Origin of the sequence: Halomonas caseinilytica, assembly GCF_001662285.1 — a bacterium.
Lineage (GTDB): Bacteria > Pseudomonadota > Gammaproteobacteria > Pseudomonadales > Halomonadaceae > Halomonas > Halomonas caseinilytica.
Genome location: NZ_BDEO01000001.1, coordinates 398274 through 453564 on the forward strand (window position 1 = coordinate 398274; position 55291 = coordinate 453564).

Consider the following 55291-nt stretch of genomic DNA (forward strand, 5'->3'; position numbering starts at 1 on the left):
GGGTGGGGCCGCGTCGGTGCCGCGTCAGGCGCGGTTGAACGTCGAAGCCGTTCTGCCACAGGATCAGCGGAGTGTCGTTCGGTAGATGCGGGGCGAGCGTTGCCAGGGCGGCTTCGGCAGCGTAGGCCTTGGTGACCAGGTGCACGGCGGTCAGGTCGGCGGTGTCGAGTTCCTCCAGTGAGGCCGGCGTCAGGCACTCGAGACAGCGACGTCGGCGTTCGCCTTCGGGGGTCGTCAGTATCTGATATCGGGGCAGGCAACGGCGGCCGAGCAAGACCACCCGGTGCCGTTCGGCCAGATGCAGCGCCAGGAGGCGACCCATGGCGCCCGGCCCTACGATCAGGTGGCTCATGGGCGCTTGCCTCCTGCGGCACGTCCCTTGCCCGTGCCTTGTCGGCGCTGGCCACCGCGTTTCGTGCCTCGTCCTCGAGCGGGTTTTCGCGCCTTGGCATCCGGCCCTCTGGCCTCGCCCAGGGCGCGTCGTATCCGCTCGGCATCGGCATGGTCCAGCAGGCCGCGCAAGTCGTCGATCAGGCCGTCGAGAAAAGGCGCCGGCGCATCGTCTCGTTCAGCGATGTTCGCCAGACGTTGCTCCCATTGAGCGGTACGTTCCGGGCGCCCCGCGGCCTCCGGCAGGGAGGCGATCAGGGCGCTGCCGAGCCGAGTGGCCTTGAGGCTTTTGCTCTCGCGCACCAGATAACCGCGTTCCAGCAGCATCTCGATGATGCCGGCGCGGGTCGCCTCGGTGCCGAGGCCATCGGAGTCGCGCAATGTGCGGCGGATCGCCGGGTCATCCACGTAGCGGGCGATGTTCATCATCGCCTTGATCAGGCTGGCGTCGGTGAAGTGCTCGGGCGGCCGGGTCTCGCGGTCCTCCACGCCGGCCTGTTCGACGTGGCAGGCTTCGCCCTCGCTGAGTGGCGGCAAGGGCGGCGCCTCGTCGCGCGTTGTGAACAAGGGCTTCCAGCCGGGCTCGAGGATCTCCTGGCCGCGGGCGCGGAAGCGTTCCCCGGCGATCAGGAACTCGGCCTTGACCTCCCGGGTCTGCAGAGCAGGATAGAATTGAGCCAGCACGTTGCGCGCGATCAGTCGGAAGACGTCGGCTTCCTGGCGTGACAGCCGGTCGAGATCGGCAGGCTTGCCGGTGGGAGCCAGGGCGTGGTGGGCGCCGACCTTCTTGTCGTCCCAGGCCTTGGAGCGCCGGGAAAAGTCGGCGCCGGCCAGCCAGCGGCTCAGGGTCTCGTCGTGGCGGCAGGCGCCGTTCAGGGTGCGCTGCGCATTGGCGAAGTGTTCCTCGGGCAGGTAGCGGCAATCCGAGCGCGGATAAGTGATCAACTGGTGGCGCTCGTAGAGGCGCTGGCAGACATCCAGCACCGTCTTGGCCGAGAGGCCGTGGCGGCGCGCGGCGTCTACCTGCAGGGCCGACAAGGAGTAGGGCAGCGGGGCCGCCTGGCGCTTGTCGCGACTGGCCAGGCTGTCCAGGCGGCCTTCGGCGCCGGGCAGGCGGTCGGCCAGGGCGGCGGCCGGGGCGCGGTCGAGCAGGCGCCCCTGGTCATCCAGCCGGTGGGTGTCGCCTGGCATCCACCAGGCGCGTAACTGGCCTCGGGAGACCGCCAGATCGACCCAGAGCACGAAGAAAGGGCGTGGCTCGAAGTCACGGATCTCGGCATCGCGCCGGACCACCAGGCCGAGCACCGGCGTCTGCACACGACCCACCGAGAGCACGCCGTCGTGCCCGGCCTGGCGCCCGACCAGCGTCCAGGCCCGGGTCAGGTTGATGCCGTACAGCCAATCCGCTCTGGCGCGGGCCTGGGCGGCGCGGTAGAGCGGCTCATAGCGTCGATTGTCCTCGAGACGCTCGAGAGCGCGCTTGACCGCCGGCGGATTGAGGTCACTGACCAGCAGGCGCGCCACGTCGCGCTTCCAGCCCAGGTGCTCGATCACTTCCTGGACCAGCAACTGGCCTTCGCGGTCAGGGTCGCCGGCGTGGACGACCTGATCGGCACGCTTCAGCAGTCGACGGATCACCGCGAGCTGACTGCGCGCCTTGGGGCGAGGCATGAGCTTCCAGCGCTCCGGGAGGATTGGCAGGCTGTCGAGCCGCCAGGTCTTGAGGGCCGGGTCGTAGGCATCCGGCGGTGCCTGCTCCAGCAGGTGGCCGAGGCACCAGGTGACGACGGTATCCCCGGCCACCAATGCGCCTTCCTCCTGACGCGGCGAGGCGGGCAGGGCGTTGGCGATGGCGCGGGCCAGACTGGGCTTCTCGGCGATGATCAGGCGCATGGCATCTCGTGGGGCAATGAGAGAACATGGGAATTCTTACAGTATTTCACGATAACCGCCAGGGGCGGGCTGGCAGGTTGAACGCCAGGTATCGGGGTGAAGTCAGCATTGAAGGGGTAGACGATGCGAGAACGAGGTCGCCGTCGGCGTCTGCTGGGGCTGGGGTCGCGTACCGGCGGTGCGGTGCTCAAGCATCGTCTTGGTGGGCAGGCCGACTGGCGAGCGCTCGGCGAGGCACTATTCGACGGGCTGTCGGAGCTCAAGGGGCCGGCCATGAAACTGGCCCAGATCATGGCCCAGTGGGACGACCTGCTGCCCGCGGATCTGGCCGATGAGCTGGCGCGCCTGCAGCGCCAGGCTGAGCCCATGCCCTGGGAGGACATCCGACGCACCCTGGAGGCCTGCTATGGCGACACGGCGACGCATTTTACCACTATCGAGCCCCGGCCCTTCGCCAGTGCCTCCATGGGGCAGGTGCATCGGGCCAGGACGCATACGGGCGAGACGGTGGTCCTCAAGGTACAGTACCCGGGACTTGCCGAGGTGCTCGAGGACGATCTGCGTCAGGTACGGCGCCTGATGCGCCTGGGCCGTTGGCTGCGCATGCCGCAGGCGCGCCTGGACGCGCTGTTCGAGGAACTGGCGGCCAGCCTGCGGGGAGAGCTGGACTACCGTGCCGAAGCTGAGGCGCTGGCCCGCTACCGGGCCCGTTATGCCCATCGCGACGACCTGGTGATTCCCGAACCCTTGCCGTCACTGTGCGGGCCGGGCGTGCTGGCCATGCGCCATGTGGCCGGTACGCCACTGCGCGAGCTGGAAGGCGCCGATGACGCCACGCGACAGCGTCTCGGCACGACGCTGGCCGATTGGCTCACCGAGGAGTTGTTCACCCACGGGGAGCTGCATGCCGACCCCCATGCCGGCAATTTCGCCGCCGATGCCGAGGGGCGGCTGGTGATCTACGACCTGGGTGCGGTGATCGAGGTGCCGGCGTCGCGCCTGAAGGGCATGATGCGTCTGCTGGACGCGACGCTCGCCGGTGATCCCATGGCCATGGACGAGGCCCTGATGGCACTGGGTGGCCGGCAGGGCCAAGGGGCGCCCCTGGCGCTCTATCGCGAATCCGCCGAGGCGGTGGCGCCACTGTTCCAACCCGGCCCGCAGGATTTCGGCGATGTCCGGGTGCACCGACGGCTGCGGGATCTGAGTCCCCGGGTGTGGGCGGCCATGGATCGCCTGCAGCCGCCGGCGGATACCCTGCTGTTGTCGCGCACCCTCAATGGGCATTACTGGAACCTGGTGCGTCTCGGTGCCCGCCTCGACATGGCGAGGCGGGTACGACCCTTGCTGGCATGGGCGTCTTCCTGAACGGCTGCCAGTCCGGCACTCGACTGATAGACTATGCGGTTTTCCGAGAGCGGTGGAGACGTCGATGCTGGCGGTATGGGTTGAGCAATTGCTGGGGTTCGCGTCCGGAGCGCTTTCGGCGATTCGCGAGGACGAGCGCTACCCGACACTGATGGCCTGGGCGCGTCGTGAGGGGCCCGAGCTGGTCGATGGTGACCTGGCACTGGCTCAGGCACTGGCGCCTGAGCTGTGGTCGCAAACACCCCTGGAGCGGCTGGACTTCGCCTGCGAACCCCTGGCCCGCCCTGGACGCAACGAACCCTGCTGGTGCGATTCGGGTCGCAAGACCAAGCAGTGCTGCGGTGCCGTCTCCCTGCCTGGCCACGTGCCCACCCACCTGATGTGGATGCTCTCCCTGCGTGAATGGAAGGGCGAGACTCTCAAGGCCGCCCTGGCCAGTGGTCGTGCGCCGGCCCAGGCATTGCTCGAGGCCGGGCTGATCGCCGCCGAATCCGGGCAGCGTGGCCGCGCCCAGCAGATCCTCGAGTCGCTGTTCGAGAATGCCGACTGGTCGCGGCTGCCCGAGCAGGCCGAGCCGGCCTTCGAGATCCTTGTCGACCTCTACCAGGAGCGCGGCTTCCACCGCAAGCGCGAAGCCTTGCTCGACGCAGTGCTCGATTGCGGCCCCTTGTTCCTGCGCGGCGTGGCCCTGGAGCGACTGTGCCTGCTGCATCTCGACAACGACGATCTGGACAGCGCCCGGTCAGCCTTCGTGCGTGCCCAGCAGACCTTGCCCGATTCGCCGACCCTGGCCTATATCGAGGCCATGCTGCTATTGCACGAGGGTCATGAGGAGGAAGCCGCCGAGCGTTCCCGCTTCTGGTATCGCCGCCTGGCCCGCCAGGGAGATCTCGAACCCGAGCAACTGCAGTTTCTCGCCGACCTGGCCGACAACCCCGGCGCCACCCTGGCCGAGCAACTGCTCAATGCCGAGGCGGACCTGGCCGAACCGCTGGTGTCGCTGCAGGCCCTGTTCGAAGCGCTGCCGGAGGCGCCGCGCCTGGATGTCCGCTACGAGGACGGCGTCCTGGCCTATCACAGCAGTGCTCGTGAGGACACGCTGTTCGCCGCGTTTCAGGCCGTCTTCCCGTCGCAGGTCGAAGGCGAGACGCTGATGGGCTTCGACACGGATCCCTGGCCTCAGGCAGGCGACTGGCTGCCGGCCCTGTGCGCGCATCCCGAATGGCTCGATTCGCCGGCCGTGGTGCAGTCTCTGGCGCTGGCGTTGACCAGCCGCTTCGGGAGCCTGCCGTGGATGGCACCGAGCCTGTTCGAGCCCCTGGCGCGTCGGCTGGAACGCTGGCTGGCGCAGGTCGCCGAAGCGGGCAAGGCGCCGTTGATCTGGGAAGCCGCCGACAATGCCGCGCTGCTGCGCGCCGGCCTGGCGCTGGTGGTGGGCATGGAGCGCGGCGCCCGCCAGCATTCGAGAGAACTCGCCGAGACACTGCTCACGCTGGACGATCAGGACAGCCTTGGCCTGCGCGAGCTGGTGCTCGATCAGTTGCTGAGGGAAGGGCGCGACGACGAGGCCCTGGCGTTGAGCGAACGAGCGGTAGCAGACGAGCGGGCCGATCCTAGCTCGCTGCTGGGCATGCTGATGGGCCGGGTCCTGGCGCTCTATCGGCTCGACCGTGCCGACGAGGCAGGCCATGCGCTGGCGCAGGCGCACCGCCACAACCCCTATGCGTTAAGCCTGTTGTGCACCGAATCGCCACGCCCGGCCCCGACCGCCGGTGGCGGCGTGGCGGCTCCCGGCTCGCGTGCCGAGGCTTGGCAATATCGCACCCTGATGCGCGACCAGTGGCGAGTCACGCCGGGCGCGCTGGAGTGGCTGTGCGCACAGGCGCCCGACCGGAAAACCTCGCCCGGGACGTGAGGTCAGGCCTCGTTGGCGGCCGGGCGCAGCAGTGTGCCGCGGCTGACCCATAGCGCCAGAAGGATTGCCGGGATGCCCAGGAGCGAGGCCAGCAGGAAGAAACCGGCATAGCCCTGGGCATCCACTACCAGTCCGCCAAAGCCGCTGAGGAACTTGCCCGGCAGGGTCATCAGCGACGAGAAGAGCGCGTACTGGGTCGCCGTGTAGGCCCGCGACGTCAGACTCGACAGAAAGGCAATGAAGACCGCACTGGCCAGTCCGTTGGACAGGTTGTCGCCGATGATGGTGGTGACCAGCATCGCCAGGTTGTCGCCGGTCGAGGCCAGCACCACGAACAGCAGGTTGGTCAGTGCCGTGGCCGTTGCCCCGAACACCAGCAATGGTCCGATGCCGTAGCGGGCTACCAGCAGGCCGCCGAGAATGCCGCCGAGGATACTCATGGCGATGCCGAAGACATTGGTCACGTTGGCGATGGTGGCCAGCGAGAAGCCCAGGTCGATGTAGAGCGGGTGGGCCATGGACGCCATGGCCAGATCGCTGATGCGAAAGACCGCCACGAACACCAGCAGCCAGAGCGCCTGACGTCGATATCGAGTGAAGAAGTCGGTGAACGGGCAGACGATGGCGCCGATGATCCAGGCGCCCAGGCGCCGTAGCCAGTCGGGGCGCCCGCGGCTGGCGCGCAGGAAGGCGCGCACCCGGGGCTCGTGGATCAGTTGCGTGGAGAGCGACAAGCGCTCCGGCTCCGGGCGCAGCAGGACCGTCACGACACCGACCAGCACCAGCGCCGCCATGCACAGGTAGGCGGCCTTCCAGGACACCATGGAGGCCACGTAGAGCGCACCGGCACCGGCAGCAATCAGCCCGCCGCGATAGCCGACGATATAGGTCGATGCCATGGCGGCCTGCATGTCGTCGGGTGCCGATTCGATGCGGAAGGCGTCGATGGCGATATCCTGGGTCGCCGAACCGAAGGCCACCAGTAGCGAGAACATCGCCACCAGCGGCAGATGGCCGACGGGGTCGAGGTGCGCCAGACTCGCCAGGCCAGTGGCAATCGTCAACTGGGCCAGCAGCATCCAGCCTCGACGCTGGCCGAACCAGCGGGTGAGGCCGGGCAGCGCCAGGCGATCGACCACCGGTGCCCAGAAGAACTTGATCGAATAGAGGATGCCGATCCAGGCGAAGAAGCCGATGGCCGCGACCTCGACGCCATCGCTGCGCAGCCAGGCGGTGAGCGTGGAGAACACCAGCAGGAAAGGCAGACCCGCCGAGAAGCCGAGAAACAGCATGGTCAGCACCGGAGCCTTGAGATAGATCGCCAGGGCATCTCCCCAGCTACGGCGCGCGGTTGGTGTCGGCATGGGTGCGAGCTCTCCTTGCGGCAGGCCTGGCCAGTCCCTCGCGGGGGAGGCCAACGATGTTAGAATACTTGCAAAGGTCGGGGTCTTGAGCGATCCCGATTGTTGCAGAGCACCGAGGGTGATACCAGCCAGAACGCCAGGAGCGACATGAACGATGACAGCATGTGCCCGACGGAGAGTGATGATGCCGTGCCGCGCTGGTACGTCATCCAGTGCAAGGGCGGCGAGTCCTTCCGTGCCGTCGAACATCTCGGCAACCAGGGCTACGAGATCTTTCATCCGGTGCTGCAGGTCCAGAAGAAACGCCGCGGCAAGCTAGCGTGGGCCGTCGAACCGTTGTTCCCGTATTACCTGTTCATCCGTCTCGACCGGCTGGACAGCAACTGGCGTCCGATCCGCTCCACCCGCGGCGTATTGAAGATCGTGACCTTCGGCGTCGAGAGCAGCCCGGTGCCCGTGGACGACGAACTGGTCGAGTCGCTGCGCGAACATGGCCGCCGTGAGCCGGGCGAACCCGCCAACGTCTACTTCCGCGCGGGCGAACCGGTGGAGATCACCGAAGGGCCCTTCAAGGACCTTCAGGCGATCTTCGACACCCACAAGGGCGATGAACGTGCCATCGTGCTGCTCAACATGCTGCACCAGCGGCAGCGTCTGGAGATGCCCGTCAGCCAGCTGCGGCGCCGCGAATAGGCGGCCATCGACATTTCCTCTTTCCTTCTCGACAGACTTTCCCGACTTCCAGGAGACTGCGATGACCATCGCGCCACAGCGGGTCGTGACCCTGCATTATGTTCTCAGCGACGCCGAAGGCCGAGTACTCGACGACTCCCGTGCTCGACACAAGCCACTGGAATACCTGCATGGCCACGGCAACATCCTGGCCGGCCTCGAGGACGCCCTGGCGGAACGGGCGGTAGGCGACCAATCGAGCGTCACCCTCTCGCCGGCCGAGGCCTACGGCGAGCGCGACGAAGCCTTGGTGCGCGAGGTCGGCCGTGACGCCTTCTCGGTGAGCGACCTGGAACCCGGCATGCGCTTCCAGACCCCCGGCGACGACGGCCCCGAGATCGTCACCGTGCTGGAGACGCGTGACGACAGCGTACTGATCGATACCAACCACCCGCTGGCGGGGCAATCGCTCACCTACCGGGTCGAAGTGCTCGATATCCGCGACGCCACCCGCGCCGAACTGGCCAAGGGGCATCCACTGCCGCCTGGCACCACCCCGGACGAAGTGGAAGACAAGAAAATGGTCTGAAGCCGCTGCTGCAGAACAACGAATACTTGATCAAACCACAAGGCGGGATGCCGACAGCATCCCGCCTTGTTTATTTTGCACTCTCGCAAAGGGGCATTTAGTCTTGAATTCAAGAACGCAATGCAAGCCAGATTGTCAGCATAACGAAAACACAATACGCAGCGACTACCGCGGGAAGAAGGGCAAAGTGCCATCGCACCGTGCAGGGTAGGCGGCGGTAGCGTATTTAATAAGAAAGGCAGGCGATGAAGCGAAGGGGCGAGAATGCTCTAGAGGTTTGAATGTAGTATGCATTCAATTCAGTAACATTATTCAGAAGGTAAAGAGGAATGGTGGTGGATAAAGACCCAGTTGCCCTTTTGGTTATAGATATGCAACAAGGTATGAGCGGAATGGCTTCGGGCGAGAGAAACAATCCTTCTGCCGAAAGCAACATTGAGAATTTGCTGGCTGCGTGGAGAAGGAACAGGTTGCCGATAATTCATATACGTCATATTTCACGTACTCCCGAATCCCCATTCTGGCCGGGACAGCCTGGTGTCGAATTTCAACTGCATTTTTTGCCGTTGGCCGGCGAACACATTGTGGAGAAAAATGTACCGGATGCATTTGTTTGCTCAGGCCTTGAGCGATGGCTGCATGTGCGTGATATTCGCCAGATCGTCATTGTTGGTGTAAGCACTAATAATTCTATTGAAGCTACCGCTCGTACGGCCGGTTGTCTCGGATTCAAGGTGCATGTGGTAGAGGATGGTACCTTTGCTTTTCCCAAGAGAGATTTTTCAGGAGTGCAGCGGTCAGCAAGCGAGGTTCATGCTATGTCGCTAGCCAACTTGGATGGAGAATATGCATCTATCCTAAGTGCTGCGCAGGCATTGAAAATGTTCTGAAAAAACCTCAAATATGGCGACAAAATCTGAGTGCTCGATTCGCCAGTATAATCAGGAAAAAGAGTGTGGTTTCTTCGTAACTTGGGTGGGGTGATCGGTGTTGGGTAAGGAAACTTTAAGTGAATTTCATCGGAGATGGAAATGCCAGAAAGATTGGTAACGGTGGGTGGAAGATCACTCTGGAGTGAGTCAGTCGGATCGGAACGAAAAGGTACTATCCTTTTGATTGCTGGTGCCAATGCATCAGCCTTGATGTGGCCGGGTGAGTTTGTCGATATGCTCGTTTCCAAGGGGTATCGCGTTATCCGGTATGATCATCGTGACACGGGCCGCTCGACCTTCATGGAGTTTGGTCAAGCTCCCTATGCCGTGGAGGACCTGGCGGCGGATGCCATATCAGTTCTTGATGCGTGGGAAGTGAGAAAAGCCCATGTTGTAGGCTTGTCGATGGGGGCAACATTAGGGCAGGTGATGGCGCTGGATTATCGAGAACGGCTTCATAGCCTGACGCTCATGTGCGGTGCGGCACTTGATGTGGATTTTGTTGGAAATATAACGCGTGCTTTTTCAGGAAAGACGTCGTCGAATGGGCTTCCTCTTCCGGATAAGAAAGTATTGGAAGCCCTTTCCGAACGCTCGAATCCTTCCGGGAGTATAGAGGAAGAACTCGATCGCCGTGTCAGGGAGTGGAGACTCCTGTCAGGAGACAAGATAGAATTCGATGAGTCCGATTTTCGACTGCGCGAGCAGCAATGCATAGAGCATGCAGGGACTTGGAAGCAGCCGGGAAATCACGCCATGGCAACACCCGTATCGCTTTCTCGAGGAGAGGAGCTAGGGAAGGTGAATGTTCAGACTTTAGTGATACAAGGTTCTGAGGATCCTCTCGATCCACCGCCTCATGGGAAACACATCGCAGATCTGCTGCCAAATAGCCGTTTAGTGGAAATTGATGGCTTGGGTCATTGTCTCCCCAAAGTGCTACTTCCCCGGTTGGCCGAGGAAATAGAACATCATGTGGAACGAAGCCATGCAGGTGATGCTTACATCTCGCCGGCTTGAAGGCGTCGACGTCATAGACAGTCGACGATGCGCTTGAGGCATGTCGGCCTCGCCAATGTCGTGAAGGCGCAGTATCCTGTGCGGCCGATTACACCAGAGATATCGCCATGTCGTTACCGCCTTGCCCGCGTTGCCAGTCAGAGTTCGTGTACCAGGATCAGAGCCATCTCGTGTGTCCCGAGTGTGCGCACGAGTGGAATCCCGCCGAAGTAGAGGCCGAAGATGTCGTGGCGGTCAAGGATGCCAATGGGACGCTCTTGACCGAAGGTGACAAGGTCACGCTGGTCAAGGACCTCAAGGTCAAGAGCAGCTCGCTGGTGCTCAAGATTGGTACCAAGGCGGTGATCCGGCGTATCAAGGACAGCAAGGATCACCAGTTGGACTGCAAGGTCGATGGGGCGGGTGACATGATGGTGACCGCCAGTTTCGTCAAGAAAGCCTGAGTAGCGCTCACCAGAAACCCCGCCAGTCTCGAGTGTTGCTCGAGGCCTGGCGGGATTTTTTTGAGCCGTTTTACGGGATAGCGGCGTTATCCGATCAGCCGCCGATCTTCTCGCGCAGGAAGTCGATGACGTCGTCGATGGGGATCATGGTGGCTTCGCTGTCGCGGCGGCCTTTGTACTCCAGTTCGCCCTTGTCGAGGCTGCGGTCGCCGATGACGATGCGGTGAGGAATGCCCATCAGTTCCTGGTCGGCGAAGCGCACGCCGGGGCGCAGGTCGCGGTCGTCGATCAGGACGTCGAGTCCGGCGTCGGAGAGCGCCTGGTAGAGGCGTTCGCTCTCGTCGCGCACGCGCTGCGACTTGTGGGCGTTCATCGGCACCAGGGCGACGTTGAAGGGCGCGATGGCGTCGGGCCAGATGATGCCGGCGTCGTCGTGGTTCTGCTCGATGGCGGCGGCGACGACCCGGGTCACGCCGATGCCGTAGCAGCCCATCAGCAGGGGCACGGCCTGGCCGTTGTCGTCGAGCACGGTGGCGTTCATCGCCGTGGAGTACTTGGTGCCGAGCTGGAAGACGTGGCCGACCTCGATGCCGCGGGCGATGGAAAGCGTGCCCTTGCCGTCCGGCGAAGGGTCGCCCTCGACCACGTTGCGCAGGTCGGCAACCTTGGGCAGGGCGACGTCGCGCTCCCAGTTGATGCCGAAGTAGTGCTTGCCGTCGACGTTGGCGCCGGCGCCGAAGTCGCTCATCAGCGCCACGCTGCGGTCGATGATCAGCGGCATATCGAGGTTCACCGGGCCGAGTGAGCCGGGGCCGGCACCCACCGCCGCGCGAATTTCCTCCTCGCTGGCCATGGTCAGGGGAGCGGCGACCTCGGGGAGGTTCTCGGCCTTGACCTCGTTGAGCTCGTGGTCGCCGCGCACCAGCAGGGCGACCAGTCCACCCTCGGTGCCGTGCACCATCAGCGTCTTGATAGTCTTCTCGATGGGCAGGCCGTGCTGCTCGACCAGGGTGGCGATGGTACGCGCATTCGGGGTGTCGACCAGTCGCAGTTCTTCCTGAGGAGCGGGGCGTTCGGGTGTCTCGCCCAAGGGCGCGGGTAGTGCCTCGGCCTTCTCGATGTTGGCGGCGTAGTCGGAGCCGGTGGAGAAGATGACCGCGTCCTCGCCGGAGTCGGCCAGCACCTGGAATTCGTGGGAGCCGCTGCCGCCGATGTCGCCGTTGTCGGCCTCGACGGCGCGGAAGTCCAGTCCAAGGCGCGTGAAAATGCGCACATAGGCGTCGTACATGGCGTCGTAGGAACGCTGCAGGCCGGCCTGGTCGACATCGAAGGAGTAGGCGTCCTTCATGATGAACTCGCGGGCGCGCATCACCCCGAAGCGCGGGCGGGTCTCGTCGCGGAACTTGGTCTGGATCTGGTAGAAGTTGGACGGCACCTGTTTGTAGGAGCGCAGTTCGTTGCGCACCAGGTCGGTGATGACCTCTTCGTGGGTCGGGCCATAGCAGAAGTCGCGATCATGACGGTCGCGGATACGCAGCAGCAGGTTGCCGTACTGGTCCCAGCGGCCGGACTCCTGCCAGAGTTCCGCTGGCTGGATCGCGGGCATCAGAACTTCCTGGGCGCCGGCACGGTTCATCTCTTCGCGGATGATGTTCTCGACCTTGCGGAGCGTGCGCAGCCCCAGAGGCAGCCAGGTATAGAGTCCCGAGTTGAGACGGCGGATCATGCCGGCACGCAGCATCAGCTGATGGCTGACGATATCGGCGTCGGCAGGGGTTTCCTTCAGGGTGGCTATCAGAAGTTGACTGGCGCGCATGGGTCCTGGGTCACCTCGAGTCTGGGGCTTGTCGTGAGCATGAATGAAGCCGCGCAAGGCGGGGTATCGTGGCATTGTACGGTGTGGCGGGATCGGCGGCAAAAGCCCTTGGCTCAGGCCGGTCGACGCGTCTCGACGCCTGACTCGAGCCGTTCGAGCTGACGCGTCCAGTCGGCGTGGTTGTCGACCTGGCCGCGCTCGCGCAGGGCGGCGATGGCGCCGAGGTCGAGCGTGGCGAATTGCCAGCCTGGGGTGGCGTCGTGGCTCTTCACCAGGATGCCGTCTGGTGGGAAGCCGCGATCGCAAGGCGTGTAGACGGCGGCATGGCCGATGTTGATATCCACCGCTGGCGACCACAGTGCCTCGCCCACGGTGGGCGAGTGAATCACCGCCACTTGTTGCTCGATGGCCCTGGCCTGGGCGCTGAGCCTGACCCGCTGGTAGCCGGCCTGAGTGTCGGTGCAGCTGGGCACCAGCAGCAGGTCGGCCCCGGCCTCGATCTGCGCCCTCGCGAGCAGCGGGAACTCGCTGTCGTAGCAGATCAGGATACCGAGACGTCCCGCCGGGGTATCGAACACGCGCAGGCCATCGCCCGGCGAGATGCCCCATTCATTGGCCTCGAACCGCGTCATGAGCTGCTTGTCCTGGAAGTCGGCGTCGCCGTCGGGGGTAAACAGCCAGGCGCGATTGGCGAAGCGACCGTCCTCGCGTTGCCAGGGTAGGGAGGGCGCGAGCAGGGTCACGCCATGGGCGATGGCGAGTTCCCGCCAGGTGTCATGAAAGGCCTCGCGCCAGGGTTGCAGGCCGTGCAGCTGGGCCTGGAGGTCGTCACGCTCGGCCGCGGGCAGCAGCGAGGTCAGCTCCATGCCGCCGTATTCCGGGAACACCAGCAGCTCGGCACCCCGACTTGCGGCGTCATGCACCCAGCGGGCGGCCTTGGCGCGGAAGGCCGCGATATCCTCGAAGGCCTCGATGGGATACTGGGCCGTGGCCACGCTGAGGATGGCATCGCTCATGCCGGGGTCTCCCGCAGCCAGAACACCATGGGCTTGGCGGTCTCCTCGGTGTCGTCGAGATCCTTCCAGGCGAAGGTCGTGGCGAGTTCCGGTATCCGCCGGTAGCCCCGGCCCTGCCAGAAGTCGTGCAGGGGGCGATAATCGGCCGGGCGACGCGGATGGTCATCCGGTCGTTCCACGGCGCAGAAGGCCACCCAGGCGAAGCCGGCCTCGGCGGCATGGCGCTCCCGGGCATCCATGAAGGCATGGCCGAGGCCGCCGCCGCGATAGTCGGGCAGCAGGACGGACTCGCCATAGTAGAAGACATCCTCGATCCGGTAGCCGGCTCGCTCGAAGGGCGCGCGGAATTCGTCCAGCTCGTCGACCAGGGGCTGGGCGGTGGAGGCTCCGACCAGGCGTTCGCCGTCCAGGGCCAGCACGAAGAGACTGCGCGGGTTGTCGGCGTAACGCTGGAGATAGTCGGCCTCGTAGGCCGGGTCGCCATCGTACAGGTAGGGGTAGTCACGGAAGACGCGGATGCGCAGATCCGCCAGCGCTTCAAGGTAAGGGGCAATGTCCGTCCCTTGGCAAGTCGTCAGTCGCGGTTTCGGCATGGCGTTGCTCGTCGACGATGTCGGAAGTTGATCAGGCTTGCAGGCAAGCGCTTGGTTGCTGTCATGACCCTATCAGGCCTGTGTCGAGCTGCCCATCGCCGTGGCGACGTCTCCTGCCGAGCCGGCGACATCTGTCAGGCTCGGCGGCGCAGCACCCAGAGCGTGACGAGGCCGCCCACCAGGCCCCAGAAGGCCGCACCGATACCACCCAGGCCGATGCCCGAGGCGGTGATGAGGAAGGTGACCAGGGCGGCATCGCGATGGCCGGTGTCACCCAGGGCATCGGCGAGACCGCCGCCGAGGGTCGGCAGCAGGGCGAGGCCGGCGACGGCCATCACCAGCTCGGCCGGAAAGGCGGCGAACAGCGAGGTGACGGTGGCACCGAACAGGCCGAGCAACAGATAGAAGCCACCGGCGGCGATACCGGCGGTGTAGCGGCGCGCGGGATCGGCGTGGGCCTCGGGCTCCTGGCAGACCGCCGCGCTGATCGCCGCCAGGTTGAGCGCGAAACCGCCAAACGGGGCCAGCGCCAGGGTAGCGACACCAGTGCCGCCGATCAGCGGCGAGATCGGCGGGGCATAGCCGGCGGCGCGGATGGCGGCGATGCCGGGCAGATTCTGGGAGGCCATGGTGACCACGAACAGCGGCACGCCCACACCCACCATGGCGGTGAGCGAAAAGCTCGGCATGATGAAGTCCGGGCTGGCCAGGGCGGGCGTGACCTCGCCCAGATGCAGCGAACCCTCGAACAGCGCCATGGCGATGCCGACGGCCAGCACCATCGGGATGGCATAGCGCGGCCAGAGGCGCTTGCCCGCCAGATAGGCAAGACACATGGCCAGCGGCAGGAGCAGGTCGTGCTCCATGGCCATGAACAGATCGAGTCCGAAGCGCAGCAACACGCCGGCCAGCAGCGCCGAGGCCAGCGCACGGGGCAGGCGGTGCATCAGGCGTTCGAACAGGCCGGTCACGCCACACAGGGTGATCAACAGTGCCGAGAAGAGAAAGGCGCCGATGGCCTCGCTCATGCTCACACCGGGCAGGCTGGTGGCCAGCAGGGCCGCGCCGGGCGTTGACCAGGCGGTGAGCAGCGGCATGCGGTAGCGCCACGAGAAGACGATGGTGGTCAGCCCCGAGCCGATGCCCAGCGCCCACATCCAGGAGCCGATCTGCGCCTGGCTGGCGCCGGCCGCCTCGGCGGCCTGGAAGATGATCACCGCTGAACTGGTATAGCCGATCAGCACGGCGATGAACCCCGCCGTGAGGGTGGAAAGCGTGGTATCGCCGAGCGTCGCGAGCCGGCTGGTTGAGGGTTTGCTGGACATGGTGCGAGTTCCCGTGAAGAAGACGCTGACTAAATGCCTGCGCATGCAAATTGCTGTGTCGCGCGGTACTCGAAAGCTCGCCTAACTATCAGTCTCGCCTAGCTATCAGTTATGTCTCGCTTTCTGTGCTCCGTGCGCTTCACTATGCTCGGCGACTTATTCAGCGTCTCCTGAATGGTTGTGCGTTATAGCGCACAGTCTTGGCAAGATAGCATCGTGCGTTATCGCGTACAATTCGCGGCAGAGCTTGCGATCATCATCGCGAGCGAATCGAGGCACGGTATGTCGCGAGGAGGAATCGGCGTCGCATGGAGGAAATAGCGCAACACATCGCCACGACAATCCGGACGCTGCGTGGACAACGTGGCTGGAGCCTGGATCGTACCGCGCGGGAGACTGGTGTCAGCAAGGCCATGCTGGGGCAGATCGAGCGCGGAGAATCCAGCCCCACCGTGGCCACCTTGTGGAAGCTCGCCAGCGGGTTCCGGGTATCCTTCTCCAGCCTGTTGGGCGGCGGTGTGGTGGCGTCGGACACGGTGTGTCATGGCGCCGAGGCCGTCTGGGGGGAAGACGCCGCGGGCATGCAGGTGGAGCCGCTGTTTCCCTTCGATCCGTGGCTGGGCTTCGAGCTGTTCGTGATCACCTTGGCACGGGGCGCGGTCAGCGAGTCGGCGCCTCATGCGCCGGGGGTGGTGGAGCATGTGGTGGTGATCGAAGGCGAGCTCGAGATACGCTTGGGTGATGACTGGCGGCGTCTCGTACCGGGAGAAGGGCTACGCTTCGCGGCTGACCGCCCTCACGCCTATCGCAATGCTGTCGCGACGCCGACCCGGTTTCACAACGTGATTCACTACCCGCGTGATAGCGCCACCCTCACGGAGTGATGTCGTTCGCCTGCGTCGGCGTATCCAGCCGGGCCAGGGCTTCGGGGCGGTACTGTGCCAGCAGCGCCCAGAGTCGTGCGGCGCTCTCGGCGTCCGGCAGCCCGCGGTAATCGCTCGGGCGGAAATGCATCTGGAAGGCGCGCAGCACGGCCCGGGTGCGTTCGTCGAGTCGTCCGCTCGGGGCGAGCGCATAGCCCCATTCGGCCAGGGCCGCCTGCAGGGTCGCCAGATCGGGCGGCCGCTCGGCGAAACGACGGCGATAATGTGCCACCCTGTCGGCATCGGGCCAGGCGCCGATGCCCGCCTCGTGAAGCCGTTGCCAGGGAAAGGCCGGTCCGGGGTCGATCTTGCGCTCGGGAGCGATGTCGGCGTGACCCAGAATGTCCTCGGGCGCGATATCGTGTCGCTCGATGATGTCCCGCATCAGGTAGATCAACGTCTCAATTTGGGTGTCGGGGTAGGGGGCCCAGCGCAGCTGGCCAGCCTCCCGGGCTTCCAGCGCGTGGCGCAGTGAGTCGCCGCTGAGTTCGGGGCCGTCATTGACGATCTCGATGCCAATGGAGGTGGCGTTGAGGCCACGCTGGTCGCGCCACGCACTGGCGCCGGCATGCCAGGCCCGGCGTGATTCGTCGACCAGTTGATAGACGCGAGGCTCGCCTTGCGCTGGTGGTACCGGCAGCAGGTAATGGCTGCTGACCCGAGGGCCGGTCAGGATCGATAGGGAGGTGGCCTCATCTTCGTCGGTGTAATGGAGGATCAGGTGGCGAACCCGGCTGTCGTGGGCGGATGATGAATGCCCATGGTCGATGCGATAGCCGTCGCGAGGCACCGAGCCGCCATGGGAGCAGCCCGCCAGCAGCGCACTCAGGAGTAGAGCGCCTGGCAAAAGAGTCAGAAGAAGGCTCCTGGTCATCATGCCGTCACCCACCCCAGAACAGCGAACGCGTCAGCAGGCCGAGCAGCAGGGTCAGGGAAATGCTCAGCAGCGTGCCCAGCAGAACGTATTCGGTGAGCTTGCGGTCCTTGCGTTCGCGCAGGTCGCCATAGCGCAGCACCGACTTGGCGGTGAGCAGAAACCCCACGGCGGCGAGTTCGTCCTGCAGCACTAGGGTCAGCACCATCAGACGCTCGAGCATGCCGATGCGGGCGCCGGCGGCTACCAGGGTGCCGGGATCGACGACGTCCTGGCTCCAGGGTCGCAGGGCAAGCGCGATGGCCAGCGACATGGGGCGGGTGACCAACAGGTAGGACAACGCCAGGCCCAGGGTCTCGGGGTGGGTGAGCCACGCCAGTGCCGCCGTCAGTGGGGCCATGCCGTCGACCCAGGCCAGCCACAGGCCGAGCAGCACCAGCAGGTGCAGGGCCTGGTCGAGCAGGAACCAGTGCAGCTTGCCGGGGTCCAGGTGCGACTTGCCGAGATCGATCAACCAGTGGCTTGCTGCCACCGACAGGGCGCCGATTGCGGCGAAGGCGGTGCTGGCCCCGGCCAGCAGCAGGACCAGCAGCACCAGTACGCCATGCAGGCCGGCATGCAGAGAGAGCGCCGCCGAGCGAGCCTTGCGCTGCTGGCGCGATTCCACCCAGCGACGAGGCTGGAGCAGGAAATCGCCGGCCAGGTGAACCAGCAGCAGGCCGAGCAGGGTGGCGGTGGTCGCGGCGGTCATGATGACGGGCCCTCCATGGCCAGGCGTGAACGGAAGAAGGCCAGGGTGTCGGCCAGCAATGCCCAGCGCGCGGTACGCAGCCGCTTGTGGACGCTGGGCTGACGGATGCCCAGGCGGTCGGCCAGTGCCTGCTGGGACGCGTCATGCCAGAGTCGCAGATGGGTGATCTCGGCGGCGTGTCGGGACCAGCCATCGATCAGCTCGTCGACATAGCGAATCAGCAGGGCGAGGCCGGGATCTTCGGGCGCGTCGACCAGCGCGAGGGTGAGGTGGGTCTCATCGCCCATGGCGTCGAGACCCTGGCCCGAGGCCACGAAGACCGGCCCGTCGGCGGCGGCCAGGGGCGCGTCGGGCTGCCAGGTATCGGCGCCGACCGCGACGGCCACTCGGGCGTCCCAGCGTTGCGTTTCGCCGTGCATGACCAGGGCCGCGCGCAGTGCCACGGCAACGTCCAGGGCGGTGGCGGCGTTCGGCATGGCAAGCTGGAAGCCGTCGCCGCGAAAGCGCTCGTAGCGGCCATCGTGATGCGAGGCCAGGTGTTCCAGGGTTTCGTCGAGCACACCATGCAGGCGCCGACTGTCAGCGATGCGGCGTGAGTCGATGATATCGCCCGTGAGGACGGCGATGTGCTGGGTCATGGTCTGATTCCGTGGCCTTCACATCCACAGTATAGCCATAAAGCGTTATTTTTTCACTTTATAACCAATAGAGGCTATATTTTGTCTTTATAGCCCTCATGGGGTATCGGTTAGCGTGCCAGTTCCGTCATGGCGTCTTCCAGTCCACCCAGCGTCATGGGGTACATGCGGTCGTCGATCAATTCGCGGATCAGCTGGGTGGAGTGGGTGAACTCCCAGAAGCGCTGGGGCATGGGGTTGAGCCAGACGAGATTGGGAAAGGCGTGGGTCAGCCGCGATAGCCATACTGCCCCGGCCTCGTCGTTGAAGTGCTCGACACTGCCGCCCGGATGGGTGATCTCGTAGGGCGACATGGCAGCGTCGCCGACGATCACCACCTGATAGTCGGCGCCATAGGTGTTGAGCACGTCCCGGGTCGGCGTGCGTTCGTGCCTCCGCCGGGCGTTATTTCGCCACAGGCCCTCGTAGGGGCAATTATGGAAATAGAAGTGTTCGAGGTGCTTGAACTCGGCGCGGGCGGCGGAGAAGAGCGCCTCGCAGGTGCGGATGTGGTCGTCCATGGAGCCGCCGACATCGAGCAGCAGCAGGGCTTTCACGGCATTGCGGCGCTCGGGGCGCATTTGGACGTTGAGCAGTCCGGCGTCGCGGGCGGTGGCGCGGATGGTGGCGTCGACATCGAACTCTTCCGCCGCACCCTGGCGGGCGAAGCGCCGCAGGCGGCGCAAGGCCATCTTGATGTTGCGCGTGCCCAGCTCGCGGTTGGCATCGTAGTCGCGAAAGCGACGTTCGTCCCAGACCTTCGCTGCCCGTCGATGGCGTGAGCCGTCCTGGCCGATGCGAATGCCCTCGGGGTTGTAGCCGTAGGCGCCGAAGGGGCTGGTGCCGCCGGTGCCGATCCACTTGTTGCCGCCGGCGTGCCGCTTGTGCTGTTCCTCGAGGCGGCGCTTGAAGGTCTCGATCAATGACTCGAGACCGCCCAGCGATTCGATCCGCGCCTTCTCTTCCTCGCTGAGCTGTTTCTCGAATTCGCGACGCAGCCAGTCATCGGGAATCAGCGCCTCGATGCCCGCGTCCAGGTCTTCCAGCCCTTCGTACCAGGCGGAAAATGCCCGGTCGAAGCGATCGAAGTGACGTTCGTCCTTGATCAGCACGGTGCGGGCGAGGTGGTAGAACGCCTGGAGGTCGGCGAAGACCATGCCGTGCTCGACCGCCGCGTGCAGATCGAGCAGCTCGCGCAGCGACACCGGCACCTCGAAGCGCCGCAGGGTCTCGAACAGGCCGATGAACATGGCGGATCAGCGTCCTTGCCGGCGCATCATGAAGGCCAGCCGTTCCAGTAGCTGGGTATCCTGCTCGTTCTTGACCAGGGCGCCGGCCAACGGGGGAAGGGCACGTGCCGGGTCGCGCTGATAGAGCGCTTCCTGGGCCAGTTCGTCGGCCATCAGCAGCTTCAGCCAGTCGACCAGCTCGGAGGTGGAGGGCTTCTTCTTGAGGCCCGGCGCCTCGCGCAGCTCGAAGAACACCTCCAGGGCCTGGCTGACGAGGCGTGGCGCGATCTCGGGGAAGTGCACGTCGACGATGGCCTGCATCGTCTGCTTGTCGGGAAAGTCGATGTAATGGAAAAAGCAGCGACGCAGGAAGGCGTCGGGCAGTTCCTTCTCGTTGTTGGAGGTGATCACGACCACTGGGCGATGACGGGCACGAATGGTCTCGCCGGTTTCATAGACATGGAATTCCATGCGGTCGAGTTCCTGGAGCAGATCGTTGGGAAACTCGATGTCGGCCTTGTCAATCTCGTCGATCAGCAGAACCACCCGCTCGTCACTGGTGAAGGCCTCCCACAGCTTGCCGGGACGCAGGTAGTTGGCCACGTTCTCCACGCCCTCGATACCCAGTTGCGAATCCCGCAACCGGCTGACGGCGTCGTATTCATAGAGCCCCTGGGCTGCCTTGGTGGTCGACTTGATGTGCCAGGTGATCAGGCGTGTGTCCAGCGACGCCGCCAGTTCTTCGGCCAGCAGCGTCTTGCCGGTGCCGGGTTCGCCCTTGATCAGCAGGGGCCGTTGCAGGGTGACGGCGGCGTTGACCGCCTGTTTCAGGGCCTCGGTGGCCACATAGGTTGAGCTACTGTCGAACGCCATGAATCGCCTCGCATGAGGGAAGCACTGTCCAGATGCCTGCGCGATGCTCGGCAATTCATCCCGTGCTTCCTGAAGGGGTGTCGAAATTCAAACGAGTGTACGTAAGGCTGCCGGCGCCGACAATCGTGGAGGACGACGTCAGGACCGACGATAGGTCTCGACCAGGGTGGCCGGGTCGCTCTCATCATACCCGTGCGCCGCATGGGCACGCATCAACTGGGCAGCCAGGCCGCTCATGGGGGTGGCGCTGAGGGTTCGGCCACCTTGGGCTACGGCCATGTCCAGATCCTTGAGCAGCGTACGCAGGTGCCAGGCCGGAGAGTCGAAATCGCTGGCGGCCATGCGCGGGGCAAGGATGCGCAGCGGCGTGGAGTCAGCGAAACCGCCGGCCAGAGCCTCGGTGAGACGCGAGGCATCGACGCCGCTGGTCTCGGCCAGGGCCACCGCCTCGGCGATCACCGCCGCCTGACAACCGACGATCATCTGGTTGCAGACCTTGGTCACCTGACCGCTGCCCACCGGCCCCATGTGCGTGATGCGCGCGGCAAGCGGTTCCAGCAGAGGGCGGGCCGCGTCGATGTCCTCGCTGTTGCCGCCGCACATGATGGCGAGTTCGCCGGTCTCGGCACCGACCACGCCACCGGACACCGGGGCGTCCACCCAGCGTATGCCGCGGCGCTCGGCGAGTGTCTTGGCCATGTGCCGGGTGGCGTCGGGATCGCTGCTGGACAGGTCGATCACAAGTTGCCCTGGGTGCCCATGCTCGGCCAGGCCGCCGGGGCCGAACACCAGCTCCTGAACGACCGCTGTGTTGGCCAGGCACAGCATGATCACATCGACCCCGTCGATCAGGGAGGCGACGTCGTCGGCAAGTTGCGCGCCGCTCTCGGTGGCCACGGAGGCGGCCTTCTCGGGCGTGCGGTTCCAGAGCGTGACATCGAAGCCGGCGGCGATCAGGCGGCGTGACATGGGATCGCCCATCAGGCCGATACCGATGAAACCGAGACGGGGGCGGGGCATGGGCAAGTCTCCATTGCAATGGCGTTGGCGCTATAGCATGCGTCATGGAAACGGTTTCCATCAAATGGCGTCGTGCTTGCGGCGGGCATGTGCAACGAAGGTCGGATTGTCGCGGTAGCGTGAATGGCGTTTCATTAACGCAAACAATGAGATCATGGCGGGTGCGCCGGCGGACTCGGCGACCTGACAAAAAAAATGTCCCCCGAAGGGGACAAGAGGAGCACGCCAGCTCACCCGCTTGCTATCCGAAAATCATGCCTGGATAGGAAAATTCGAACAAGAACAATAAGTTGAAAACTTTACCATGCGGCGGTCCATCTCCTGGGCCGCCGTTTTCATGTCGTGATGCACCACTCCATCACCATCGAGTGCCTGCATGCCTCATTTCAGGGCAGTCGAGACAGGGCAGGCGAGCCGGCATGTCGTTTGCCGGGATAAGGTCGTATCCTCTCCTTGAGTCGCGACAGGAATAAAGGAGCCCCGTCATCATGCTGACCTATTCATTGGCCCACTGGATGGCCTTTCTCTCTACCGCGATCCTGTTGAATCTGTCGCCGGGGCCCGACATGGCATTCATTCTCGGGCAGACCGCCAGACATGGCCGGCGAGGCGGTATTGCCGCCATGTTTGGTGTCTGGAGTGGTGCCGCGCTGCATGTGGCCATGGCGGCACTGGGGCTCTCGGCGGTACTGGCTACCTCGGCGCTGGCGTTCTCGCTGGTGAAATGGATCGGGGCAGCCTACCTGGTGTGGCTGGGGTTGCAGATCCTGTTGCGCCGAGGAACCGGGGAAGCTTCCGGCGTCGCCGTGCCGAGCACACCACGCCCGGGTGCCATTTTCCGTCAGGGCATGCTGGTGTCGGCGCTCAACCCCAAGGTGGCGGTGTTCTTCCTGGCCTTTCTGCCCCAGTTCGTGGTGCCCGGCGCCGGGCCGGCCGCCTTGCAGCTGGCCTTGCACGGCGGCCTGATCATCCTGGTGGCGGCACTGATCGAGCCACCGCTGGTGTTCATCGGCGACCGACTGGCGCGTGCCCTGAGCGATCATCGCCGTCTCGGCACCTGGCTGGAGAAGGCCCTGGGGGGCCTGTTCGTCACGCTGGGAGTGAAGCTGGCGCTGAGCGAGCGCTAGGCACTGTCCGAAAAGTGCCTACGCTCGGTTATACGACGTTGAAAATCCGCTCAAATGCTCATTTACTCCTTGTAAACTCCGCATTTTGACTCGTGACATCCCTGTCACTCGCGCTTCGAGCAGCAGAGCTGCCCAAATCGCCAATCCTGGCGATTTGTCGCAAATTTTCGCCTTGTGATCCACATGGATGTGGGAAATGCGATGGCCCGTCGGAAACGGGCCTATCGCTCGTCGACTTTTCAGACAAGGCCTAGGGGGGGAAGTGCTGATTTATTGCTGCGCTCAGCTGTCTTCCTTCTTCCCTCTTATGTCTTGCCCTTTATTCCTCTTTCCGTAGTTGCTTGCGCAGTCCGGTGGGCACCTGCTTGATGATCAGCCGGTCATTTTCCTCGTCGTACTCCACGGCGGCGCCGAGCAGGTGGGAGTCGAAGCTGATCGACACGCCGGCCGCGCGCCCCGTGAAGCGCTTGAAGGCCTTGAGGGTTCGCTTGTCCGGGGGGATCTCCGGCGCCAGGCCGTAGTCGCTGTTGCGGATATGCTCGTAAAAGGCCTTCGGCTGCTGCTCGTCGACCAGCTCGGAGAGCTCTTCCAGCGTCATCGGCTCGCCTCGGCTGGCCTGGTCGCTGGCGTAGTCGATCAGCGTATCGGTCTTCTCGCGGCTGGTTTCCTCCGGCAAGTCCTCGCTTTCCACGTAATCGCTGAAGGCCTTGAGCAGGGTACGCGTTTCCTGGCTAGCATCGAGCGGCTCGCTAGCACCGAGCACCTCGGCGAAGGCGTCGGCGAGTTTGCGACCGCCACGGTCGCGCGTATAGGACAGGTAGGGATGGGAGGCGCTGCCATCGCGCCATTGACCGATATCGAGGCGCGCGCCGAGGGTCATCTGGGAGAGGTTGAGTTGCCGGCTGGGAACGATCTCCAGGTGTTCGCCGATACCGAACCCCTCGCGGTGGTGGAGCAGGGCCATGATCAGGTAGCGGGCCTCGCCCTGGCGATGGTCGACGACCAGCAGGTGGCCGCCCAGCGGCAGGTGGGCGTCGACCAGGGGCGCAATGGCATGGGCCAGTTCTCGCGTCAGCTCGGTGAAATCGAGTTCATCTGCCAGGTAGCGCGCCAGGGCGCCGGGCAGGCTGGCCTCGGTGTCGTCGCTGAAACGCCCCCAACCCTTGGCCTTGGCATGATAGGCGCTGTTGAGGCCGGCCAGCAGGTCGTCCAGGGCGGCCGACGCTTCGAGCTCCCCCGGGGCGGGCACGACCCGTGCGGGGCTTTCGCCGTCTTGCTTGTCGATGCGGTGGATGATGCTGTGCAGGATCGGCATGGGGACCTCGCGGCTCGCGGATGACGGGCGGCGATGATACCGCAAGAGCCCCTGGCTCGGCTGCCCCGATGACGCTCGAGGGCCATGCTCATAGGCGATTCAACGTCGGCGGAAAGTGCGCGTTCAACTGCCCGATCCGATAGATGTCGTGCAGATAGGTGTCGAGCCGGGCAATGAGATGCGTGACCAGGATCAGTGCATAGACCAGTAGCATCAAAAGCGGCGCGCTGTTCGCCCATGCCAGCGTGGGCCAGGAGATCTCGTAGCCGATGGTGTAGACGCTCAGGCCTCCCAGGAAGATGGCGAGCAATGTGTTGACGATGATCAGGACCAGGAGAGGGCCGCGCAGGCTCTTGCCGGGCGGGGCGGTTTTCCAGAAGGGCAGGTGGCGGATGCTGATCGCGCCGTTGCAGACGATGTTGTGCCGGCGGCGCAGCAGCGGCGCGGCGTCGAGGTCTGCCTTGCCCTCGGAGAAGGCCGCCAGCACCACCCGAGGATCGAGATCCTTGCCGAAGAGCGCGGCGACCGAAGCCGCGAAGCCGGCGGATTCGCCCGTCCGCGCGTATTGTCGGGCCTGACGGGAAAGATCGCGCAGTGCCTCGTCCTCGATTCCGGAGAGCCGTCGCGCGTCGCCGAAGCTCTGAGCGCAGTAGATATCGTACAACTGATAGATGGCGATGCAGACACCGAGATAGATCAGCACGAAGGTGGCGATGCTCAACATCATGTTTGTCTCCTGTAACGCCTTCCCATGGCCGACGGGTTTCGGGAAGGGCAGCCCGCAAAGCATGCGGTGACATGTGCGCCGGGGCAACCGGCGAGGCCTTGGGTGCGCCCTTTCACCGCACCCCGGCGGTGGGCGAGGCACGACGACGGAATGCGGCGAGGCAGGCGTCAGGGCTTGAGTCGATAGCCGCTGCGAAAGATCCAGTTCACCACGGCCAGGGATACCGCCAGGAAGAGCGCGATCATCCCGAGGCTAGCCCAGATGCTGACATCGCCCATGCCATAGAAGCTCCAGCGAAAACCGCTGACCAGATACACCACCGGATTGGCCAGGGTGACGACCTGCCAGGCGGGGGGCAGCATGTCGATGGAATAGAAGGTGCCGCCAAGAAACGTCAGAGGCGTGATCACCAGCAACGGCACCAGCTGGAGCTTTTCGAAACCGTCGGCCCAGATGCCGATGATGAAGCCCAGCAGGCTGAAGGTCAGGGAGGTGAGCACCAGAAATAGCAGCATCATCAACGGATGGGCGATGGTGAAGGGCACGAACAGGCTGGCCGTGGCCAGCACGATCAAGCCCAGGATCACCGATTTGGTGGCCGCGGCACCGACGAAGCCGAGCACCACCTCGAAATAGGAAATGGGCGCCGAGAGGATCTCGTAGATGGTGCCGGTGAAGCGGGGGAAGAAAATGCCGAAGGAGGCGTTGGAGACGCTCTGGGTGAGCAGCATCAACATGATCAGGCCGGGCACGATGAAGGCGCCGTAGCTGACGCCATCCACTTCGCTGATGCGGGTGCCGATGGCTGCACCGAACACCACGAAATAGAGTGACGTCGAGATCACCGGCGAGACGATGCTCTGGAGCACGGTGCGCAGGCTGCGTGCCATCTCGGCGATGTAGATGGTCTTCACGGATCTCAGGTTCATGCGTCCTCCCGCACCAGGCTGACGAAGATCTCCTCGAGGGAACTCTGGCGAGTGTGGAGATCCTTGAAGTGAATGCCAGCGGCTTCCAGGTCGGCCAGCAACTCGGCGATGCCCGCGGGTTCCTCTCCGCCATCGTCCTGGCGTGCGGCGTCATAGGTATAGACCAGGGCGTGGCCGTCTTCCTCGAGGGCCAGATCATGGCCGGCGAGGGATTCGGGGATGCGGGCCAGCGGCTCGCTGAGGTGCAGCGTCAGCGCCTTGCTGCCGAGCTTGCGCATCAGTTCGCGCTTCTCCTCCACTAAAACCAGCTCGCCGGCACGGATCACGCCGATGCGGTCGGCCATCTCCTCGGCTTCTTCGATATAGTGCGTGGTGAGGATGATGGTCACGCCATTCTCGCGCAGGCTGCGCACGACGTCCCACATGTCGCGGCGCAGCTCGACATCGACGCCGGCGGTGGGCTCGTCGAGAAAGAGAATCTGTGGCTCGTGGGCCAGCGCCTTGGCGATCAGCACGCGGCGTTTCATGCCGCCGGAAAGCGTGATCAGCTTGTTGCGGCGCTTTTCCCAGAGGCTCAGCGAGCGCAGGATCTTCTCGATATGGCTTGGCGAGGCCGGCTTGCCGAACAGGCCGCGACTGAAGCTCACCGTGTCCCAGACCGTGGAGAAGGCCTCGCCGGTCAATTCCTGTGGCACCAAGCCGATGCGCGAACGTGCCTCGCGATAGGCATGGACATTGTCGTGGCCATCCACCAGGACCGTGCCGCCACTGGCATTGACCAGTCCGCAGATCACGCTGATCAGGGTGGTCTTGCCGGCCCCGTTGGGGCCGAGCAGGGCGAAGATCTCGCCTCGCCGGATCTCGAGATCGATGCCCTTGAGTGCCTGGAAGCCGCTGTCATAAACCTTCGACAGGCCTTGGACGTGGATCACCGTGGCATCGCTCACCGACCACCTCCCGCATCGCTTGTGCCATGCAGGAGTGTCACGGGGGATCTCCACGCTGGTCTGGCTGTCCTGTACATCGGTACTCCCTCATGGAGTGAATGGCGACCCACTTCATCCTAGCGCGAGATGCGACGGAGGACATCTCTCGAGACGCCGTTTGGGACGAGAGCCTGCCTGGCCGGAATGACCTTGGCTTTCTAGGCTTAAGTCAATCAAGCGACCGTCGGGGAGACGCCACCATGTTGCTCGAAGGATCCTGCCACTGTGGTGCGGTGCGGTTTCGCGTCATGTCGTCGCATCCCTATCCGTTCAATCGTTGCTATTGCTCGATCTGCCGCAAGACGGCCGGCGGAGGCGGCTATGCCATCAATCTGAGTGGCGAGGCGGACACCCTGGTGATTCATGGCGCCGAGCACACGTCGATCTATCAGGCCGAGATCGATGGCCGGAAGAGTCCCGGGGAGCGGCACTTTTGTGCCCGGTGTGCCAGCGCGCTCTGGGTATTCGATCCGCGCTGGCCGGAACTCGTGCATCCCTTCGCTTCGGCCATCGACAGCGAGCTGCCAAGGCCTCCCGAGCGGGTGCACCTCATGCTGGAGAACAAGCCGGACTGGGTGGAAGTCGAGTCGCGGCAGCAGGATCGTTGCTTCGCCGGCTATCCGGACGAGAGCATCGCCGAATGGCACGCCCGGCTCGGGCTAGAAGAGCTGTGAGCTCCCGCCCGGCGGAGCCGGGCAGGAGAGGGCCAGTTTAGTGGAAGATGGCGAAGCTGTCGGCATTGAGCAGCATGTGCACCGCCACGCTGGCCGCATAGCCCAGGGCGATGACCGGTGCCCAGCGCAAATGACTGGCGAAGGTGTAGATGCCGCGTGCCTGACCCATCAGCGCCACGCCGGCAGCGGAGCCCACCGACAGCAGGCTACCGCCCACACCGGCGGTCAGGGTGATCAGCAGCCAGTTGCCCATGGACATGTCGGGCTCCATGGAGATGACGGCGAACATCACCGGGATGTTGTCGACCACTGACGAGACCAGGCCCAGCACGATGTTTGCCCAGACGGGATCCCAGCCGGTGTAAAGGGTCTCGGAGAGCAGGCTCAGATAGCCCATGAAGCCCAGGCCGCCCACGGACATCACCACACCGTAGAAGAACAGCAGGGTATCCCACTCGGAGCGAGCGATTCGGGTGAAGACATCGAAGGGCACCACGCTGCCCAGGGATTCCAGCTTGCGCCAGTCACCACGCTGGCTGTAGCGGGTGCGCTTGCGCTCCAGGGAGCGTGGCAGGCTCCGGCGCAGGTAATAGCCGAAGAACTGCAGGAAGCCGAGACCGGTCATCATGCCGAGCGCCGGGGGCAGGTTCAGCATGGTGTGGCACAGTACCGAGATGACGATCGTCAGCAGGAACAAAAGGACGATGCGGCGTGCGCCGCGCTTGAGCCAGATGTCTTCCTCGAGGGCGGCAGGCTTGCGGTTCTTGATGAACAGACTCATCAAGAGGGCCGGTACCAGGTAGTTCACCAGCGAAGGACCGAGCAGCTCGAAGAATTCCTGGAACTCGACTAGCTTGGCCTGCCAGACCATCAGGGTCGTGATGTCGCCGAAGGGGCTGAAGGCGCCGCCGGCGTTGGAAGCGACCACGATGTTGATACAGCAGATATTGATGAAGCGCTTGTCGCCTTCGGCAACCTTGAGGACCACGGCGCACATCAGCATGGCGGTGGTGAGGTTGTTGGCGATGGTCGAGATCCAGAAGGCAAGGATGCCGGTGATCCAGAACAGCGACCGGTAACTGAAGCCCGTCTCCACCAGCCAGGCGCGCAACTTGTCGAAGACGCGACGCTCTTCCATGGCGTTGATGTAGGTCATGGCCACCAGCAGGAAAAGCAGCAGCTCGCTGTATTCCAGCAGGGTGTCGCTGAAGGCTTCCTCGGCGGCGTTGGGCAGGCCGGAATGCACATAGACCCAACCGATCATCGCCCAGATCAGGCCAGCGGCCACCAGCACCGGCTTGGACTTGCGCATGTGCAGCTTTTCTTCGGCCATCACCAGGGCATAGGCGGCCAGAAAGAGCGTGACGGCAATGAAACCGGGCAGGGTGTAGGTCAGGTCCAGCTCGCCGGCGGAAGCGGCCTGGGCGAGGGGGCTGAACAGCAGAATCGGAAGCGCGAGCACGAGAAAGCCTGGCCACCGGGCGCTGTGCCGGAGCCAGTGTGGAGAACGATGGTTTGTCAGCATGACGAAAGCATCCTGAGACGGGAGGGCGGAGGGTCGATAAAACGAGGCGCATTCTACATGAAAGAAACAGTGTTCGCCATTTGCTGAGTCGGCTAATCAACCCTTTTTTGCGATTTTCTTGCTGCAGTGCAACCAAGGTCTTGTCCAGCGAGGACGGGTGGGTCGCTGGGCTATACTGTCCTGCGCCGTCGAATCACCGACATTGCGGAGGCCGAATGTCCTTCCGAGACCCCGTCGATACCCCTGGCCCCCGAGCCGACCTGGCGCCGCTGGTGTTGCCGCGGCTGGTCATCCGGCGTCTGCTGCCGACGGCAGCGCTGCGCCCCTGGGTAGATCATTACTGGTTCGTCCAGGGGCCTCCGCCGGACGCACCGACCCGTAACAAGCTCTATCCCGATGGCGGCACCACCCTGACCTTCAGGCGTCTCGATACCACTTCGCCGACGGCTGGCTGGGATATCACCTGCCGACCGGTAGCGGCGTATACCACCACGGTAGGGGCCAGCCTGGGCATTCGATTCCGTCCCGGCGGGGCTTTCCAGCTGTTCGGCATGTCGCTGGAGGCCTTGAGTGATGACGATCTATGGGAGAGGTTCGCTCCCGATGACTGGTTGGCGTTGCGGGACGAACTACCGGCCCTGCCGCTGGAGGAGCGCCTGGCACGACTCGATGCCTGGCTGCTGGCCAGAGCGGAGGCGAACGGGCCCAGGATCGGCCATGTCCAGCGGTTGCTGCCGCTGATCGACAGCGGACGCTTCACGATCGACCGGGTCGTGGCGCACCATGGCCTGAGCCGCCGCACGCTGGAACGGACCTTTCGCCATCAGGTTGGTCTGGCGCCCGCGCAGATGGATCTGTTGCAACGCCTCAAGCATGCCAGAGCCCTGTTGGCGCGAGCCGAGTCGTCGCTCAGTCAGGTCGCTCTGGCGTGTGGCTTCCACGATCAGGCGCACTTCACCCACCGTTTCCGTCGCCATGCCGGGGAAACCCCGGGCGAGTATCGGCAGCGCAAGTTGACGCAAATCTACAAGGCGTGACCGTGCGCCGCGCGCATGCTGGGCACTCCATGTCCCAGATCAGGAGTGCATCATGCAAGAGCATGTTTCCCGTGCCGATTTCTATCGCCTGCAGCCCGAACTGGTGCAGGGCCTCAAGTCGACCCAGGAGGCCGTGGAAGCCTCAGGCATCGAGCCCGGCCTGATCCACCTGATCTTCCTGCGTGCCTCCCAGCTCAATGGCTGTGCCTTCTGCCAGCGGATGCATTCCGAGGAGGCGCGTGGCGATGGCGAACGCCAGGCCCGTCTCGACGTTCTGCCGGCCTGGCGGGAGTCACCGGGCTTCAGCGAGCGTGAACGGGCAGCGTTGGCCTGGACGGAGGCGCTGACTCTGCTGGCCGAGAGCGAGATCGAACAGGCGCTCCGCGACCAGGTGAGGGCGAGCTTCAGCCTGGAGGAACAACTGAGTCTCACCTCTCTGGTGGTGATCATCAATAGCTGGAACCGGATAGTATTGTCCTGCGGGTTCCGGCCCGACATCGGCGAGGGGTAAGGGCCCCTTCAGGGGGCGGCTGGCGCCTCTTCCCGGCGCTGATCGAGGATGAAGAAACCATCCGCCCGACCGGCGGGAGGTGGTCGGCAGGCAGCGTCGAGTCGCCGAGGCAGCAGGCTGAGGTGCTCGGCTACCCCCAGGTCGTCGAGCTGATGGGGCACGCCGTGTCCATCGCTGAGGTGGCGTAGCCCCATCAGGCCCACCACCAGCTTGCCTTCCGCCGAGGCCTCGGCCAGGCCGCTGGCCATGGCGCGGTCCCAGACCAGTTGAGCGTCGATGAAGTGCTCGAGGCCCTCGTCGCCAGCGTTGGCGGCATGGTCGTGGGCGGCAAAGACATCGGCGAGATCGGCGCGGTAGGCCGGCGATGCCGGAGCCGGTGCGGTCATGCCGAACCTGTCGTCCGACGGTACGGCGTCCCAGCCATCCCTCACCAGCCGTCGCTGCAGCTCGGGCGTGACATTCAGGGCCTTCAACGGCACGTCCTGCATGCGGGCGAAGTGCAGGATCGGCCAGTACAGCTCTGGGTCGTAGCCCCAGGTCTCGAACCAATCGCTCGCCTCGAGGAAGGCCGCTTCGCTCAATGCCCCGGCGACCCAATCGTCCAGCACCGGCTGAGCCTTGCGTGGCAGCATTTCCAGGCCGATCACCATGTCGGGGCGGAGGGCGTGGAGTCCAGCCAGCGTCTGCAGTTGCCAGCGATGATGGGCACGCTGATCATGCCGTTCACCCAGCATCACCACCTGTTGCTCGGCCAGATCGCGCATCATGACATCGGTTGCAATGGGGGCTCCCGCCTTGTCCAGCCACTGCCCGGGGGCATGGCAGGTGGCCGCCTGGGCGTCGGATAACCAAGTGAAACCGACGAGCAGTGGTGCGACGCGGCGGGCAAGGGGGAGGGTATAGCGACGAGGAGGCATGCATGATTCCTGAAGCAAGGGGGACCACGACAGCCTATCGAGCCAGCCGGTCGGGGCAAAGCGGCAGGGGCAGGATCGCTGAACGATGGTGCTCGGCGGCCAGTCGGGAATCGCGATATACGGATCCCGGCGTTATCCTGTAACCAAGAAATGCGTCGCCACAGGAGCGCCATATGGCAACACACGCCTCTGCAGCGAATACCGGTATCCCGGTCGGCATCAGTGCTTGCCTGACCGGCGAGGAGGTGCGTTACAACGGCGGTCACAAGCGGTCTCGCTATTGCCTGAATGTGCTGGCGGATTGTCTGCGTTTCGAGACCTTCTGTCCCGAGCTAGAAGCGGGGCTTGGCGTGCCGCGCGAACCGATCCGCCTGGTGGGGCGGCCTGGGGAGACGCCTCGCGCCAGGGGCACGAAAACGACCGATCGGGATGTGACCGAGCGCATCGAGCGGGTCGGCGAGTCCTTCGTCGAGGCGCATCGTCACCTGCGCGGCTTTATCCTGATGAAGGGCTCGCCCAGCTGCGGGCTCGAGCGGGTCAAGGTCTATCATGAGAACGGCATGCCCAGCCACGTCGATTCCGGCGTTTTCGTGCGCGTCCTGCGCCATCATTTTCCCGAGCTCCCTCTGGAAGAGGAGGCAAGGCTCAATGACCCGGCCTTGCGCGAGAACTTCATGACGCGCGTCTATGCTCTCGACGACTGGAAGCGCAATGTCGAGGAGGCACCCAGCCATCATGCCCTGCTGCAGTTCCATAGCCGTCAGAAGCTTCTGCTGATGGCGCATCGGGTGGAGGCTTATCGCGAGCTGGGGCGCTATCTGGCCGAGGCGCATCGACGTCCCCTGGACGAGACGCTGGCGTATTACCTGCCGACTTTCATGGAGGCGCTGTCGAAACCCGCGTCGCGCAAGACGCATGCCAACGCCTTGCTGCACGTGTTGGGCTGTCTCAAGCGGTCCCTGGATGGCGAGACGCGTCGCGACCTGCTCCAGTCGGTGGAAGAATATCGTCTGGAGCAGGTGCCCCTGGCGGTACCGATGCGCTTGCTCAATCATCACCTGAAGCGTCACGGCTCGGACTATATCTGTGGCCAGTCCTACCTCGATCCCCACCCTTACGAGCTCGGGCTGCGCAATGCCGTCTGAGAGGCCGGAATGACGCCGAGTCATGAACACCGCTTTCGGCACCTGGGTGCCGTGCTGGCCGAGTGGCAACCGGTGTGGCAGCCCTTGCCCTTCCAGCACCGCCGCCTACCCTGGGAAGCCCGGTATCCGGCGATGGCCCAGGCGTTGAGAGAGCTGTCCGACGACGAGGCGGCCCGCTTGCAGGCGAGTCCCTTCACGGCGTCTCCCTTGTCGGCGTGGCTGCCCGTGGATGAGCTGGCCTCGCTGGTGGATCTGCCCGATATGGCCCCGCAAGGACCGACACTGCCCGATGCCTGGGGTACCTTCGTCGGTGGCCGAAAGTGGCGCCAGATTCAGGCCTTCGCCCCGCTGGTGGCACCGGATGCCGATCTGGTGGAGTGGTGCGCCGGCAAGGGCCATCTGGCACGCGCCTTGGGGCGCTGGCATGGCGTCGGTATCGAGGCCCTGGAGTGGCAGGCTGGGCTGTGTCGTGCCGGAAACGCACTCGCGCAGCGCCAGGCGGTGGCGGTGCGCCTGCACCAGCAGGACGTGATGGCCGAGGACGCCGGGCGCTGGTTGGTACCGGGCGCTCGGGTAATGGCACTGCACGCCTGCGGTGACCTGCATGGCCGGCTGCTCGAGCTGGCGGCCAGTCGCGGCGCGGCGGTGACCCTGGCGCCGTGCTGCTATCAGCGAACCGAGGCGGCGAACTACCATCCCTTCTCCGAGCAGGGGCGCCGGGAGATGGCCGAGCGTGGCTGGCGGCTGTGTCGCGATGACCTGGCGATGTCGGTGCAGGAGACCGTCACCGCGCCGGCCGGAGTGCGGCGCCAGCGCCAGGTGGCCAATGCCTGGCGCCTGGGCTTCGATGCTCTGCAGCGCGACCTCTCGGGGCGGGATATTTACCTGCCGGTGCCGAGCCTGGCTTATGGACGAATGCCCGGTACTTTCGACGACTTCTGCCGCTGGGCGGCTGAGCGCAAATCGCTGTCATTGCCAGCCCGTGTCGACTGGCCGCGTTACGAAGCCGAAGGGTTCCAGCGTCTGGGCGAGGTCACCCGGCTCGAGCTCGTGCGCCATCTGTTTCGGCGCCCGCTCGAGATCTGGCTGGCGCTGGACCGTGTCAGGCTGATGGAGGAGGCTGGCTTCCAGGTGCGTCTCGGCACCTTCTGCGAGCGTGACGTGACCCCTCGCAACCTGCTGATCGAGGCAACGCCGGCTGGTTGAGGAAGGCCGAGACACGTCCGTCCCGGCCTTCGTGTCGTTACGGTGTCAACGGGGGCGGCTGAAGTCGCCGTGCTGGCTGCCGGCCATCAAGCGGTCGAATTCACCGCCGCTCATGTGCACCAGGGTTTCATGGTCGCCCGCTTCGAAGTAGACATCCGGCCGGTGGCGCAGGTGATCATCGAGATAGACCTGCAGGCCGTAAGCCTGACCCACCGGAATGGCTGCCCCGGGATCGCAGTCATCGAACTCGTGACGTACTTCGTCCTCCGTGGCCAGTTCCAGATCTTCATGGAAGAGTTGCGTGAGCCGTTCCAGATCGGCGTCACGGTCGCTGGGCAGTACGGCGACGCGGTAACCGGCATCGCCGTGCAGCATGACGGCCTTGGCCAACTGGTCGCCCTCGACGTGCGCGACGCGGGCGATGCGGCTGGTCGAGACCGCGCGTGGATGGGAAACCTCCTCGTAATCGATATCGCAGGCGCGGAGATACTCCCGGATCGTCATCGGCATGGCCATGATGTCACCTCCTTCGGCCGTCGGGGCCGAACGCTCATGCCGGCGTCCCTGTGTGGCGTGGATGGTGTCCATATGCTTCAGCATAGCGTGCCTGCTCGGAGGCAGTGCAATCCTGGGTCTTTTCCGAAGCCCTGTTACAATGCGGCCATGCCGTACCGGCGATTACGGTTGCGGACAGGGGCGACCGGCGTTGTATCGGGTCGCGGTCACGACATTGCGTGGGCAAGGATTCTGGCGAGGTAATAGGGAATGAGGATCACCATTTTCGGCACCGGGTATGTGGGGCTCGTCACTGGGGCTTGCCTGGCTGATGTCGGACACGATGTGTTGTGCATGGACGTGGATGCCGACAAGGTGGCGCGTCTCGAGGCCGGCGAGATTCCGATCTTCGAGCCCGGTCTGGAGGAGCTGGTGACCGCCAATACCGCCTCGGGGCGGTTACGCTTCACCACCGATGCGGCCACGGCGGTCGATTTCGGCGTTCTGCAATTCATCGCCGTCGGCACGCCGCCCGACGAGGATGGCAGTGCGGATTTGCAGTATGTGCTGACGGTCGCCGAGACCATTGGCCGATACATGCGCGAGTTCAAGGTGATCGTCGACAAGTCCACGGTCCCGGTGGGGACGGCCGATCGGGTGAGAGAGGTCGTGGCGGGGGTGCTCGAGGAGCGTGGCGAAGCGCTCGACTTCGAGGTCTGCTCGAACCCGGAATTTCTCAAGGAAGGGGCGGCGATCGAGGACTTCACGCATGGCGCGCGCTTCGTGGTCGGCACCAGTTCCGAGCGGGTTCGCGAATTGATGCGCGAATGTTATGCCCCCTACATTCGCTTGCAGGAAAAGCTGATGTTCATGGACGTGCGGGCCGCCGAGCTGACCAAGTATGCGGCCAACGCCATGCTGGCCACCAAGATCAGTTTCATGAATGAGATCGCCAACCTGGCGGAGCGGCTGGGGGCCGACGTGGAACAGGTGCGGCGCGGTATCGGCTCGGACCCCCGTATCGGCTACCACTTCATCTACCCGGGGTGCGGTTATGGTGGCTCCTGTTTTCCCAAGGACGTGCGAGCCCTGACGCGCACCGCGAGCGACGTGCACTATGAAGCGCAGTTGCTGGGCGCGGTAGAAGGCGTCAATCACCGCCAGAAGCAGACGCTGTTCGACAAGCTGGAGCGTGCCTTCGACGGCGCTCTGGCCGGTCGCACCATCGCCCTGTGGGGGCTGGCCTTCAAGCCGAACACCGATGACATGCGCGATGCGCCGAGCCGTACCTTGATGGAGGCCCTGTGGCGCGTCGGCGCCAGGGTTCAGGCCTATGATCCCGAGGCGATGGGGGAGTGCCGTCGCCTCTATGGCGAGCGGGACGATCTGACGCTGGTGGATTCGCGGGAAGCGGCGGTTCAAGGGGCCGATGCCCTGGTGATCTGCACCGAGTGGAAAGTCTTCCGCATGGTGGATTTCGACTGGCTGAAGCGGCAGCTTGGCATGCCGGTGGTCGTCGACGGACGCAACCTCTATGACCCCGAGACGGTGCGCAAGGCGGGGTTGATGTACTTTGCCGTGGGGCGCGGCGACTCCCTGAAGCGCCCCTGAGGCGACATTGTATCGATGCGATGCCGGCGGCAGGCGAAGTCGCCGCTTGCCGGCACCTTCACCTATCCGGCCTGCTCGCCGATGGGCCAGCCTGCCCTGAGCATGCCTCGCCCCTCGTGCCAGTTCAGGTGTTTTCCTGGAGGGCCCGTTCCAGCGTCGCCAGACGCCCGGGTACCATGGCATCCTCCACCGCGGTGATGCGCAGGACATGGCCCAGGTCCGGATGCGCCGGACGGGCGATGAGCTTGCCTTCCTCGAGCAGTTCGGCATGCACGCGCTTGGCGAGTTCGGCGCTGGCCAGGCGGATGCCGATGAAATTGGTGGCACTTGGCAGCACATCGGCGCCCAGTTGCTGGAAATGAGCACTCAGGCGCTGTCGGCGTTCGCGCACCGCGGCAATGTGTCGTCGGGTCTCGTCGGGGTGGTCGAGCACCACCTCGGCGGCGGCCTGGGTCAGGGTCGAGACGGCATAGTGGATGCGCACCTTCATCAGCATTGCCAGAGTCTCGGGTTCGGCGATCGCGTAGCCGATGCGCAGTCCGGCCATGCCGTGGGCCTTGGAGAGCGTCCGACAACGAATCACGCCCGGCAGTACCTCCGAGGCGAAGGGCGTGTCGGCATCGTCGCGAAAATCGTGGTAGGCCTCGTCGAGCAGCAGCCAGCAGTCATCGGGCAGAGCGTCGCGCAAGCGGCGAACGGCGTCATCGTCGTGCCGGTGCCCGGTGGGATTGTCGGGATTGGCCAGATACACCAGGCGCGCCTTTTCTGCATGTGCGGCACGGGCGAGGGCGTCCAGGTCGGGTGCGAGTCGATCGCTGCCCTCGTCGTAGGCGACCTCGACCAGACGACAACCCTGGCCTCGGGCGAAATAGCCAAAGGTCGGGTAGGTACCTGCCGAGGCGATCACCGAAGTATCGGGCGTGGCCACAGCGCGCAATGCCAGAGCCAGCAGGCTGTCGGCGCCGGCATCCACCAGCAGGGCCTCCACGGGTATGCCCTGCTGGCGTGACAGGCGTTTGCGAATACCCAGTGCCTCGGCATCGCCATAGCAGTAGGCGTGTTCGGCCATGGCGTCGCCGAAATGTCGGCGCAGGGCCGAGTGCGGCATGTCCAGGCCCTCGTTGGATCCCAGTCGATGAGGAATCTCGCGGCCGATGCGGCGCTGGAGGACCCAGATGCCGGGGAAGGGGTTGTCCGGGCCCGGGTGGTAGAGGTGGTCGGCGAAGCGGGGCATGACATCTCCCTTGGTGAAGGTGAAGGGCAAAGGTGGACGATCAGCGCTCGTCCTGAGCGGCGCCGGTGACGACCTTGTGGCGATTGAGCAGAGCATGCGGGTCCAGGGCCTGCTTGAGGGTCGCCATCAGGGCGAGCTCGTCCGGGGAGCGCGAGATCGGCAGCCAGTTGCGCTTTTCCAGGCCGATGCCGTGCTCCGCCGAGATTGAGCCGCCGAGTTCGGCCAGCGGTGCGTAGATGCAACTTTCCACCCGGTGTCGAGTGTCGGCGTCGTCGCTGCCGACGCTGGCCATGAGATGCAGGTTCCCGTCGCCCAGGTGACCGAACACCGACAGGCGTCCCTGCGGCCATTGTTCTTGCAGCGTCGTTTCCACCCGCGCCACATAGTCTTCCATGTCACTGATCGGCAGGCTGACATCGAAGGTCATCAAGGGAGAAAGGAGATGGACCAGTCCCTCGATGTCCTCGCGGATGGCCCACAAGCCGTCGCGCTGGGCATCGGACTGGGCGATCGCGGCATCCGCCAGAAGACCGGCCTCGAAGGCCGACTCGAGGGCCTGGTCGAAACGCGACCCATGGCGGTCGGCATCGATGGCCTGGGACTCGATGATGACATAGAAGGGCGACTCGCTGCCCACGGGGGGCGGATGACGGCCGCTCTGCTCGGTGAGCAGCCGGTAATGGCTGCGCCACATGGCTTCGAAGGCGCTGAGTTCGCCGCCAAGAGTCTGGCGCATGTGGGCAAGCAGTCCGGTCATGGCATCGAAGGAGGGGCAGGCGACCAGGGCGGTGCGGGTGTCGGGCATGGCGGGCTGTAGGCGAAGCACCGCCCGCGTGACGATCCCCAGGGTGCCTTCGCTGCCGATGAACAGTTGCTTGAGGTCATAGCCGGCGTTGTTCTTGAGCATCGGGCTCATGGAACTGATGATTCGACCGTCGGCCAGCACTGCCTCCAGCCCCAGTACCTGCTGACGCATCATGCCGTAGCGGATCACCCGATTGCCGCCGGCGTTGGTGGCAATGTTGCCGCCGATGGTGCAGCTCCCGCGCGCGCCCAGATCGAGGGCGAACTGCAGCCCGGCCGCTTCGGCTGCCTCCTGGACCTTCTGCAATGGCGCGCCGGCCTGGACGGTGATGGTGGCGCCGACCGGGTCGATGGCCTCGATGGCATCGAGACGTTCCAGCGAGATCGCCAGTTCCTCGGGCGAGGCCTCGGCGCCGTGTACCAGACCGGTCAATCCGCCGTGCGTTACCACCGGCTGGCGGGCTGCGTGGCAAAGGCGCAGTGTCTCGGCCAGCTCATCGGGCGTGCCGGGGCGCACGATGGCCGCAGCGTGGCAGGGTGTGCCGGTCAGCCAGTCGACGGACCGGGCGGCGACGTCATCGCCGGTGAGTACGGCACCGGCGCCGAGTCGCTCGCGCAGTTGATCGAGTAGCGTGGAGAGAGATGCCGAAGGCTGGGATTGCATTGTGTCCATGTCGATTCCGTGTTGTTTGTCGGGCCGATTCTCGGACAGGGAGTCGGGCGGGCTCGCAGGGGGCATGCGACTCAATTGGAGCCCGGAACGGGCTGACCGGATGTTCTGGAGCATAACAAGGGGAAGCTTCGAGACGCATGTTCCCGTGCCTTCGTGCGCGAGTGTCTGAACCACTGAAGTCTGTCATGCAGGGCGAGTTAGGCTTTCCCAGGCGCTCATGGCGCAATCCGCGACACCGAGCAGTTCCTCTCGGGAAGCGCCGTCCCTGGCCTGGATCGACATGCCGTGCTGCACGGTCGAGTAGAAGGTGGCGACGGCATGGCAGTCCGTGGTGTCGGGAAGTTCACCCTCCTCGACGGCGCGACGCAGACGCTTCTCCAGGCACTCTCGGTTGCCGCGCCGATGTCGTTCCAACTCGCCGCTGATCGACGGATTGGAGCCCTGAGCCTGGGGAGAGGCGAGCACGATCATGCAGCCCCGTGACTGGCCATGGCCGGTAAAGGCCCTTGCCGTGGCATACAGGACATGGGCGATGGCGTCTCGCGCAGTCGGCAGGCTGTCGACGGGTTCCCAGATGCCGCCACCGGCGGTCTTCACGTAGAGGGCCATGGCCTCCTGGAACAACCCTTCCTTGCTGCCGAAGGCGGCATACAGGCTGGGAGAGTTGATGCCCATGGCGCGGGTCAGCTCGCCCAGCGAGGCATTGTCGAAGCCCCGTTCCCAGAACACTTCCATGGCCCGAGCCAGGGCCGCTTCCCTGTCGAAGCCGCGTGGCCTGCCGCGTGTCGCCATGTCGGCCTCCTTTTGTGTGTCATTCGATACAAAAATATCTTGACAGGGTCGAGATTGTCCAGCCATGGTTATTTATGTATTGATCAATACATAAATATCTTGATCCATCGAATGCAAGAAACGACGGGAGCCGCAACATGACTCAACTGACAGGCAAGGTAGCGTTGGTGACGGGAGGCAGCCGGGGCATCGGTGCCGCGGTGGCGAAACGGTTGGCTCATGATGGCGCCGAGGTAGCCTTGACCTATGCCGGCAGCGAGGACAAGGCCCAGGCCGTGGTGGCGGACATTGAACAAGCGGGTGGTCGCGCCATGGCGATTCAGGCCGACAGCCGTGATGACCGTGCCATAGAGGCAGCCGTGGAGCGCGTGGTGTCGAGCTACGGCGGTCTCGATATCCTGGTCAACAACGCTGGGGTCTTTCTGATCGGGGATATCGCCGAGCTGGAACGCGACGATCTGGACCGGACCCTGGCGATCAACCTGCGTGCGCCCTTCGTGGCCATCCAGGTGGCGGCGCGTCACATGCGTGACGAGGGACGTATCGTGTCGATCGGCAGCAACCTCGGGCCACGTGTTCCCTGGCCGGGGCTCAGTCTCTACGCGATGAGCAAGACCGGTCTGATCGGGCTCACCAAGGGGGCTGCCCGGGACCTGGGGGCTCGCGGCATCACCGTCAATGTCGTGCATCCGGGCTCCACCGACACCGACATGAATCCCGCCGATGGTGAATTGTCAGACCTGCAGCGCGGCGCCATGGCGATTCCTCGCTACAACGAGGCCGACGATGTGGCGAACCTGGTGCGCTGGCTGGCGGGGCCCGAGGGGCGCTCGGTGACGGGAGCGGAATTCACCATCGATGGAGGAGCCAATGCATGACGTCACGTCTTGATATCGTGAAGGCCTACTTCCGCCGGGTGGATGCCGACGACCCCTCGGTGACGGCGCTGTTCACCGAGGACGTCAGCTTCTATTTTCCCAAGTTCGGGCCGGCATCGGGCAAGGCTGCGCTGGTCGAGTTCGGAAGACGGGTTCGCCGGGAGGTCCCCGAGCTGGTCCACGACATCGAGCGTTTCCATTATATCGTCGATGATGACCATGTCGTGGTGGAAGGAACCGAGGGTGGGCGCCTTCGGAATGGTGCGGCATGGCCCGATGGCGAGATCTCCCAGGGGCGCTTCTGCAGTGTCTTTGCCTTCGAGGACGACTTGATCTGTCGCATGCACATCTATGTCGATCCCGATTTCGGCAATGCCGATCAGGCTCGGTTGAAGGCCTGGCGCGCCTAGACGCCATCGAATGCGGCCGGGGAGGCGGATGTCGCGGGCATTCGCCTTCCCGGTTATCATCGTCATGGCGCTTCTGCGGCGGGAACGTCCCGTTGATGCTGTGGTCGATTCCAGCATGAATGAATTTCCCGGTCGGAGCGGCGGGAGTCACCGAAGAATTGCAAGAGGAGCTTGGCCATGCTGGCGTCGCTACAGCGCTGGATCAATGACATGACGGCGACGTCGGAGACGCGGGAGCCTCCCTCCCTGGCGCTGGCGACGGCGGCATTGTTGTGCGAGGTGATGCGAGCCGACTATCGCCTTGAGCAAGCCGAGATGGATGCCCTCCGTGATGAGCTGCGACAACGCTTCGAACTCGACGAAGAGGCGCTTGCCGAGCTGATGGATCTGGCCCAGCGCGAGACCGAGACGGCGGTGGATCATCATCGCTTCGTTCGATTGGTGCGTGATGAGTGCGATTATGAGGCACGGGTCGAACTGGTGAGGTCGATGTGGGCGCTGGCCTTCGCCGACGGAGAGAAGGATGCGCTGGAGGAACATCGCATTCGTCGCCTTGCCGAACTCCTGCATGTCAGTCATTCGGACTTCGTGCGCACCCGGTTGCTGGAGCAACAGCGTGCCGAAGGTGGCGCAGCGGCCGACTGAAACGGCGCGGTTGGCATCATCCTGATAGCATCGATTGCGGCTCCGTCGAGGCGGGGCCGCAATTGTCAGGGCCTATACGATGACGAAAAAAGGAGAGTTGGATGGCGCGGGACATCATCGTTCTGGGGGCCGGCATGGTCGGGGTGTCGGTGGCATGGCACCTGGCACGGCGTGGTCATGGGGTCACGCTGGTGGACCGCCGCGAGCCCGGGCGCGAGACCTCCTTCGGCAATGCTGGGCTGATCCAGCGCGAGGCAGTGCGCCCCTATCCCTTTCCTCGTGATTTGGCCATCCTGGCGCGGGTGTTGCCCAATCGGGAAGTGGATATTCGCTATCGTCCGGGCGGCATGCTGCGCGCTGCGGGTCCGCTGCTGCAGTATTGGCGAAATTCAGCCCCGAGCCGTTATCGACGGCTCGTTCCCGAGTACGCGGCACTCATTCGTCTGTGCCTCGATGCCCACGGGCCCATGATCGAGGCCGCCGGGGCCGAGTCCCTGGTACGTCGCGACGGCTGGCTGGAGGTGTATCGCAACGCCGGAAAACTGGCGGCGCGGCTTCAGGATGCCGAGGAAAACGATACCCGTTTCGGTGTCCGCTATCGGCGCCTGGAGACTGATGAGCTCGCGGTCATGGAGCCGAATCTGATCGGCGAGCTGGCAGGGGCAGTGCACTGGCAGGATTCCTGGTCGGTCTCCGACCCGGGTGGCCTGGTTCAGGCCTATGCGCGCGCCTTCGAGGCCGAGGGAGGCCGTCTGTTGCGCGGTGAGGTGAATGACGTGACCGGAAACGGCGAGGGATGGCGGGTCGAGGTCGACGGCCAGGCCCGGCATGCTGAAGACGTGGTCCTGGCCATGGGGCCCTGGTCGCGCGTCTGGCTCGAGCGTCTGGGGCTTTCGGTCCCCATGTTCGTCAAGCGTGGCTATCACATGCATTATGCCAGCCGCGAAGGGGTGAGCCTGAATCACTGGGTGATGGATGCCGAGGTCGGCTATCTGCTGGCACCGATGCGAGCCGGCATACGCTTGACTACCGGCGCCGAGCTGGAGCGTCTCGAAGCGCCACCTCATCATCAGCAGCTGGCGGCCGCCGAGACGCGTGCCCGGGAACTCTTTCCGCTGGGCGAGCGGCTCGAGGCGAAGCCCTGGAAGGGCGCCCGGCCATGCCTGCCTGACATGAAGCCGGTCATCGGGCCTGCGCCGGGACGACGCGGACTATGGTGCGCCTTCGGCCATGGCCATCAGGGCTTTACGCTCGGTCCTGCCACCGGGCGGTTGCTCTCGCAGATGATGGATGGCGAGATGACGGAGATCGAGATGGCGCCGTATCGCTTCGATCGTTTCTAGGCTCTGTACGAAACCGAGTCCTTTCAGATGGCCTTGGCGATCTGGAGCCGGGCTCAACGCTTGGCCTTGCGTCGTTCGATGAAGGTGTGAATCAGCAGCTTGACGGCGAGCGTGAAGATGAAGACCAGCCAGCCGGCGGTGGCCATGATGTTGAACAACAGCATCTTCTGTTCGCCGTTCAGGGGCGTGATCAGGTAATCGATGCCGATGGCCAGGAGGAAGGCCAGGGTCAGCGGCAGGGCGAGGATGTGCATCCACATCTCGGTTCGTCGCTTGCGCACATGATAGCGCCTGAGCATCACCCGGGTGGGGCGGTGCATGAAGCTGATCAGGATCAGGCTGCCGGTCAGCAGCATGGCGGCGAGAAAGGGCTCGATATTGCCGATATGCACCGAGTAGCTCACCGACCAGTAGACCATCAGCCACATGAGGCCGGCCAGGATGGCGACGAGATCGGCGTAATAGCGTACCTTCGGCATGATGTCCTCGTGGCAGTGCTCAGCCGGGGATGATACGTCAAATTTTCGCGACGTGAAGGACTTTCTGGGATTCGGGGAGCCACTGAGGCGGGCGCGACATTGCGGTATACTGAAGCACCGCGGACTCATGCCACCCACCCATGCCAATACAGGATACGCCGTGAACTCGATGACCCTGACCCGCCCGGATGACTGGCACCTTCACCTGCGTGACGGGGCGGTGCTGCCCGCGGTGGTGCCCGCCAGTGCCCGCCAGATGGGCCGTGCCATCATCATGCCCAACCTGAAGCCGCCGGTGACGACCACCGAGCAGGCCCTCGACTATCGGCAGCGCATCCTGGCGGCGGTCCCGGATGGCGAGAGTTTCGATCCCTTGATGACGCTCTACCTGACCGACCGCACCAGCGCCGAGGAAATCGAGCGCGCTCATGCCAGTGGGCGGGTGCATGCCGTCAAGCTTTATCCGGCCGGTGCCACGACCAATTCCGATGCCGGCGTGACCGATCTTGCGCATTGCGATGGTGCCATTGCTGCCATGGCCCGTCTCGGCATGCCGCTGCTGGTGCATGGCGAGGTGACCGACGCTGATATTGATATCTTCGATCGCGAAGCGGTGTTCATCGAGCGGGTCATGAAGCCTCTGCTGGATCGGCATCCGACATTGCGCGTGGTGTTCGAGCATATCACCACCGCCGATGCCGCGGCCTTCGTCACCGCCGCGCCGGACAACGTGGCCGCCACCATCACCGCTCATCACCTGCTGTTCAATCGTAACCACATGCTGGTCGGCGGGATTCGCCCTCACTACTACTGCCTGCCGATCCTCAAGCGCGAGCGACATCGTGAGGCGCTGGTGGAAGCGGCGACCTCCGGTAGCGGCAAGTTCTTCCTGGGCACGGACAGCGCGCCCCACGCCAAGGGCGACAAGGAGAGCGACTGTGGCTGTGCCGGTGCTTACACCGCGCCGGTGGCTCTCGAGCTTTATGCCACCGCCTTCGAGCAGGCCGGGGCCCTGGAGCGACTGGAAACCTTCGCCAGCCATGCCGGGCCGGATTTCTATGGCCTGCCACGCAACACCGAGACCGTCACCCTGGTGCGTGAACCCTGGACGATACCGGAGACGCTGCCTTACCTGGACGGGCAGGACATCGTGCCGTTGCGGGGAGGCGAAACCCTGGCGTGGCGGATGCGTTGAAACGACACCGCCCGGCACGCAGGCCGGGCGGGTTCAGGCGAGGGGCGTGATATTCGGGATCACGACTCGGTCGTGGCGTCTTCCACGGCGACCGTCTCGCTTGCCAGACGCCCGACCATGGCGCTGACCATGCGTGTCGAGTGATCGGCGGCCCGCACCAGGAATTCCTCGAAGGACAGGTGATTGTCGCCGCCGCCGGCGATATCGGAGAGCGCGCGGATCACCACGAAGGGGCAGCCATAGAGGTGGCAGGTCTGGGCAATGGCTGCGGCTTCCATCTCGGCGGCCAGCATGGTGGGAAAGCGAGAGCGTGTCTGCTCGACCAGCTCCGGGCAGGCCATGAAGACGTCGCCGGTGGCGATCAGCCCCTCGACCACCTTGACCTCGTTCATGGTTTCGACGCTTTCACGCGCCACTCGTACCAGGCGTTCGTCGGGCAGGTAGGCAGCCGGCATCTGCGGCACCTGGCCATGCTCGTAGCCGAAGACCACGGCATCCACGTCGTGGTGGCGCACTTCGCTGGATACCACCACGTCGCCTATCTCGAGTCCTTCGCCGAAACCTCCGGCGGAGCCGGTGTTGATGATCGCTTCGGGCTGATACATGTCGAGCAGCAGGGTGGTGCCGACGGCGGCGTTCACCTTGCCGATGCCCGATTGCAGGATCACGACCTCGACACCGTGGAGGCGGCCGCTATGGAAGGTGCTGCCCACATGGTGGCGTGTCTCGCGATGCTCCAGCATCGCCGCCAGTTGAGCGACCTCCTGGGACATGGCGCCGATGATGCCGATGCGTTTCATCTATCCGGGTCTCCGCTGTGAAAGGTGGATGGCAAGCGCGGCCGATGGTCAGGATACCGAGCGGGGCCGTCAGCCGGCTTCCGCGAAGACCTGGGTCCATTCGTCGCGGCGTGCCAGCAGGTCGCGGGCAAGATCCTTGGCGCCTTCCAGGCTGTGACTGGCGGCCCAGCCGCATTGCATCTCGTTGCAGGCCGGCACTTCCTCGGCCTCGAGCACGTCCTTCAGGGTGCCTTCGATCAGCGCGAGCACGCCGTCGTAGTCGTCATGGTTGATCATGGCGATGTAGAAGCCCGTCTGGCATCCCATCGGGCTGATGTCGACGACCTGCTCGGAGTGGTTGCGAGACAGCTCGGCCATCAGGTGCTCGAGGGAATGCAGCGCGGGCATCTCCATGTGCGCCTTGTTCGGCTGACAGATGCGCAGGTCGTACTTGTGAATGGTGTCGCCGTGCCGGCCGGTCTTGATGTCGGCCAGGCGAACATAGGGCGCCTTCACCTTGGTGTGGTCGAGGTTGAAGCTCTCCACATTCATCTTGTCGCTCATCGCGGCACCTCGCGAGTCGGAAAAATTAGGCGGCATATTTTAACCGAGATTCGTGGGTCTTGCACGGCACTCACGCCATGGCGTCGTGCATCTCGGCAGCTAGCAGAGTGTTCTCGAGCAGGGAGGCGACGGTCATGGGGCCGACTCCGCCGGGCACCGGCGTGATGTGGCTGGCCCTGGCGGCGGCAGGTTCGAATTCCACATCGCCGATCAAGCGGCCATCTTCCTGACGATTGATCCCCACGTCGATGACGATGGCGTCGTCGCGGACCCATTCGCCCTTGACCAGGCCAGGCATGCCCACGGCCACCACCAGTAGTTCGGCGCGGCGCACATGCGCCTCGAGATCGCGGGTGAAGCGATGGCAGACGGTGGTGGTGCAGCCGGCCAGCATCAACTCGAGGGCCATGGGGCGGCCGACGATGTTGGAGGCTCCGACCACGGTGGCATCCATGCCGCGCACCTTGAGATCGCTCTCCTGCAGCAGGGTGATCACGCCCTTGGGCGTGCAGGGGCGAAGCAGGGGCAGACGCTGGGCGAGGCGGCCGAGATTGTAGGGATGAAAGCCATCGACGTCCTTGTGCGGGTGGATGCGCTCGAGAATGGGGCGAGGGTCGAGGTGCTCGGGAAGGGGAAGCTGGACCAGAATACCATCAATGCTGGTGTCGGCGTTCAGTTCATCCACCAGTGCCTCGAGGTCCTCCTGGGAGGTGTCGGCGGGCAGCCGGTGCTTGACCGAATCGATGCCGGCTTCCTCGCAGGCACGCTGCTTGTTGCGGACATAGACGTGCGAGGCAGGGTCTTCGCCCACCAGCACGACGGCGAGTCCGGGAGTGCGCGCGCCGGCCTCGCGGCGTACCTGCACCTGGCGTGCAACCTGCTGGCGAACGCGGGCGGCAATGGACTTGCCATCGATCAGTTGGGCGGTCATCGAGCTTCCCTCTGGTGGTCGGATGGGTGGAAAAGGCGATTTTCGCATGACCGGACGTCCAGGCAAAGCGAAGGTGGTGAGGCTATCGACTTGACGGTGGGGGAAAGTTCCGTAGAATACGCAGCGCTTGGCGAGGCCTCTGCGGCGACGTCAGGGCCGTGCAAGAGCCGGCGGGGTGTAGCGCAGTTTGGTAGCGCGCCTGCTTTGGGAGCAGGATGTCGGGGGTTCAAATCCCTCCACCCCGACCACAAGCTGTTGATTGAAAAGCAAGTTTTTTCGTCAGTGGCTTGCGGGAAGGCGCTTGGGAACGTAGAATGCGCCCATAGCTCAACCGGATAGAGCAACGGCCTTCTAAGCCGTAGGTTGCAGGTTCGAGTCCTGCTGGGCGTGCCATGTCAGTGGTTCCCGTCTGGCGGAACGGGCCGGTCGAGCAGTGTCGTCCATGGTGGATGTAGCTCAGTGGTAGAGCCCCGGATTGTGGCTCCGGTGGTCGTGGGTTCGATCCCCATCATCCACCCCAGTCGACACACCCTATCCAGGCAGTGGTGGATGTAGCTCAGTGGTAGAGCCCCGGATTGTGGCTCCGGTGGTCGTGGGTTCGATCCCCATCATCCACCCCATTGCCTCCCTCTGATGATGCCCCGTCAAGTTGCTTCGCGAATTTGCTCCACAGACGTCTGACGTGGTGGGCGATACCATGCCGTCGTTGCCTTACGGCGCTGGTGCTTCGCGGTGTCGGTAACAATTCTTTTCCTGTATTCCCCTTGAAGTGTGCCGTTTAGCCCTCATTTGTCAGGGCATGGCGCTTGCCAGTGCGTAGCGGGATTCATAGAATTCCCTCCTTTGAACGTTTCAACGCTATCCACAGAACCAACGCCCCCGTCGGTGTAGAGGACAATTCATGCAAGTTTCCGTCGATACGACCTCCCAGATTGAACGCCGCGTCAAGGTGCAGGTGCCGGCCGCCGAAATCGATGAGGCCGTCACCGCCCGTCTGAAGGACGCCGCCAAGACCGTGCGCATGGATGGCTTTCGCAAGGGCAAGGTCCCGATGTCGGTCATCCGCCAGCGTTATGGCAGCGAAGTGCGTAACGAGGTGGTCGGCGAGGTGATGCGTGAGCGATACGTCCGCGCCATCACCGACGAGAATCTCAATCCGGCCGGCAACCCGCAGATCGAGACCGACGTCAACGAGGCCGGCAAGGATCTGGAGTTCACCGCGACGCTGGAAATCTATCCGGAAGTCGAGCTGTCCTCCATCGAGGGCACCGAGGTCGAGCGCCCGGTCGTCGAGGTGGCCGATGCCGACGTCGCCGAGATGATCGAGACCCTGCGCAAGCAGAATGCCAGCTGGGAAGAGGTCGAGCGTGCCGCCGAAGATGGCGACCAGCTGACCATCGACTTCCAGGGATACCTGGGCGACGAACCTTTCGAGGGTGGCAGCGCCGAAGGTCATGAGCTGGTGATCGGCTCCGGCAGCTTCATCCCCGGCTTCGAAGAGCAGCTGATCGGTGCCAAGGCCGGTGAGGACAAGGAGCTCAAGGTCACCTTCCCCGAGGATTACCAGGCCGAGCAGCTGGCCGGCCAGGAGGCGACCTTCAAGGTCAAGGTTCACGCGGTCAAGGCTCAGGCGTTGCCCGAGGTGGACGCCGAGTTCGTCAAGCAGTTCGGCGTCGAAGACGGCGATCTGGACAGGTTCCGTGAGGAAATCGCGAAGAACATGACTCGCGAAGCCGAGCAGGCCGTTGACAACCGCGTCAAGCAGCAAGTGCTCGAGGCGCTGAAGAAGGCCAACGACATTCCGGTTCCCCAGGCGCTGATCCAGCAGGAAACCGATGGCCTGAAGCGTCAGGCGGCTCAGCAGTTTGGTCTTGGCGAGGATTTCGACGTCAGTCAGTTGCCCGACGAGCTGTTTGCCGAGCAGGCCAAGAGCCGTGTGCAGATCGGCCTGCTGCTGGCCGAAGTCATCAAGGTGAACGAGCTCGACGCCAGCGATGACGATATCAGGGCCAAGGTCGAGGAACTGGCACAGCAGTACCAGGAGCCGGAGCAGGTCGTCGAGTACTACATGGGCAATGACCAGATGAAAAATCAGGTCAAGTCCGCCGTTCTGGAAGAGAAGGCCGTCGATGTGCTGCTCGAGCAGGCCAGCGTCAAGGACGTGGAAATGAGCTACCAGGAGGCACTCGCGGCAGCCCAGCAACAAGGTGGTGGTGACGAGGAAGCCGAGGAAGAGGCCGAAGAACGTCAGGCCTGATCCTTCCCGACAGCTCCGCCCGGCCTGGACCGGGCGGGGTATCAGCCGCCGCTTCCATACATCGGATGCAAGGACATCACCCAGATGAATAACGAGTTCGATATCCAATCCGCCGGCGGCCTGGTGCCGATGGTGGTCGAGCAGAGCGCACGGGGCGAGCGGTCCTACGACATCTATTCTCGCTTGCTCAAGGAACGCGTGATCTTCCTGGTCGGCCCGGTCGAGGACTACACGGCCAACCTGCTGGTGGCACAGCTGCTGTTCCTGGAATCCGAGAACCCCGACAAGGACATCCACCTGTACATCAATTCACCGGGTGGCTCCGTCACGGCGGGGATGTCGATCTATGACACCATGCAGTTCATCAAGCCGGATGTCTCCACGGTATGCATCGGCCAGGCGGCCAGCATGGGGGCGCTGCTGCTGGCCGGTGGGGCTCACGGCAAGCGTTACTGCCTGCCCAATTCGCGGATGATGATTCACCAGCCCCTCGGGGGATACCAGGGGCAGGCGTCCGATATCGAGATCCACACCCGCGAGATTCTCGGCATCCGTGAACGCCTCAACCAGATTCTGGCGCATCATACCGGCCAGAAGTTCGAGACGATCGCCAAGGATACCGACCGCGACAACTTCATGAACGGCGAGCAGGCAGCGGAATATGGTCTGATCGATGCCGTGCTGGATAAGCGGCCGACATCCTGATAGCGTGAAATTCACCACGCTCTGATTACGTGATTCCCGGCGACCGCAGGGTCGCCGCTGCGAGAGAGGTACGCGAATGGCCGACGGCAAAGGCAAGGACGAAGACGGCAAGCTGCTGTATTGCTCGTTCTGCGGCAAGAACCAGAACGAGGTGCGCAAGCTGATTGCCGGTCCGTCCGTATATATCTGCGATGAGTGTGTCGACCTGTGCAACGACATCATTCGCGAGGAAGTTCTCGATGCCGATGCCGAGAGCGATGAGGAGCGCCTGCCCGCCCCGCGCGAGATTCGTCACACTCTCGACGACTACGTGATCGGCCAGGACCGCGCCAAGATGGTGCTGTCGGTGGCGGTCTACAACCATTACAAGCGTCTGCGCTACGGGGCCAAGGACGAGGTCGAGCTGGGCAAGTCGAACATCCTGCTCATCGGTCCCACCGGCAGCGGCAAGACCCTGCTGGCCGAGACCCTGGCGCGTCTTCTCAATGTTCCCTTCACCATCGCCGATGCGACCACGCTGACCGAGGCCGGTTACGTCGGCGAGGATGTCGAGAACATCATCCAGAAGCTGCTGCAGAAGTGTGACTATGATGTGGACAAGGCCCAGCGCGGCATCGTCTACATCGATGAGATCGACAAGATCTCGCGCAAGTCGGACAACCCCTCCATCACCCGCGATGTTTCGGGTGAGGGCGTTCAGCAGGCGCTGCTCAAGCTGATCGAGGGCACGACGGCCCAGGTGCCGCCCCAGGGGGGGCGCAAGCATCCCCAGCAGGAGTTCCTGCAGGTCGACACCACCAACATGCTCTTCATCGTCGGTGGGGCCTTCGCCGGTCTCGACAAGGTCATTCGCGACCGCGCCGAAAAGGGTGGCATCGGCTTCAACGCCGAGGTCAAGACCAAGGACGAGACCAAGGGTGTCGGCGATCTGCTGCTCGAGGTCGAGCCGGAAGACCTGGTCAAGTTCGGGCTGATTCCCGAGTTCGTCGGTCGACTGCCGGTGATCGCGACCCTGACAGAGCTCACCGAGGACGCCCTGATCCAGATCCTCACCGAGCCGAAGAACTCCTTGATCAAGCAGTACGCTCGTCTGTTCGACATGGAGAACGTGGAGCTCGATTTCCGCGAGGATGCCCTGCGGGCGGTGGCCGCCAAGGCCATGGCGCGCAACACCGGGGCACGTGGTCTGCGTTCGATTCTCGAATCGGTGCTGCTCGACACCATGTACGAGATTCCCTCCATCGAGGGCGTTTCCAAGGTGGTGATCGATGCCTCGGTGATCGCCAACGAGAGCGAGCCGCTGCTGATCTATTCCCAGCAGCAGGACGAGCCACGGGTCGACGGCACTGGCGGCTGATCTGCCGAGGTGGCCGGTCCCGTCTCGGGGCCCCGGACAGGGAGACGTCACGAAAGGGCCGCCTGGCGGCCCTTTTCTGTGCCACGCTGTCGCCGCGACCTTGCAATGTCGGGGTATCGTCCCCATCCCCTTGGTATTCACCCGAATCGTTTGAGGAACGTCTGCGATGCAGCAGAACGCCGAACAGACCCTGAGTCTGCCCCTTTTGCCGCTGCGGGACGTGGTCGTCTACCCGCAGATGGTCATTCCACTGTTCGTCGGCCGGGAGAAATCCATCCAGGCGCTGGAAACGGCGATGGAGGCCGACAAGCGTGTGCTGCTGGTGGCACAGCGCGAGGCCAGCAAGGACGATCCGGACAACGAGGACCTCTTCTCCATCGGTACCGTGGCCGAGATCATGCAGCTTCTCAAGCTGCCCGACGGTACCGTCAAGGTGCTGATCGAAGGAGAGTCCCGGGCCGATATTCGTGACATCCAGTCCGTTGACGAGGGCTACAGCCGTGCCGAGGTGATACTGCGCGAGAGCGAGCCGCTGACCGAGCGCGAGCAGGATTCCCTCGTCCGCGTGCTGCTGAACCAGTTCGAGCAGTACGTCAAGATGTCCAAGAAGGTGCCCAACGAGGTACTGAACTCGTTGTCCGGTATCGAGGACCCGAGCCGACTGGTCGATACCATCTGTGCGCATCTGTCGCTGAAGATCGATGACAAGCAGCAGCTGCTGGAGATGGATCGGGTGCGCGACCGGGTCGAGCACCTGATGGCGCTGATCGAGTCCGAGATCGATCTGCTCCAGGTCGAGAAGCGTATTCGTTCGCGGGTCAAGGACCAGATGGAAAAGTCCCAGCGCGAGTACTATCTCAACGAGCAGATGAAGGCCATCCAGAAGGAGATGGGCGAGCTCGAGAACGTGCCCAACGAGGCCGACAAGTACGAGCAGGCCATCGAGGAATCCGGCATGCCCAAGGAGGCAGCGGAGAAGGCCCGGCAGGAGCTCGGCAAGCTGCGCATGATGTCGCCGTCATCCGCCGAGGCCACGGTGGTTCGCTCCTATCTGGACTGGCTGACGTCGGTACCCTGGAAGAAGCGTACCCGGGTGCGTCACGATATCCAGCATGCCCAGAAGGTGCTCGACGAGGATCACCACGGCCTGGAAGAGGTCAAGGAGCGCATCCTCGAGTACCTGGCCGTGCAGAAGCGGGTCAAGAAGCTCAAGGGGCCCGTGTTGTGTCTGGTCGGGCCGCCCGGGGTGGGCAAGACCTCGCTGGGTCAGTCGATCGCTCGCGCGACCAACCGCAAGTATGTGCGCCTCGCGCTCGGCGGTGTGCGTGACGAGTCCGAGATTCGCGGCCATCGCCGGACCTACATCGGCTCGTTGCCGGGCAAGATGGTGCAGCGCATGAGCAAGGCCGGGGTCAAGAATCCGCTGTTCCTGCTCGACGAGGTCGACAAGATCGGCATGGATCATCGCGGCGACCCTGCCTCGGCGCTGCTCGAGGTGCTCGATCCGGAGCAGAACGACAAGTTCAGCGACCATTATCTCGAGCTGGACTATGATCTTTCAGAGACGCTGTTCATCTGTACCGCCAACTCGATGAACATCCCCGGCCCGCTGCTCGACCGGATGGAGGTGATCCGTCTGCCGGGCTATACCGAGGACGAGAAGCTGGCCATCGCTCGACGCTACCTGGTGCCCAAGCAGCTCAAGGCCAACGGCTTCAAGGACGACGAGCTATCGTTTTCCGACGAGGCCCTGCTGGAGCTGATTCGCTATTATAGCCGCGAAGCCGGTGTGCGTGAGCTCGAGCGCCAGATCGCCAAGGTCTGCCGGAAGGTGCTGCGTCAGCGTCTCGAGCAGGAGAGCAAGGAAGGTGCCCAGGCGCCCGATCACCTGTCGGCGGCGGACATCGAGTCTTATGCTGGCGTGCGTCGCTACAGCTATGGCCTGGCCGATCAGGAGGACCAGGTCGGCCGCGTGACGGGCCTGGCCTGGACCTCGGTGGGCGGCGAGCTGCTCAATATCGAGTCCGTGGTCACGCCCGGCAAGGGGCGGCTCGACAAGACCGGCTCGCTGGGTGACGTGATGAAAGAGTCGGTCAGTGCCGCTCAGACGGTGGTGCGGGCCCGGGCGATCTCGCTTGGTGTCGACCCGGAGCGCTTCGAGAAGGAAGACCTGCACATCCACGTTCCCGAAGGTGCCACGCCCAAGGATGGACCGAGTGCCGGCATCGCCATGGTCACCGCCATGATTTCGGCCTACACTGGTCGTCCCGTGCGTTGTGACGTTGCGATGACCGGCGAGGTCAACCTGCGTGGCGAGGTGCTGCCGATCGGGGGGCTCAAGGAGAAATTGCTGGCGGCCAGGCGGGGTGGTATAAAGACGGTGCTTATTCCGGAGGAGAACCGCCGGGACTTGAAGGAGGTTCCTGATAACATCAAGGACGCTCTGGATATCCGCCCCGTTCGGTGGATCGACGAGGTTCTCGACGTTGCGTTAGCCGAAAAAGCAGGTTCGGATAACGAAGAAACAAGAGCGGAAGAGCCGGCCTCTTCTCACTCAATGATCAGTACACACTGACGTTTTTTCGCCATCATGCCGAGGCGAAAAGCCCGGCATGATGGGGATTATCAGGGATGGTCGCTTGACATGCCTTTCATCGCATTGCTATAAACTAGCGCTATGCTGTGATCGCGTCACTCAGCCGTAAGTCTCGCCGATTAGAGCCAATTTACGAAACAGTCAAGGGGTGAAGTGTGAATAAATCCGAGCTGATCGAAGCCATTGCCGCGTCTGCCGATATTCCCAAAGCCGCTGCCTCGCGCGCGCTGGATGCCATGGTGGACGCCGTGGCCGATAGCCTGAAGAAGGGTGATAGCGTGTCCCTGGTGGGTTTCGGTACCTTCACTGTCAAGGAGCGTGCGGCACGCACCGGTCGTAACCCGCAGACGGGTGAACCGATTCAGATCAGCGCCGCCAAGGTGCCGAGTTTCAAGGCCGGCAAGGCGCTGAAGGATTCCGTCAACTGAGCTTGTCGCGTATCGCCGACTACCGTTGACGTCGGGTCCATACAGGCGCATCGCTTCGCGGTGCGCCTGTTTTGTTTTCTGACGTCCGGTCCGGGCCGAAAGGGGGACGGCTCACCACGTGCGCCGAGGGTCGCCAGCCCCTCGAGGATGCGTATAATGTGGCGCGTTCCGACACTCTTCATTCAGCAGAGGCCTGCATGCTGCAAAGTATTCGTGACCGCTCCGCCAGTTGGGGCGCCAAGATCATCATCGGTGCCGTGGTGGTGGCCATGGCATTGTTCGGCGCGGAGTCGCTGATCGGATTGCTGGGCAACGACGGTGACGATGTCGCCAAGGTCAATGGCGAGTCGATCTCGCGTCAGCAGTTAGAGCTCCAGGTTCAGCGCGCCATTCGCAGCGGCCAGGTGCCTCCCGAGCAGGAACGCGAATTGCGCGCCCAGATGCTCGACAGCCTGATCTCGGAACGCCTGTTGACCCAATACGCCGAGCAGGGAGGGCTGCACCTTTCCGAAAGCCAGATCGATCAATTGATCGTCAATCTGCCCGAGTTTCAGGATCAGGACGGCAACTTCTCTCAGGAACTGTTCCGTAACCGTCTCTCCAGCGCCGGCTTCACGCCGCTGGCCTTCCGTGACCAGTTGCGTGCGGACATGAAACGTCGTCAGTTGCAACAGGGGCTGGCCGCCAGTGAGTTCAGCCTGGAAAGCGAAGAACAGCGGCTGGCTGCCCTGCAGCGCCAGACTCGCCAATTCCGCCAGCATGTCTTGACTGCCGACGATCTGGAGAGCCGTCCCGAGGCCAGCGACGAGGAGCTCCAGGCCTATTACGAATCGCATGCCGACGACTACCAGCGTCCGGAGCAGGTCAAGCTGGCCTATGTCGTGCTCGATCGCGAGCGGATGGCCGAGCAGGAAGAAGTCAGCGAACAAGCCTTGCGTGACGCCTGGAATGCCGAGGCCGCCGATGCCGATCGTCGTGTGTCGCACATCATGGTCGATTTCGGTGAGCAGCGGACTCGGGAAGAGGCCGAGGCACGCCTTGAGGAAGTGCAGCAGCGCCTCGCCGAAGGCGAGTCCTTCGCCGACCTGGCCGCCGAGTACTCCGACGATACCTCGACCAGCGGCGAAGGGGGCGACCTTGGCGTCATCAGCCGCGGCTTCTTCGGTGAGGCGTTCGACGAGGCGGCGTTTTCGCTGAGCGAGGGGCAGGTGTCGAATGTCGTCGAAACCGACAATGGCCTGCACTTGATCAAGGTGACCGAATTGGACCGGCCTTCGTTCGAGGAATCGCGTGATCGGCTGGCACGCCAGGTAGCGCGGGAGCAGGTTTCGAC

The 55291-nt window shown here is 64.1% G+C and carries 53 protein-coding genes and 4 tRNA genes (2 of these 57 only partly in view); 30 read left to right on the forward strand and 27 right to left on the reverse strand.

Annotation, left to right across the window (positions count from 1 at the left end; genetic code table 11):
- A protein-coding gene (locus HSDC_RS01710; RefSeq protein WP_064698192.1) for a ketopantoate reductase family protein crosses the window boundary here: on the reverse strand, positions 1-352 show its start. 557 nt of this gene lie to the left of the window's left edge; only the first 352 of its 909 coding nucleotides appear in the window; the start codon lies at positions 350-352; its stop codon lies beyond the left edge, outside the window.
- Entirely contained in the window at positions 349-2283 is a 1935-nt protein-coding gene (locus tag HSDC_RS01715; protein WP_064698193.1) for a DNA topoisomerase III, read from the reverse strand. The genes HSDC_RS01710 and HSDC_RS01715 overlap by 4 nt, the downstream gene beginning before the upstream one ends.
- 123 nt (positions 2284-2406) lie before the next feature.
- On the opposite strand from HSDC_RS01715, the gene HSDC_RS01720 reads away from it, so the two are divergent.
- Both HSDC_RS01720 and HSDC_RS01725 read left to right on the forward strand, forming a co-directional pair.
- Complete coding sequence (locus tag HSDC_RS01720) at positions 2407-3651, forward strand: ABC1 kinase family protein (protein WP_064698194.1); 1245 nt, start codon at positions 2407-2409, stop codon at positions 3649-3651.
- 64 nt (positions 3652-3715) lie between these two features.
- Positions 3716-5566: a YecA family protein gene (locus tag HSDC_RS01725; protein ID WP_064698195.1), complete on the forward strand. Its 1851-nt coding sequence runs from the start codon at positions 3716-3718 to the stop codon at positions 5564-5566.
- 2 nt (positions 5567-5568) lie between these two features.
- Here HSDC_RS01725 and HSDC_RS01730 read toward each other — a convergent pair whose 3' ends face one another.
- Positions 5569-6930 carry an AmpG family muropeptide MFS transporter gene (locus HSDC_RS01730; RefSeq protein WP_064698196.1) on the reverse strand — a complete coding sequence of 454 codons (1362 nt, stop codon included), beginning with the start codon at positions 6928-6930 and terminating at the stop codon, positions 5569-5571.
- A gap of 147 nt (positions 6931-7077) precedes the next feature.
- Between HSDC_RS01730 and rfaH the strand changes: the two genes are divergently transcribed.
- The 5 genes from rfaH (at position 7078) to HSDC_RS01745 (ending at position 10586) form a co-directional block, all read left to right on the forward strand.
- On the forward strand, positions 7078-7623 hold the full coding sequence (gene rfaH / locus HSDC_RS01735; RefSeq protein ID WP_064698197.1) for a transcription/translation regulatory transformer protein RfaH: 546 nt from the start codon (positions 7078-7080) through the stop codon (positions 7621-7623).
- A gap of 61 nt (positions 7624-7684) precedes the next feature.
- Entirely contained in the window at positions 7685-8191 is a 507-nt protein-coding gene (locus HSDC_RS01740) for an FKBP-type peptidyl-prolyl cis-trans isomerase (protein ID WP_064698198.1), read from the forward strand.
- A 329-nt stretch (positions 8192-8520) separates the two neighbouring features.
- Positions 8521-9081, forward strand: coding sequence for a cysteine hydrolase family protein (locus HSDC_RS16320; RefSeq protein ID WP_073292030.1), 561 nt, complete (start codon positions 8521-8523; stop codon positions 9079-9081).
- A 141-nt stretch (positions 9082-9222) separates the two neighbouring features.
- Entirely contained in the window at positions 9223-10143 is a 921-nt protein-coding gene (locus HSDC_RS16325) for an alpha/beta fold hydrolase (protein ID WP_073292064.1), read from the forward strand.
- A gap of 107 nt (positions 10144-10250) precedes the next feature.
- Positions 10251-10586, forward strand: a complete 336-nt coding sequence (locus tag HSDC_RS01745) for a zinc ribbon domain-containing protein YjdM (protein ID WP_064698199.1) — start codon at positions 10251-10253, stop codon at positions 10584-10586.
- Positions 10587-10680: 94 nt separating this feature from the next.
- Here HSDC_RS01745 and HSDC_RS01750 read toward each other — a convergent pair whose 3' ends face one another.
- From HSDC_RS01750 to HSDC_RS01765, 4 genes are all read right to left on the reverse strand, one after another.
- The gene (locus tag HSDC_RS01750; RefSeq protein ID WP_064698200.1) at positions 10681-12402 is read right to left on the reverse strand and encodes a proline--tRNA ligase; all 1722 of its coding nucleotides are present in this window, start codon (positions 12400-12402) and stop codon (positions 10681-10683) included.
- 113 nt (positions 12403-12515) lie between these two features.
- Positions 12516-13418 carry a carbon-nitrogen hydrolase family protein gene (locus HSDC_RS01755; protein WP_064698201.1) on the reverse strand — a complete coding sequence of 301 codons (903 nt, stop codon included), beginning with the start codon at positions 13416-13418 and terminating at the stop codon, positions 12516-12518.
- Complete coding sequence (locus HSDC_RS01760; RefSeq protein ID WP_064698202.1) at positions 13415-14011, reverse strand: GNAT family N-acetyltransferase; 597 nt, start codon at positions 14009-14011, stop codon at positions 13415-13417. Before HSDC_RS01760 ends, HSDC_RS01755 begins: the two co-directional genes overlap by 4 nt.
- Before the next feature lie 134 nt (positions 14012-14145).
- Positions 14146-15336, reverse strand: a complete 1191-nt coding sequence (locus HSDC_RS01765) for a benzoate/H(+) symporter BenE family transporter (protein ID WP_064698203.1) — start codon at positions 15334-15336, stop codon at positions 14146-14148.
- A gap of 308 nt (positions 15337-15644) precedes the next feature.
- Here HSDC_RS01765 and HSDC_RS01770 point away from each other — a divergent pair, with 308 nt between their 5' ends.
- A complete protein-coding gene (locus HSDC_RS01770; RefSeq protein ID WP_064698204.1) occupies positions 15645-16220 on the forward strand; it encodes a helix-turn-helix domain-containing protein in 576 nt (191 codons plus the stop codon).
- On the opposite strand, the gene HSDC_RS01775 is transcribed toward HSDC_RS01770, so the two are convergent.
- The 6 genes from HSDC_RS01775 to HSDC_RS01800 form a co-directional block, all read right to left on the reverse strand.
- Entirely contained in the window at positions 16210-17136 is a 927-nt protein-coding gene (locus HSDC_RS01775) for an N-acetylmuramoyl-L-alanine amidase (protein ID WP_064698205.1), read from the reverse strand. The two genes, HSDC_RS01770 and HSDC_RS01775, sit on opposite strands and share 11 nt — an antisense overlap.
- Positions 17137-17140: 4 nt before the next feature.
- Positions 17141-17884 carry a DUF3307 domain-containing protein gene (locus HSDC_RS01780; protein WP_064698206.1) on the reverse strand — a complete coding sequence of 248 codons (744 nt, stop codon included), beginning with the start codon at positions 17882-17884 and terminating at the stop codon, positions 17141-17143.
- Positions 17881-18522, reverse strand: coding sequence for a hypothetical protein (locus tag HSDC_RS01785; RefSeq protein WP_064698207.1), 642 nt, complete (start codon positions 18520-18522; stop codon positions 17881-17883). Before HSDC_RS01785 ends, HSDC_RS01780 begins: the two co-directional genes overlap by 4 nt.
- A 110-nt stretch (positions 18523-18632) precedes the next feature.
- Positions 18633-19811 (reverse strand): vWA domain-containing protein, encoded by a 1179-nt coding sequence (locus tag HSDC_RS01790; RefSeq protein WP_064698208.1) that lies wholly within the window; start codon positions 19809-19811, stop codon positions 18633-18635.
- Between the two features lie 6 nt (positions 19812-19817).
- Positions 19818-20663, reverse strand: coding sequence for an AAA family ATPase (locus HSDC_RS01795; protein WP_064698209.1), 846 nt, complete (start codon positions 20661-20663; stop codon positions 19818-19820).
- A 138-nt stretch (positions 20664-20801) separates the two neighbouring features.
- On the reverse strand, positions 20802-21683 hold the full coding sequence (locus HSDC_RS01800; protein WP_064698210.1) for an NAD(P)-dependent oxidoreductase: 882 nt from the start codon (positions 21681-21683) through the stop codon (positions 20802-20804).
- 488 nt (positions 21684-22171) lie between these two features.
- Between HSDC_RS01800 and HSDC_RS01805 the strand changes: the two genes are divergently transcribed.
- The gene (locus HSDC_RS01805; protein WP_064698211.1) at positions 22172-22810 is read left to right on the forward strand and encodes a LysE family translocator; all 639 of its coding nucleotides are present in this window, start codon (positions 22172-22174) and stop codon (positions 22808-22810) included.
- Between the two features lie 319 nt (positions 22811-23129).
- On the opposite strand, the gene yejK is transcribed toward HSDC_RS01805, so the two are convergent.
- The 4 genes from yejK to HSDC_RS01825 form a co-directional block, all read right to left on the reverse strand.
- Entirely contained in the window at positions 23130-24125 is a 996-nt protein-coding gene (gene yejK, locus HSDC_RS01810) for a nucleoid-associated protein YejK (protein ID WP_064698212.1), read from the reverse strand.
- A gap of 88 nt (positions 24126-24213) precedes the next feature.
- Positions 24214-24852 (reverse strand): hypothetical protein, encoded by a 639-nt coding sequence (locus HSDC_RS01815; protein ID WP_064698213.1) that lies wholly within the window; start codon positions 24850-24852, stop codon positions 24214-24216.
- Between the two features lie 167 nt (positions 24853-25019).
- Positions 25020-25781 (reverse strand): ABC transporter permease, encoded by a 762-nt coding sequence (locus HSDC_RS01820; protein ID WP_064698214.1) that lies wholly within the window; start codon positions 25779-25781, stop codon positions 25020-25022.
- Positions 25778-26728: an ABC transporter ATP-binding protein gene (locus HSDC_RS01825; RefSeq protein ID WP_064698215.1), complete on the reverse strand. Its 951-nt coding sequence runs from the start codon at positions 26726-26728 to the stop codon at positions 25778-25780. Before HSDC_RS01825 ends, HSDC_RS01820 begins: the two co-directional genes overlap by 4 nt.
- Before the next feature lie 239 nt (positions 26729-26967).
- Between HSDC_RS01825 and HSDC_RS01830 the strand changes: the two genes are divergently transcribed.
- Positions 26968-27441, forward strand: a complete 474-nt coding sequence (locus HSDC_RS01830) for a GFA family protein (protein WP_064698216.1) — start codon at positions 26968-26970, stop codon at positions 27439-27441.
- 37 nt (positions 27442-27478) lie between these two features.
- On the opposite strand, the gene nhaD is transcribed toward HSDC_RS01830, so the two are convergent.
- Positions 27479-28966, reverse strand: a complete 1488-nt coding sequence (gene nhaD, locus HSDC_RS01835; RefSeq protein WP_064698217.1) for a sodium:proton antiporter NhaD — start codon at positions 28964-28966, stop codon at positions 27479-27481.
- Between the two features lie 215 nt (positions 28967-29181).
- On the opposite strand from nhaD, the gene HSDC_RS01840 reads away from it, so the two are divergent.
- A complete protein-coding gene (locus HSDC_RS01840) occupies positions 29182-30003 on the forward strand; it encodes a helix-turn-helix transcriptional regulator (RefSeq protein WP_064698218.1) in 822 nt (273 codons plus the stop codon).
- A 52-nt stretch (positions 30004-30055) separates the two neighbouring features.
- Positions 30056-30514: a carboxymuconolactone decarboxylase family protein gene (locus HSDC_RS01845; RefSeq protein WP_064698219.1), complete on the forward strand. Its 459-nt coding sequence runs from the start codon at positions 30056-30058 to the stop codon at positions 30512-30514.
- An 8-nt stretch (positions 30515-30522) separates the two neighbouring features.
- Here HSDC_RS01845 and HSDC_RS01850 read toward each other — a convergent pair whose 3' ends face one another.
- Positions 30523-31431: a ChaN family lipoprotein gene (locus tag HSDC_RS01850; protein WP_082919909.1), complete on the reverse strand. Its 909-nt coding sequence runs from the start codon at positions 31429-31431 to the stop codon at positions 30523-30525.
- A 173-nt stretch (positions 31432-31604) separates the two neighbouring features.
- Here HSDC_RS01850 and HSDC_RS01855 point away from each other — a divergent pair, with 173 nt between their 5' ends.
- Both HSDC_RS01855 and HSDC_RS01860 read left to right on the forward strand, forming a co-directional pair.
- The gene (locus HSDC_RS01855; RefSeq protein ID WP_064698220.1) at positions 31605-32576 is read left to right on the forward strand and encodes a YbgA family protein; all 972 of its coding nucleotides are present in this window, start codon (positions 31605-31607) and stop codon (positions 32574-32576) included.
- 9 nt (positions 32577-32585) lie between these two features.
- Positions 32586-33782: a methyltransferase gene (locus tag HSDC_RS01860; protein ID WP_064698221.1), complete on the forward strand. Its 1197-nt coding sequence runs from the start codon at positions 32586-32588 to the stop codon at positions 33780-33782.
- 45 nt (positions 33783-33827) lie between these two features.
- Here the strand turns inward: HSDC_RS01860 and HSDC_RS01865 are convergent, their stop codons facing one another.
- Positions 33828-34298, reverse strand: coding sequence for an aminoacyl-tRNA deacylase (locus HSDC_RS01865; protein WP_064698623.1), 471 nt, complete (start codon positions 34296-34298; stop codon positions 33828-33830).
- 249 nt (positions 34299-34547) lie between these two features.
- Between HSDC_RS01865 and HSDC_RS01870 the strand changes: the two genes are divergently transcribed.
- Positions 34548-35888, forward strand: coding sequence for a UDP-glucose dehydrogenase family protein (locus HSDC_RS01870; RefSeq protein WP_064698222.1), 1341 nt, complete (start codon positions 34548-34550; stop codon positions 35886-35888).
- 124 nt (positions 35889-36012) lie between these two features.
- On the opposite strand, the gene HSDC_RS01875 is transcribed toward HSDC_RS01870, so the two are convergent.
- The 3 genes from HSDC_RS01875 to HSDC_RS01885 form a co-directional block, all read right to left on the reverse strand.
- Positions 36013-37122: a pyridoxal phosphate-dependent aminotransferase gene (locus HSDC_RS01875; RefSeq protein WP_064698223.1), complete on the reverse strand. Its 1110-nt coding sequence runs from the start codon at positions 37120-37122 to the stop codon at positions 36013-36015.
- A gap of 40 nt (positions 37123-37162) precedes the next feature.
- Positions 37163-38599 carry an FAD-binding oxidoreductase gene (locus tag HSDC_RS01880; protein WP_064698224.1) on the reverse strand — a complete coding sequence of 479 codons (1437 nt, stop codon included), beginning with the start codon at positions 38597-38599 and terminating at the stop codon, positions 37163-37165.
- Between the two features lie 183 nt (positions 38600-38782).
- Positions 38783-39391 carry a TetR/AcrR family transcriptional regulator gene (locus HSDC_RS01885; protein WP_064698225.1) on the reverse strand — a complete coding sequence of 203 codons (609 nt, stop codon included), beginning with the start codon at positions 39389-39391 and terminating at the stop codon, positions 38783-38785.
- Positions 39392-39528: 137 nt separating this feature from the next.
- On the opposite strand from HSDC_RS01885, the gene HSDC_RS01890 reads away from it, so the two are divergent.
- The 4 genes from HSDC_RS01890 (at position 39529) to HSDC_RS01905 (ending at position 42667) form a co-directional block, all read left to right on the forward strand.
- Positions 39529-40269, forward strand: a complete 741-nt coding sequence (locus HSDC_RS01890; protein ID WP_064698226.1) for an SDR family NAD(P)-dependent oxidoreductase — start codon at positions 39529-39531, stop codon at positions 40267-40269.
- Positions 40266-40679 (forward strand): nuclear transport factor 2 family protein, encoded by a 414-nt coding sequence (locus tag HSDC_RS01895; protein WP_064698227.1) that lies wholly within the window; start codon positions 40266-40268, stop codon positions 40677-40679. Before HSDC_RS01890 ends, HSDC_RS01895 begins: the two co-directional genes overlap by 4 nt.
- A 177-nt stretch (positions 40680-40856) precedes the next feature.
- Entirely contained in the window at positions 40857-41324 is a 468-nt protein-coding gene (locus HSDC_RS01900) for a tellurite resistance TerB family protein (RefSeq protein WP_064698228.1), read from the forward strand.
- 101 nt (positions 41325-41425) lie between these two features.
- Positions 41426-42667, forward strand: coding sequence for an NAD(P)/FAD-dependent oxidoreductase (locus tag HSDC_RS01905; RefSeq protein WP_064698229.1), 1242 nt, complete (start codon positions 41426-41428; stop codon positions 42665-42667).
- A gap of 53 nt (positions 42668-42720) precedes the next feature.
- On the opposite strand, the gene HSDC_RS01910 is transcribed toward HSDC_RS01905, so the two are convergent.
- Positions 42721-43146 carry a hypothetical protein gene (locus HSDC_RS01910; protein WP_064698230.1) on the reverse strand — a complete coding sequence of 142 codons (426 nt, stop codon included), beginning with the start codon at positions 43144-43146 and terminating at the stop codon, positions 42721-42723.
- A gap of 160 nt (positions 43147-43306) precedes the next feature.
- Here HSDC_RS01910 and pyrC point away from each other — a divergent pair, with 160 nt between their 5' ends.
- A complete protein-coding gene (gene pyrC / locus HSDC_RS01915) occupies positions 43307-44341 on the forward strand; it encodes a dihydroorotase (protein ID WP_064698231.1) in 1035 nt (344 codons plus the stop codon).
- A 59-nt stretch (positions 44342-44400) separates the two neighbouring features.
- On the opposite strand, the gene mtnN is transcribed toward pyrC, so the two are convergent.
- From mtnN to folD, 3 genes are all read right to left on the reverse strand, one after another.
- The gene (gene mtnN / locus HSDC_RS01920; protein ID WP_064698232.1) at positions 44401-45141 is read right to left on the reverse strand and encodes a 5'-methylthioadenosine/S-adenosylhomocysteine nucleosidase; all 741 of its coding nucleotides are present in this window, start codon (positions 45139-45141) and stop codon (positions 44401-44403) included.
- A gap of 69 nt (positions 45142-45210) precedes the next feature.
- Complete coding sequence (locus HSDC_RS01925; RefSeq protein WP_064698233.1) at positions 45211-45684, reverse strand: S-ribosylhomocysteine lyase; 474 nt, start codon at positions 45682-45684, stop codon at positions 45211-45213.
- A 70-nt stretch (positions 45685-45754) separates the two neighbouring features.
- Positions 45755-46615, reverse strand: a complete 861-nt coding sequence (gene folD, locus HSDC_RS01930; RefSeq protein WP_064698234.1) for a bifunctional methylenetetrahydrofolate dehydrogenase/methenyltetrahydrofolate cyclohydrolase FolD — start codon at positions 46613-46615, stop codon at positions 45755-45757.
- A 171-nt stretch (positions 46616-46786) separates the two neighbouring features.
- Here folD and HSDC_RS01935 point away from each other — a divergent pair.
- The 10 genes from HSDC_RS01935 to HSDC_RS01980 all read left to right on the forward strand — a co-directional run.
- Positions 46787-46863 (forward strand) — tRNA-Pro (locus HSDC_RS01935).
- A 68-nt stretch (positions 46864-46931) separates the two neighbouring features.
- Positions 46932-47008, forward strand: a tRNA-Arg gene (locus tag HSDC_RS01940).
- 52 nt (positions 47009-47060) lie between these two features.
- Positions 47061-47135 (forward strand) — tRNA-His (locus HSDC_RS01945).
- A gap of 25 nt (positions 47136-47160) precedes the next feature.
- A tRNA-His gene (locus HSDC_RS01950) sits at positions 47161-47235 on the forward strand.
- A gap of 281 nt (positions 47236-47516) precedes the next feature.
- Entirely contained in the window at positions 47517-48872 is a 1356-nt protein-coding gene (tig, locus tag HSDC_RS01955) for a trigger factor (RefSeq protein WP_064698235.1), read from the forward strand.
- Positions 48873-48956: 84 nt separating this feature from the next.
- Positions 48957-49577 carry an ATP-dependent Clp endopeptidase proteolytic subunit ClpP gene (gene clpP / locus HSDC_RS01960; protein WP_064698236.1) on the forward strand — a complete coding sequence of 207 codons (621 nt, stop codon included), beginning with the start codon at positions 48957-48959 and terminating at the stop codon, positions 49575-49577.
- 76 nt (positions 49578-49653) lie between these two features.
- Positions 49654-50934, forward strand: a complete 1281-nt coding sequence (gene clpX / locus HSDC_RS01965) for an ATP-dependent Clp protease ATP-binding subunit ClpX (RefSeq protein ID WP_064698237.1) — start codon at positions 49654-49656, stop codon at positions 50932-50934.
- Between the two features lie 166 nt (positions 50935-51100).
- Positions 51101-53509, forward strand: a complete 2409-nt coding sequence (gene lon, locus HSDC_RS01970; protein ID WP_064698238.1) for an endopeptidase La — start codon at positions 51101-51103, stop codon at positions 53507-53509.
- Positions 53510-53685: 176 nt separating this feature from the next.
- Positions 53686-53958, forward strand: a complete 273-nt coding sequence (gene hbs, locus HSDC_RS01975; protein ID WP_013332105.1) for a non-specific DNA-binding protein Hbs — start codon at positions 53686-53688, stop codon at positions 53956-53958.
- Between the two features lie 197 nt (positions 53959-54155).
- Positions 54156-55291, forward strand: partial view of a SurA N-terminal domain-containing protein gene (locus HSDC_RS01980; protein ID WP_064698239.1) — the 5' portion only. It continues 685 nt past the right edge of the window; the window shows 1136 of its 1821 coding nt (coding positions 1-1136); its start codon is at positions 54156-54158; its stop codon lies beyond the right edge, outside the window.

Excerpts from the sequence above, each read along its gene's own strand:
- HSDC_RS01845 (WP_064698219.1), top strand. The coding sequence starts at position 30,056 with ATGCAAGAGCATGTTTCCCGTGCCGATTTCTATCGCCTGCAGCCCGAA.
- HSDC_RS01925 (WP_064698233.1), bottom strand. The coding sequence starts at position 45,684 with ATGAGCGACAAGATGAATGTGGAGAGCTTCAACCTCGACCACACCAAG.
- HSDC_RS01730 (WP_064698196.1), bottom strand. The coding sequence starts at position 6,930 with ATGCCGACACCAACCGCGCGCCGTAGCTGGGGAGATGCCCTGGCGATC.
- yejK (WP_064698212.1), bottom strand. The coding sequence starts at position 24,125 with ATGCCGATCCTGCACAGCATCATCCACCGCATCGACAAGCAAGACGGC.
- HSDC_RS01820 (WP_064698214.1), bottom strand. The coding sequence starts at position 25,781 with ATGAACCTGAGATCCGTGAAGACCATCTACATCGCCGAGATGGCACGC.
- HSDC_RS01830 (WP_064698216.1), top strand. The coding sequence starts at position 26,968 with ATGTTGCTCGAAGGATCCTGCCACTGTGGTGCGGTGCGGTTTCGCGTC.
- HSDC_RS01765 (WP_064698203.1), bottom strand. The coding sequence starts at position 15,336 with ATGTCCAGCAAACCCTCAACCAGCCGGCTCGCGACGCTCGGCGATACC.
- HSDC_RS01895 (WP_064698227.1), top strand. The coding sequence starts at position 40,266 with ATGACGTCACGTCTTGATATCGTGAAGGCCTACTTCCGCCGGGTGGAT.
- HSDC_RS01780 (WP_064698206.1), bottom strand. The coding sequence starts at position 17,884 with ATGACCGCCGCGACCACCGCCACCCTGCTCGGCCTGCTGCTGGTTCAC.
- HSDC_RS01745 (WP_064698199.1), top strand. The coding sequence starts at position 10,251 with ATGTCGTTACCGCCTTGCCCGCGTTGCCAGTCAGAGTTCGTGTACCAG.
- HSDC_RS01885 (WP_064698225.1), bottom strand. The coding sequence starts at position 39,391 with ATGGCGACACGCGGCAGGCCACGCGGCTTCGACAGGGAAGCGGCCCTG.
- HSDC_RS01855 (WP_064698220.1), top strand. The coding sequence starts at position 31,605 with ATGGCAACACACGCCTCTGCAGCGAATACCGGTATCCCGGTCGGCATC.
- HSDC_RS01870 (WP_064698222.1), top strand. The coding sequence starts at position 34,548 with ATGAGGATCACCATTTTCGGCACCGGGTATGTGGGGCTCGTCACTGGG.
- HSDC_RS01840 (WP_064698218.1), top strand. The coding sequence starts at position 29,182 with ATGTCCTTCCGAGACCCCGTCGATACCCCTGGCCCCCGAGCCGACCTG.
- HSDC_RS01760 (WP_064698202.1), bottom strand. The coding sequence starts at position 14,011 with ATGCCGAAACCGCGACTGACGACTTGCCAAGGGACGGACATTGCCCCT.
- HSDC_RS01795 (WP_064698209.1), bottom strand. The coding sequence starts at position 20,663 with ATGGCGTTCGACAGTAGCTCAACCTATGTGGCCACCGAGGCCCTGAAA.
- HSDC_RS01860 (WP_064698221.1), top strand. The coding sequence starts at position 32,586 with ATGACGCCGAGTCATGAACACCGCTTTCGGCACCTGGGTGCCGTGCTG.
- HSDC_RS16325 (WP_073292064.1), top strand. The coding sequence starts at position 9,223 with ATGCCAGAAAGATTGGTAACGGTGGGTGGAAGATCACTCTGGAGTGAG.
- HSDC_RS01865 (WP_064698623.1), bottom strand. The coding sequence starts at position 34,298 with ATGGCCATGCCGATGACGATCCGGGAGTATCTCCGCGCCTGCGATATC.
- HSDC_RS01790 (WP_064698208.1), bottom strand. The coding sequence starts at position 19,811 with ATGTTCATCGGCCTGTTCGAGACCCTGCGGCGCTTCGAGGTGCCGGTG.
- HSDC_RS01910 (WP_064698230.1), bottom strand. The coding sequence starts at position 43,146 with ATGCCGAAGGTACGCTATTACGCCGATCTCGTCGCCATCCTGGCCGGC.
- lon (WP_064698238.1), top strand. The coding sequence starts at position 51,101 with ATGCAGCAGAACGCCGAACAGACCCTGAGTCTGCCCCTTTTGCCGCTG.
- HSDC_RS01740 (WP_064698198.1), top strand. The coding sequence starts at position 7,685 with ATGACCATCGCGCCACAGCGGGTCGTGACCCTGCATTATGTTCTCAGC.
- rfaH (WP_064698197.1), top strand. The coding sequence starts at position 7,078 with ATGAACGATGACAGCATGTGCCCGACGGAGAGTGATGATGCCGTGCCG.
- clpX (WP_064698237.1), top strand. The coding sequence starts at position 49,654 with ATGGCCGACGGCAAAGGCAAGGACGAAGACGGCAAGCTGCTGTATTGC.
- folD (WP_064698234.1), bottom strand. The coding sequence starts at position 46,615 with ATGACCGCCCAACTGATCGATGGCAAGTCCATTGCCGCCCGCGTTCGC.
- HSDC_RS01850 (WP_082919909.1), bottom strand. The coding sequence starts at position 31,431 with ATGCCTCCTCGTCGCTATACCCTCCCCCTTGCCCGCCGCGTCGCACCA.
- HSDC_RS01715 (WP_064698193.1), bottom strand. The coding sequence starts at position 2,283 with ATGCGCCTGATCATCGCCGAGAAGCCCAGTCTGGCCCGCGCCATCGCC.
- tig (WP_064698235.1), top strand. The coding sequence starts at position 47,517 with ATGCAAGTTTCCGTCGATACGACCTCCCAGATTGAACGCCGCGTCAAG.
- HSDC_RS01815 (WP_064698213.1), bottom strand. The coding sequence starts at position 24,852 with ATGATGTTGAGCATCGCCACCTTCGTGCTGATCTATCTCGGTGTCTGC.
- HSDC_RS01890 (WP_064698226.1), top strand. The coding sequence starts at position 39,529 with ATGACTCAACTGACAGGCAAGGTAGCGTTGGTGACGGGAGGCAGCCGG.
- HSDC_RS01720 (WP_064698194.1), top strand. The coding sequence starts at position 2,407 with ATGCGAGAACGAGGTCGCCGTCGGCGTCTGCTGGGGCTGGGGTCGCGT.
- HSDC_RS01805 (WP_064698211.1), top strand. The coding sequence starts at position 22,172 with ATGCTGACCTATTCATTGGCCCACTGGATGGCCTTTCTCTCTACCGCG.
- clpP (WP_064698236.1), top strand. The coding sequence starts at position 48,957 with ATGAATAACGAGTTCGATATCCAATCCGCCGGCGGCCTGGTGCCGATG.
- HSDC_RS01785 (WP_064698207.1), bottom strand. The coding sequence starts at position 18,522 with ATGACCCAGCACATCGCCGTCCTCACGGGCGATATCATCGACTCACGC.
- HSDC_RS01875 (WP_064698223.1), bottom strand. The coding sequence starts at position 37,122 with ATGCCCCGCTTCGCCGACCACCTCTACCACCCGGGCCCGGACAACCCC.
- HSDC_RS16320 (WP_073292030.1), top strand. The coding sequence starts at position 8,521 with ATGGTGGTGGATAAAGACCCAGTTGCCCTTTTGGTTATAGATATGCAA.
- nhaD (WP_064698217.1), bottom strand. The coding sequence starts at position 28,966 with ATGCTGACAAACCATCGTTCTCCACACTGGCTCCGGCACAGCGCCCGG.
- HSDC_RS01725 (WP_064698195.1), top strand. The coding sequence starts at position 3,716 with ATGCTGGCGGTATGGGTTGAGCAATTGCTGGGGTTCGCGTCCGGAGCG.
- HSDC_RS01800 (WP_064698210.1), bottom strand. The coding sequence starts at position 21,683 with ATGCCCCGCCCCCGTCTCGGTTTCATCGGTATCGGCCTGATGGGCGAT.
- HSDC_RS01905 (WP_064698229.1), top strand. The coding sequence starts at position 41,426 with ATGGCGCGGGACATCATCGTTCTGGGGGCCGGCATGGTCGGGGTGTCG.
- HSDC_RS01750 (WP_064698200.1), bottom strand. The coding sequence starts at position 12,402 with ATGCGCGCCAGTCAACTTCTGATAGCCACCCTGAAGGAAACCCCTGCC.
- HSDC_RS01755 (WP_064698201.1), bottom strand. The coding sequence starts at position 13,418 with ATGAGCGATGCCATCCTCAGCGTGGCCACGGCCCAGTATCCCATCGAG.
- HSDC_RS01880 (WP_064698224.1), bottom strand. The coding sequence starts at position 38,599 with ATGGACACAATGCAATCCCAGCCTTCGGCATCTCTCTCCACGCTACTC.
- HSDC_RS01900 (WP_064698228.1), top strand. The coding sequence starts at position 40,857 with ATGCTGGCGTCGCTACAGCGCTGGATCAATGACATGACGGCGACGTCG.
- HSDC_RS01775 (WP_064698205.1), bottom strand. The coding sequence starts at position 17,136 with ATGATGACCAGGAGCCTTCTTCTGACTCTTTTGCCAGGCGCTCTACTC.
- mtnN (WP_064698232.1), bottom strand. The coding sequence starts at position 45,141 with ATGAAACGCATCGGCATCATCGGCGCCATGTCCCAGGAGGTCGCTCAA.
- HSDC_RS01770 (WP_064698204.1), top strand. The coding sequence starts at position 15,645 with ATGGAGGAAATAGCGCAACACATCGCCACGACAATCCGGACGCTGCGT.